This window comes from Pseudomonas sp. PA-1-3F, assembly GCF_021609665.1.
GTDB classification, from domain to species: Bacteria; Pseudomonadota; Gammaproteobacteria; order Pseudomonadales; family Pseudomonadaceae; genus Aquipseudomonas; species Aquipseudomonas paracarnis.
Genome location: NZ_WJZD01000009.1, coordinates 57266 through 111853, shown reverse-complemented (window position 1 = coordinate 111853; position 54588 = coordinate 57266). Strand labels below are relative to the sequence as shown.

The following is a 54588-nucleotide window of genomic DNA, read 5'->3' as shown; positions in this document are numbered from 1 at the left end:
TCTGCAGCAACAGCGCCAGCACCAGCGACGACATGTCCAGGCCGAACAGGCTCGGGATCACCCGGCGCAGTGGCTTGAGCAGCGGTTGGGTGGCCTTCACCACGAATTGGCACAGCGGGTTGTAGAAGTTCGCGCGCACCAGTTGCAGGATAAAGCGCATCAGCACGATCAGCAGGTACAGGCTGCCCAGGGTCTGGATGATGAAAATGGCAGCGTCATTGATTCCGAGCATGTTTGATTACCTTGGTAAGGGACGACTATTTGCCCAGTTGCTCAGCCATCTCGGCTGAACGATGTGCGGCGGCACCCAGTGCTGTTTCCACCAGGGCTTCAAAACCCCCGGCCTGGAACGACTCGATAGCCGCTTGTGTGGTACCACCTGGCGAGGTGACGCGACGGCGCAGTTCGGCGGCATCCACCTCGCTGCCGACCGCCATTTTCGCGGCGCCCAGGGCGGTTTGTTCCGCCAGTTGCTCGGCCACGTCGTGGGGCAGGCCCAGCTTGACGCCGGCGGCCGTCATGGCCTCGATCAACAGGAAGAAATAGGCCGGGCCGCTGCCGGAGACGGCGGTGACCGCGTCCAGTTGCTGTTCCTGCTCGAGCCACACGGCGATGCCCACCGCAGACAGCAGTTCCTGGGCCTGGTCACGTTGCTGCGCGGTGACTTCGCCAGTGGCATACAAACCGCTGACGCCCTGGCGCAGCAACGCCGGGGTGTTGGGCATGCAGCGTACGATGGGCTGGGCGCCGAGCCAGTTGGTCATGCTGGCGCAGGTGATGCCAGCGGCAATCGACACCACCAGTTGGTGAGGTTGCAGGCTCGGGCGCAGGCTCTCGCACACGGCCTTCATGGCCTGGGGCTTGACCGCCAGCACGATCACATCGACGCCGTGGATGGCCTCGGCGTTATCGGCGAAGGTCTGGATGCCGTGTTCGGCGCTGACGCGCTCGCGGGTCTCGACGCCCGGGTCGCTGGCGCGGATCTGCTCGGCGTCCAGGCCCTTGGCCCGCAGGCCACCGATCAGGCTGGCCGCCATGTTACCGGCGCCGATAAAGGCAATACGCGTGTTGCTCATGACAGGTCCTTATTTTCGAGGGATGTCAGCCATTTCACGGCTGGCCGTAGTCGCGGGCGCCAAACAGGGCGGTACCGATCCGCACCCAGGTGGCGCCTTGGGCAATGGCCGACTCAAGGTCATGGCTCATGCCCATGGAAAGTGTGTCCAGCGGCAGGTTCAGGCTGGCTTGCAGGTCGCGCACTGTGGCAAACGCCGCATCCTGCTCCGCCCGGTCTTCAGTCGGCTCGGGAATTGCCATCAAACCCCGCAGCTTCAAGCGCGGCAGGGCGCTGATCGCCGTGGCCAGGGCCGGCAGGTCGGCGGGTGTGCAGCCGGACTTGCTGGCTTCGCCACTGACATTGACCTGAATGCAGATATTGAGCGGCGGCAGGTCGGCCGGGCGTTGTTCGGACAGGCGTTGTGCGATTTTCAGGCGGTCCACGGAATGCACCCAAGCGAAGTGCTCGGCGATAGCGCGAGTCTTGTTCGATTGAATGGGGCCGATGAAGTGCCAACTCAAGGGCAGGTCGGTCAAATCCGCCTGTTTGCCCAAGGCTTCCTGCAGGTAGTTTTCCCCAAAGTCGTGCAGCCCGGCGGCGTAGGCGTCGCGTACCGCCTGCGCGGGTTTGGTCTTGCTCACGGCCAGCAGGTGGATGCTGCTTGCGTCACGTTGCACGGCGTCGGCTGCGGCGCGGATGCGCTGGCTAACCAGGCCGATGTTGTCTGCTATCGTCGACATTCAAGATGCGCCCGTGGATATGGAGTCCGCGGCATTCTACTGGAAATGGAAAGCCCTATGGATATCACGCAATTGCTGACCGCCAGCGTAAGCCGAGGCGCCTCAGACCTGCATCTGTCAGCAGGCCTGGCACCGATGCTGCGCATTGATGGTGAGGTTTGGCCGCTGGATGGGCCAGCGCTGAACGCTACCCAAGTGGTCGACTTATTGAGCCCTTTGCTGAATAAACATCAACAAAAGGATTTCGAAACATCTCTTGAAACGGATTTTGCCTTCGAATTGCCAGGCGTCGCCCGGTTCCGGGCGAACGTGTTCCGCCAGGATCGCGGTGTGGGTGCGGTGTTCCGGGCTATTGCGACTGAGGTCCAGAGCCTGGAGGACCTGGGACTGGGCGAGGTGTTCCAGCGTATCGCCCGCCTTCCTCGCGGACTGGTGCTGGTGACCGGGCCCACCGGCTCGGGCAAGTCTACGACCCTGGCGGCGATGATCGACGACCTCAACCGGCATCGACGCCAGCATATCCTTACGCTGGAAGACCCCATCGAGTTTATCCACCGGCCGAAACTGGCGCTGGTCAACCAGCGCCAGGTGCATCGCGACACCCACAGTTTCTCGGTGGCCCTGCGTTCAGCCCTGCGAGAAGACCCGGATGTGATCCTGGTGGGTGAATTGCGCGATCTGGAAACCATCCGCCTTGCGCTGACGGCGGCAGAGACCGGGCACCTGGTGTTCGGCACCCTGCACACCTCGTCGGCGGCAAAGACAGTGGACCGGCTGGTAGATGTCTTCCCTGCCGGGGAGAAGGCCATGGTCCGCTCGATGCTGTCGGAGTCGTTGCAAGCGGTGGTGTCTCAGGTGCTGGTGAAGAAGGTGGGCGGTGGGCGCGTGGCCGCTCATGAAATCATGCTGGGCACCCCGGCGATTCGTAACTTGATTCGCGAAGACAAGGTGGCGCAGATGGTTTCGGCTATTCAGACCGGTGGTGCGTTGGGGATGAAGACCCTGGATATGAGTTTGAAGGCGTTGGTGGGCGTAGGAGTGATTAGCCGGGAAGAAGCGCGGGAGAAGGCGAGGGTGCCGGCAGATATCTAAAGCGCACAGATACACAATGTGGGAGCTGGCTTGCCTGCGATAGCGGACTGTCAGGCACTCTCTCTGCCAACTGACACACCGTCATCGCAGGCAAGCCAGCTCCCACATTTGATCGCATTTCAAATGGGGAGCTTCAGTAGTGCCTGGCTTAGCGCTGCACGATCCGCAGGTTGTTGTTCTGCTCTTTAGGCAGTACCCGCTTGGCAATCACGTAGTTCTTGTCCCAGAACGGTTTTTTCAGTGTGTCGATGCTCACCGACTTGCCACGGCGCGGTGCGTGGATAAAGCGGTCGTTGCCCAGGTAGATGGCGACGTGATTGACCTGGCGGCTCTTGAGTTTGAAAAACAACAGGTCGCCCGGTTTCAGGTCTTTGCGGTCAACCTTCAACCCATGGCCGGCCGCCATGGCGTTGGAAGTGCGTGGCAGGTCCACCGCTTTTACATCGTTAAATGCATATTTCACCAGGCCGCTGCAGTCGAACCCTTTACTTGGGCTGCTGCCGCCCCAACGATAAGGTGTACCGAGCACGTTGACGGCACGGCTCAAGACGTTGCTGCTTTGCTTGGTGTTCACGGCCAGCTGGGTGGAAAGCGCTTTGCCGTGGGCCTTGCTCAGTTGAGTCGGACGGCTGACGGTCGGCTTTGCCGATTTGGCAGTGCTGGGCGTGCTATGGACTTTAGGGGTGAAACCGTTAACGTTCGGAAGTCGTTGCTCACGATTGGTGGCGTGGGCGGCCAGTGGCATTAATAGGCAAATGGTTAGCCATGTCTTGAAAAATGGTCGCATTAGGCGTGGCTCTTATGGGTTTGCGCGCAACTTTATAACAGCTTTTTGTGCTGTTCTCAGCCCGTTTGTCGATTGAACCTTGGGGTCAAATTCAGGAAAAACGCGACGATTCTCCGCAATTGTCCTACACAAGTCAGGCCCTACAAGGCTTTGAGGGCAGGACGATACCATTTGCCGTACGTCGGGCGCCCGTAAAAAAGTCACAAAGAAAATGAAAAAATTTATCTATCGAAGCAAAAGAGGTCCTTCATGAACACCTATCAACAGGTTGCTCAGCAGCAAGACACCCACAGCAAGGCGATTGGTTACCTGCTGTGGATTTTCGGTTTTACCGGGGCTCATCGTTTTTATTACGGCAAGCCTGTGACGGGCACGATCTGGTTTTTCACCTTCGGCTTGTTCGGCATTGGCTGGTTGATCGACTTGTTCCTGATCCCGGCCATGGACCGTGAAGCCGACCTGCGGTTTACCGCTGGGCCGATTGAATACAGCGTCGCGTGGATTCTGTTGGCGTTTCTGGGGGTGTTTGGTGTGCACCGTATGTACCAGGGCAAATGGATCACCGGCCTGATCTACCTGCTGACCGGCGGTTTGTTCCTGATCGGGGTGCTGTATGACTTCTGGACGCTGAACACGCAGATCTCGATCCGCAATGCCGAGCGCAACAGCGGGCGCTGAGCACTGATCGTTCCCACGCTCCGCGTGGAAATGCAGCCCAGGACGCTTCGCGTCCACCTTTGGAGTGCTGACGCAGAGCGTCACAGGATGCGTTCCCACGCAGAGCGTGGGAACGAGCTTGCGCGTCAAGCCTGGTAGCTGATCCGCCCATCCATCAAGGTATACCGCACCGTCGCCGGCAGGCTGTGGCCGATGAACGGGCAGTTTTCGCCCTTGGACAACCAACGCTCACCAGCCACCGTCGAGCTTGCCAGGTCGAACAGCACCAGGTCCGCCGGTGAACCCACCGACAACTGGCCCGCCGGCAAGCGCAGGGCCTCGGCCGGGCCGGCGCTCAGGCGTGCCAGCAGTGTCGGAAGGTCCAGCAAGCCGTCTTCCACCAGCGTCATCGCCAGTGGCAACAACAACTCCACGCTGCTGATGCCTGGCTCGGTCGCGCCAAACGGTGCCAGCTTGGCGTCTCGCTCGTGAGGTTGGTGATGGCTGGAAATCGCCGACACCACACCCGACTTCACCGCCGCACGCAAACCGTCACGGTCAGCCTTGGTGCGCAGCGGGGGCTGTACGTGGTACAGGCTGGAGAAGTCGATCAGCGCCTCATCCGTCAGGATCAGTTGGTACAGGGCGACATCTGCGGTGACCCGCAAGCCACGGGCCTGGGCCTGGGCGATCAGAGCCACGCCCCGGGCGCTGGTCAACTGGCTGAAATGCGCACGCACGCCGCTTTGCTCCACCAGCAACAGGTCACGAGCGAGAGCCACGGTTTCTGCTGTTTCCGGAATGCCCGGCAGGCCGAGGAAGCTGGCCACTGCGCCTTCATGGGCCAGGCCGCCTTCGGCCAGGTCGCGGTCCTGGGAATGGAAGATCACCGTCAAGTCGAAGGTGGCCGCGTATTCCAGGGCGCGGCACAAGGTGCGCGTGCTGCGAAAGCTTTCCAGGCCATTGCCGAAGGCCACGCAACCGGCGTCACGCAGGGCGATCAATTCGGCGAGTTGTTCGCCATCCAGGCCCTTGCTCAAGGCACCAATGGGAAACACTTTGCAGTTGCCGGCTTCGCGGGCGCGGTCAAGGATCAGCTCGGTCACGGCCGACGTGTCCAGCACCGGCTTGGTGTTGGGCGGGCAACACAGGCTGGTCACGCCACCGGCCGCGGCGGCCTGGGTTTCGCTGGCGATATTGCCTTTGCGGCTGTAGCCCGGCTCGCGCAGTGCGACATTCAGGTCCACCAGCCCAGGCGCGGCCACCAGGCCCTTGGCATCGATGCTCTGGCCGGCGTTGAAGCCTGCGGGGGCGGAGCCCATGGCGACGATCTTGCCGGCGTCCAGGTGTAGATCGGTAACTTGGTCCAGGCCACTGGCCGGGTCGATGACTCGGGCGCCGAGAATGCTGAGCTTCACTGGGCCTGCTCCTGCTCGAATTGACGTTGCGCGGTTTGCCCGCTCATGGCCATGGACAGCACGGCCATGCGCACGGCGATGCCGTAGGTCACTTGGTTGAGAATCACCGACTGCGGGCCATCGGCCACCGCCGACTCAATTTCCACACCGCGGTTGATCGGCCCCGGGTGCATCACGATTGCATCCGGCTTGGCCATGGCCAGGCGTGCGGTGGTCAGGCCGAACAGGCGGTAGAACTCACCTTCGCTGGGCAACAAGCCCCCGGCCATGCGCTCGCGTTGCAGGCGCAGCATGATCACTACGTCCACATCCTTGAGGCCCTCGGCCATGTCGGTGTAGACCTTCACGCCATACTGTTCGATGCCGATTGGCAACAGAGTCTTGGGCGCGATCACGCGGATATCCGGGCAACCCAGGGCCTTGAGAGCCAGCATGTTCGAACGTGCAACCCTCGAATGCAGGATGTCGCCGACGATGGCTACCGAGAGGTTTTCAAAGCTGCCCTTGTGCCGACGAATGGTGAGCATGTCGAGCATGCCCTGGGTCGGGTGCGCGTGACGGCCGTCGCCGCCATTGATGATCGCCACGTTCGGGCACACATGCTCGGCGATGAAATGCGCAGCGCCGGAGTCGCCGTGGCGTACCACGAACATGTCGGCTGCCATGGCTTCCAGGTTGCGCAGGGTATCGAGCAGGGTTTCGCCCTTGCTCGCCGACGAGGTGGACACGTTCAACGTGATCACATCGGCCGACAGCCGCTGGGCCGCCAGTTCAAAGGTGGTGCGGGTGCGGGTGGAGTTCTCGAAGAACACGTTGCAGATGGTTTTGCCGCGCAACAGCGGGACTTTCTTCACTGCCCGGCCACCGACTTCCAGGAACGAATCGGCGGTGTCGAGGATTTCGGTGAGCAGTTCGCGGGGCAAACCGTCGAGGGACAAGAAGTGTTGCAACTGGCCCTGAGCATTGAGCTGCAGCGGGCGCTTGGCATCTAGAGGCGTCATCGCGGGGACTCTTTACAAGGCGGTTTAAAGGGCAAGGTCTTGCAGTTCGAGTTCGAGCGGCGTAGGACCGGACAATTTTACCCGCTGCTGGGGGGCAAGCGACAGGGTCGCGCCTACGACGTCCGGGCTGATCGGTAGTTCGCCGGCATCCAGGTCCAGCAGGCACACCAGGGTCACGCTGGCCGGGCGGCCATAGTCGAACAGTTCGTTCATGGCGGCGCGGATGGTGCGGCCGCTCATCAGCACGTCGTCGATCAGTACCAGGTGCTGGCCTTCGATCTCGAAGGGCAGGGCCGAAGGGCGCACTTGTGGATGCAGGCCGTTCTGGCTGAAATCGTCGCGGTAGAAGGACACGTCCAGGGTGCCCAGGGGCGAATCGCTGCCCAGTGCTTCCAGCAATGCCTGGGCTACCCACACGCCACCGGTGCGTATGCCGATAAAACGCGGTTCGCTGATGGCACGGTGTTCCAGGTGCGCCTTGAGGCGTATCGCCATCTGGCTGATCAGTTCGGCAGGGTTCGGCAAGCTCATGGTGGCTCCTTATCAAGTGTGTAGGAGCGAGCTTGCTCGCGAAAAACTCATGGGCACCGCGTTCATCCAGCCTTCTCGCGGTATCGTTAACGTTCTTCGCGGGCAAGCCCGCTTCCACAGGATCGCGGCGGGTCAGGATTCAAATAAAGCGGTGTTTTCATCCAGCCAGCCCTGCAACAGCAAGGCCGCGGCGATGGCGTCTACCGGGTTGTCGCGGTAACTGCCCTTTTGCCCGCCACGGTCGCGGCGTTCCCCCTTGGCTTCGAAGGTGGTGAGGCGTTCGTCATGGGTATAGAAGGGCAGGTTGTAGCGGCCATTGAGGCGGCGCGCGAACTTCTCGGCGCGCAGGCACATGTCACTGGGGGTGCCATCCATGTTCAGGGGCAGGCCGACCACTACCGCGTCAGGCTTCCACTCTTTGATCAGGGCTTCGACCTGGTTCCAGTCCGGCACGCCGTTCTGGGCCTTGAGGGTGCACAGCTCGCGGGCCTGGCCGGTAATGACCTGGCCAACCGCTACGCCGATCTGTTTGGTGCCGTAGTCAAAACCGAGGATCAGACGCAAGGCCATCAGGCGTGCCCCGCCTGGCTGGTCAGCAGGCTGAGGTTGACCCGCAGCTTGGCTGCTGCCGCTTCCAGGCGCAGTTCGCTGGCGGTGTTGAACAGGATGTCAGCGTCGAACGGGCAGGTCAGCCAGGCATTGCTGGCCAGTTCGGCCTCCAGTTGCCCGGCTTCCCAACCGGCGTAGCCCAGGGTGATCACACTTTGCTCAGGGCCGACGCCGTCGGCGATGGCGAACAGCACGTCCTGGGATGTGGACAATGACACACCCTCAAGGTCTACCGTGGCCTGGAACTTGGGCCCGGTGGGGTGCAGCACAAAACCGCGATCGGTCTGCACCGGCCCGCCGATGTAGATCGGTACGCCCTGGCAACGCGCCGGCGGGTCGATCTCCGGGCGCAGTTGCTCAAGGATATCGGCCAGGTTCAGCTCCTGCGGGCGGTTGACCACCAACCCCATTGCACCATTGGCCGTGTGCTCGACGATGTAGGTCAAGGTCTGCGCAAAGTTCGGGTCGGCCATATGGGGCATGGCGATCAGGAATTGGTGCTTGAGGTAGGTCGGGCTGACGTTTTTCATGTCCGCTAGTGTGGCGTTGGAGGGACGAACTGACAAGTGCGGGCGCGAGCCTGATCGCTGATCGTTCCCACGCTCCGCGTGGGAATGCATCCCGGGGCGCTCCGCGTCCCAAGAGCAGACGCAGAGCGTCCAGGCGGCATTCCCTCGCGGAGCGTGGGAATGATCTGTAGTGCGGGCGTGATCAGTTGCTGGACAACCGGTCGCCCTTGGCGAACCGCCAGGTGCGGATGATTTCCAGGCGGTCCACGTCGCTCAAGTCGCCGCTGAACGGCGCAAAGGGCGCGGCCAGGCGCACGATGCGTTGCGCAGCCTGGTCCAGCAGCGGCTGGCCGGAGGACTCCAGCACCTGCACCTCATACAGCGAGCCGTCACGGTTGATCGACACCAGCAAGCGCAAATTGCCATAAATCTGTTGGCGCCGCGCCTCGTCCGGGTAATTGAGGTTGCCGATGCGTTCGACCTTCTTGCGCCACTCGTCCTTATACCAGGCACCTTTATCGCGCATGGTTGAGGCGGCGTTCAGACGGTAGATGCGCGGGCGCTTGGCATAAAGCTGTTGCTCATGAGCCAGTTCGGCTTCCAGGCTGGAAATTTCGTCGGATAACGTCGAACTGTCGAACGTCGGCGCAGGTTTCACTGGCTCGGGCTTGGGTTCGGTCTTGGCCTTTTCGCGCTGGGTCGGGGCTTTTTGCGGTTTGGGCGCGACAGTCGTCACCGCAGCCTTGGGCGTGGCCTGCCTGACCTCAGGCTTGGGCGCTGGCGGCGGAGTGACCTTCTTGACCTGGTTGTCATGGAAGGGCGCTACCTCGGTGGTCTTGGGCACTGCTTTCTTGTCGAGGGTGCCGCTGCCCTGTTGGTTGTCCTGGGCGAGAAAGTCAGCCTTTTCGGGCTTCTTTTCGCTCTTGAACGTGGCGAGAGTGATTTCCAGGGTCTTGGTGATCTGCTTGGGTTCGACGAGGGTGAACCCCACACCCAGGAGCAGGGCGAGATGAATCAAGGCAGCGAGAAACAGGGTAAAACCGAGACGATCGGCCGGGCGCACGCCGCTGGGGGAGAATTCGGGGGGCAGATCGGACGGGAGTGTCATGACAAGAAAACCAACATCGCGCGTTTCACAGGTGGCGCATGATAACGCAATGTTGGTAGGTGTCCGGCTGTTCTATGTCACTTGGCTTGTAGCTTGCGTTCAATGGCGGCCATCAGCATTTCGCCGATGTTCGTGCCAAATGCGTTGTCGATCTCGCGAATACAGGTCGGGCTGGTGACGTTGATTTCAGTGAGGTTCTCGCCAATTACGTCTAGTCCGACAAATAGCAGACCTTTTTCCCGCAGGGTTGGACCGACTTGAGCGGCGATCCAGCGGTCTTTTTCTGACAACGGCCGCGCTTCACCGCGACCACCGGCGGCCAGGTTGCCACGGGTCTCGCCGGCTGCCGGGATGCGCGCCAGGCAATAATCCACCGGCTCGCCGTCAATCATCAGGATACGCTTGTCGCCATCCTTGATCGCCGGCAGGTAGGCCTGGCCCATGATCTGCTGGGTGCCCAGGGCGGTCAGGGTTTCGAGGATCACCGACAGGTTCGGGTCGCCGGCGCGGTGACGGAAGATCGAGGTGCCGCCCATGCCGTCCAGCGGCTTGAGGATCACGTCGCCATGCTTGGCGGCGAATTCACGCAGTACATCGGCGCGGCGGCTGACCACGGTCGGTGGCGTGCACTGCGGGAACAGGGTGGCGAACAGTTTTTCATTACAGTCGCGCAGGCTTTGCGGCTTGTTGACGATCAACACGCCCGCGCGTTCGGCCTGCTCCAGCAGGTAGGTGGAGTACACAAATTCCATGTCGAACGGCGGATCCTTGCGCATCAGGATCACGTCGAGGTCGCTCAGCGGGCTGTCGATTTCGTCAGAAAGCTCGAACCACTTCTCGGGGTTGGCAAACACCTGCAGCGGGCGCATGCGTGCGCGGGCCTCGCCGTCACCCTGGTAAAGGTCGCGCTGCTCCATATAGAACAAGGTCCAGCCGCGGGCCTGGGCGGCCAGGAGCATGGCCAGCGAACTGTCCTTTTTATAGGAAATGCTGGCGATAGGGTCCATGACAATGCCGACGCGAACGCTCATGGGGATTTCCTCTAGCAAATTAGGGCGCATAAAAGTGGCGTCAGAGTGGCGCTGCGGCTGTTGTGGGTCAAGGAAAAACCACTGGGCGGGTGCCTCGATAGATTGCGCCAGGAGACTGTGCTAAAAAGGCTGGCACGGCGCAGCAGCCCTTGAATTCCAAGGCTTGCGGCGTTCATCCTGTGCAACATCAGGCAGTACACACCGAAAACCGATTCGCTGTGGCGATGGTAGAGCAGATATGGAACAGCATTCCAACGCCTTGAAGGTGATGGTAATCGACGATTCGAAAACGATCCGCCGCACCGCCGAGACGCTGTTGAAGAACATGGGGTGCGAGGTCATCACGGCGATCGACGGTTTCGACGCCCTGGCCCGTATTGTCGATCATCACCCGCACATTATCTTTGTCGACATCATGATGCCGCGCCTGGACGGCTACCAGACCTGCGCCCTGGTGAAGAACAACCCGGCGTTCAAGTCGATCCCGGTGATCATGTTGTCTTCCAAGGACGGCCTGTTCGACAAGGCCAAGGGGCGCATCGTGGGTGTCGATCAATTTTTGACCAAGCCTTTCAGCAAGGAAGAACTGCTGGGGGCGATCAAGGCCTACGTGCCTGGGTTCGCCGCAGTAGAACAAGCACACTGACGCCGCCTCACGAGGGCCGGCGCCGACCAATGTAGCGGGGAAAACCATGGCACGTGTTCTGATCGTCGACGATTCGCCGACTGAAATGTACAAACTCACCGGCATGCTGGAAAAGCATGGCCACCAGGTGCTCAAGGCCGAAAACGGCGCGGACGGCGTGGCCCTGGCCCGTCAGGAAAAGCCCGACGCGGTGCTGATGGATATCGTGATGCCCGGCCTCAACGGCTTCCAGGCCACGCGCCAGTTGTCCAAGGAGCCGGAAACCAACGGTATCCCGATCATCATCATCACCACCAAGGACCAGGAAACCGACAAGATCTGGGGCGCACGCCAGGGCGCCAAGGACTACCTGACCAAGCCTGTGGATGAAGAAACTCTGATTGCCACCCTGAACAAGGTGCTGGCCGGCTAAGGCTTGCGATCATGACCGAGTCGCAAACCGCCTTCGAGCTGCTGCTGGACATCGACCGCCGCTGCCGCTTGCTGGCCGCGGACCTGCCGTCCCAGGAAACGCGCCTGCAACGCTGGAGCGGCATCGCTTTCCGCATAGGGCCAAACGCCTACGTGGCGCCCATGGGCGAAGTCGCCGAGGTGTTGCATGAGCCACGTTGCACCTTGATGCCGGGGGTCAAGCCCTGGGTCAAGGGCGTGGCCAACCTGCGCGGGCGCTTGCTTCCGGTGATGGACCTGGGCGGTTTCCTGGGCCTTGAGTTGTCCAGGGCGCGCAAGCAACGGCGGGTGCTGGTGGTGGAGTTCAACGACCTGTTTGTCGGGCTGCTGGTAGATGAGGTGGTAGGCATGCAGCATTTCCCATTGGATGCCTGGGTGGCGAGCGCTGCCTCGAGCGCGCCGTTTATTCAGGGCCAGTTCGACGGCGACCCGCCGTGGCAAGTCTTCAGCCCCTTCGCCCTGGCCCAGGCCCCTGGCTTCATGGATGTTGCCGCATGAGCACCGCTACCACGCCCAAACCCCAGGCCGCTTCGCGCAGCCGTTCGCAGATCATCGTGCTGTTTATCGCCTTGATCGTGTTCATCATGCTGCTGTTCGCCAACTTCGCGTACCTCAACACCCAGTCCACCTACGATAAGCAGTACATCGGCCACGCCGGTGAGCTGCGCGTGCTGTCCCAGCGCATTGCCAAGAACGCCACCGAGGCCGCTGCCGGGAAAGCGGCGGCGTTCAAGCTGCTGGGCGATGCGCGCAACGATTTTGCCCAGCGCTGGGGCTACCTGAAAAAAGGTGACCCGCAAACCGGCTTGCCGGCGGCGCCCAGTGCGGTGCGTGCCGAAATGCGGGCGGTGCAGACCGACTGGGAGGCGCTGCTGAAAAACACCGACGCCATTCTGGCCAGCGAGCAGACCGTGTTGTCGTTGCACCAGGTGGCGGCGACCCTGGCCGAAACCGTGCCGCAACTGCAGATCGAGTCGGAAAAAGTCGTGGATATCCTGCTGCAACGCGGCGCCCCGGCCAGCCAGGTAGCCTTGGCCCAACGCCAGTCGCTGCTGGCCGAACGCATCCTGGGGGCGGTCAACACGGTGCTGGCGGGGGATGAAACCGCCGGGCAGGCCGCCGATGCCTTCGGTCGCGATGCCAACCGTTTTGGCGTGGTGCTCAATGGCATGCTCAACGGCAACCCGGGGCTGCGTATCACCCAGGTTGAAGACCCGGACGCCCGGGCGCGGCTGGCGGACATCGCCGAGCTGTTCGAATTTGTCTCCGGCTCCGTGGATGAAATTCTCGAGACCTCGCCGCAGTTGTTCCAGGTGCGCGCCTCGGCGAGCAATATTTTCAACCTGTCGCAAACCCTGCTCGATGAAGCCTCGCACCTGGCCACGGGTTTTGAAAACCTCGCCAGCGGGCGCAGCTTCGACACCATCGGCGGTTACGTGCTGGGCTTGCTGGCGCTGGCCTCGATCATCCTGATCGGCCTGGTCATGGTGCGTGAGACCAACCGCCAACTGCATGAAACCGCGCAGAAGAACGAGCGCAACCAGAACGCGATCATGCGCCTGCTGGATGAAATCGAAGACCTGGCTGACGGCGACCTCACCGTCACCGCCTCGGTCACCGAAGACTTCACCGGCACCATCGCAGACTCCATCAACTATTCCGTGGACCAACTGCGCGACCTGGTCGCCACCATCAACCTCACTGCCGGGCAGGTCGCCGGTGCGGTGCAGGACACCCAGGCCACCGCCATGCACCTGGCCCAGGCGTCGGAGCATCAGGCCCAGCAGATTGCCGAAGCGTCCACGGCGATCAATCAGATGGCGCAGTCCATCGACCAGGTGTCGGCCAACGCGGCCGAATCCTCGGCGGTAGCTGAACGTTCGGTAGAGATCGCCAACAAAGGCAACGAGGTGGTGCACAACACCATCCACGGCATGGACAACATTCGCGAGCAGATCCAGGACACCGCCAAGCGCATCAAGCGTTTGGGCGAGTCGTCCCAGGAAATTGGAGACATCATCAGCCTGATCGACGATATCGCCGACCAGACCAATATCCTCGCCCTCAATGCCGCGATCCAGGCCAGCATGGCCGGTGACGCCGGGCGCGGTTTTGCGGTGGTGGCCGATGAAGTGCAACGGTTGGCCGAACGCTCCTCGGCGGCCACCCGGCAGATCGAAACCCTGGTACGCACCATCCAGGCCGACACCAACGAAGCGGTGATTTCCATGGAGCAGACCACCACCGAAGTGGTGCGCGGCGCACGCCTGGCCCAGGATGCCGGGGTGGCGCTGGAAGAGATCGAAGGCGTGTCCAAAACCCTGGCAGCGCTGATCCAGAGTATTTCCAACGCGGCACAGCAACAGACCTCATCGGCGGGGCAGATTTCCCTGACCATGAACGTGATCCAGCAGATCACCACCCAGACGTCGTCGGGTTCCACCGCCACCGCAGAAAGCATTGGTAACCTGGCGAAGATGGCCAGCCAGTTGCGCAGGTCGGTATCGGGTTTTACCTTGCCGCCGCCCAAGCAGGTCGATGATTGAAATACGACCTGAAGAACACCACAGTCCAACTATGGCAGCCGGCTTGCCTGCGATAGCGGTCTGTCAGATACAGAAATAGTGCTGACCCACCGCTATCGCAGGCAAGCCAGCTCCCACATTGGATCTCCATTGTTTGTGAGATACCAGCAACTCATGAATTCTAAGCGGAGCAGTTATGGTTGATCGGCACGACTATGTGGCCCTCGAATGGGTCAAGGGCGATATTGCCGAAACCCTGAAGCAGGCCCGGTCGGCCCTGGACGCGTACGTTGAAACCCATGACGACGACGCTCTAAACGAATGCCTGGCCGGTATTCACCAGGTACATGGCGCGCTGCAAATAGTCGAGTTCTACGGCGCGGCGCTGCTGGCCGAAGAGATCGAGGAACTGGCCCTTGCGCTACAGGCCGGGCACGTTGGCCAACGCGATGAAGGTATCCGCCTGCTGCAACAAGCCCTCGGCCAACTGCCGCTGTACCTCGACCGCGTGCACAGTGCCCGCCGCGACTTGCCGCTGGTGGTGCTACCGCTGCTCAACGACCTGCGCAGCGCCCGTGGTGAAAGCCTGCTATCGGAAACCAGCCTGTTCAGCCCGCAACTGCTATCGATCGAGCCGTTGCCTGAGCAAGCCCTGGCCCAACGGGCCACGCCGGATCTGCATGAGCAGTTGCGCCAATGGCGCCACCTGCTGCAACAAGCCCTCGCCGGGTTGCTGCGCGAAGACCACGGCCCCAGCAACCTGGAAGACATGGCGCGGGTGTTCGCACGCCTTGAAGCGCTATGCCAGGGTGCGCCGCTGCTGCCGTTGTGGCAGGTCACCTCGGCGCTGGTCGAAGGCATGCTCACCGGCGTGGTCGCCAACAGCCCGGCGCTGCGCAGCCTGCTCAAGGCCAGCGACAAGCAACTCAAGCGCTTGCTGGTTCAAGGCATCAATGGCATCAACCAGCCGGCACCGGACGAGTTGCTCAAGAGCCTGTTGTTCTACGTCGCCAAAGTCACCCGGCCGACGCCGCGCATGCAGAGCCTGAAGGAGCGCTACGGCTTGGACGAAGCCTTGCCCGACAGCGCCGTGGTCGATGCTGAACGTGCACGGCTGGCCGGGCCGGATCGCAATGCCATGGGCTCGGTACTCGGGGCGTTGTGTGAGGAACTGGTGCGGGTCAAGGAACGCCTGGATCTGTTCGTGCGCAGTGATCGCCAGCACACCCAGGACCTCGATCCGTTGCTGGCGCCGTTGCGGCAGATAGCCGATACCCTCGCGGTGCTGGGTTTCGGCCAGCCGCGCAAAGTGATCATCGACCAACTCGCCGTGGTGTTGAGCCTGGTCCAGGGGCAGCGCGAACCCAATGACGCGGTGTTGATGGATGTGGCCGGCGCGTTGCTGTATGTCGAAGCGACGTTGGCCGGGATGATCGGCACCGTCGAACCGCAAAGCCGTGAAGACAGCCGCTTGCCCACCACCGACCTGACCCAGATCCATCAGTTGGTGATTCGTGAATCGTGCCAGTGCCTGCGCCAAGCCAAGGAGCTGGTGATCGACTGCATTGAGGCTGATTGGGATCGTCAGCGCCTGGAGTCCTTGCCCGAGCTACTGAGCCAGGTGCGTGGTGCCCTGGCGATGATTCCCTTGCCGCGTGCGGCGAGCCTGATGCGCGGTTGCACCGATTACGTCGACGAGCAATTGATGATCAACGAGGCCGCCCCTTCGGCGACACAACTGGCGTATTTCGCCGAGGTGGTCAGCAGCCTGGAGTACTACCTCGAGCGCATGCTTCAAGACCCTGACGCGGCAGGGGAAAAAGTGCTGGAGTTGGCCACCCAAGGCTTGAATGCATTGGGCTACCTGCCGGTGGAAAAACCCTGGCGGCAGGCCCTGGCTGCGCCCGAGGGGGCGCTGTCCACCGAGGCTGCGCCAAACCAATCCCAGTTCGATGCCTTGGCCAGCCCTGCATCACGTCTCAACCCTCCAGCCTTGCAGCGTCCCGGTAGCCTGTTGCCGCCGCCGGCCGGTGAAGAACCGATTGACGATGAACTGCGCGAAGTCTTCCTTGAAGAAACCGATGAAGTCCTCGACGTGTTGCATCGCTACCTGCCCGACAGCGCGGACAAAGCCGCCCAGGGCGAAATGCGCCGGGCTTTCCATACCCTCAAGGGCAGCGGCCGCATGGTGCGCGCCCTGGTGCTGGCCGAGCTGGCCTGGGCCGTGGAGAACCTGCTCAATCGCGTGCTGGAACGCAGTGTAGTCCTTGGCCCTGAGGTGCGGCAGGTGTTGGATGAGGCCGTGGCCCTGCTGCCGGAGCTGATCGCCGATTTCGCCAGCGACGATCAACGCCAGCGCGATGAAGTCGACGCCTTGGCCGCCCGTGCCCATGCCCTGGCCAGTGGCGCTGCAACGTCGACCACCGAGCCCCATGACCCAATGCTCCTGGAGATCTTTCGCAATGAAGCCCAGGGCCATCTGGGCAGCCTCGACCACTTCCTGCAACAGGCCGCCGAGCAGGTGCCGCTGCAGGTCAGTGATGAACTGCAACGCGCCTTGCACACCCTCAAGGGCAGCGCCTACATGGCCGGCGTGTTGCCCATTGCCGAACTGGCGCGCCCGCTGGATCACCTCACCCGTGAGTACAAGGCCCACCGCGTGCCGCTGGACAAGGACGAAGTGGCGTTGTTGCTTGAGGCACAAGGACTGTTCCAGCGCGGGGTGCGTGACCTGGACAACAATCCCCTGGCGCCGATCCACGGCGCGGCCAGCGTGATCAGCCGCACCCAACACCTGCTGGAGCATCAACTGGCCGCCTTGCTCGACGCCCCCACGGCCGGCCTGCGCGTCAAGCGTGACCCGCACTTGATCACCAACTTCCTGGCCCAGGGCATGGACATCCTGCTCGACGCCGAAAGCCTGCTGCGTCGCTGGCAGCAACACCCCGGCGACCGTCAGGAACTCACGGCGTTGCTGGACGAACTGACCACCCTGGGCGAGGGTGCGCACCTTGCCGACCTGCATCCTATCGACGCGTTGTGCGAAGCCTTGCTCGACCTGTATGGCGCGGTAGAGGAAAGCAGCCTGGCGGTCAGCGCCCGGTTCTTCCAAGAGGCTGAACAGGCCCACGACGCGCTGATCAACATGCTCGACCAGTTGGCCGCCGGCCAGGAAATCAGCCCCGCGCCTGCACGGCTGCAGGCGTTACGCGCGTTGCTGGACGAAGCCTTGGACCCGTCCGCCACAGGCCTGATCAAAAGCGACGGCAGCCGCGCCCTGAGTATCTCCGAATTGGGCGCGGCCACCGCGCAGCTGGATCACGCCACCGCGATGGACGACGAGATTGTTGAGATCTTCCTTGAGGAGGCCGTAGACATCCTCGACAGCGCCGGCCAGTCGCTCAAGCGATGGTTACTGGAGCCCGACAGCGCTGCGCCCTTGTCCTCGTTGCAGCGGGATCTGCACACCCTCAAGGGCGGTGCGCGCATGGCCGAAATCGACCCGGTGGGCGACTTGGCCCACGAGCTGGAATGCGTTTATGAGGGGCTGGTGGACCGCCGCTATAGCTACTCTGTCGAGCTATCCCAGGCACTGATGGCCAGCCACGAACGCTTGGCTCAACAATTGGAAGAGCTGCAACAACAGCAACCCCTGAGTGACGGCGCCGAACTGGTCGAAAGGCTGCGGGAATTGCGCCAGGCCAGCAGCCCGGCAGCGCCGGCTGCGGTGGCGCCAGCCTCGGGTGCCGACCCGGAATTGCTGGATATATTCCTCGAAGAAGCAGCTGATATCCTCGACAGCTCAGGCAGCGCGCTTTTGCGCTGGCAGGACGAGCCGGGCAATCGCCAGGAAGTGGAAACCCTGCTGCGTGACCTGCACACCCTCAAGGGTGGTGCACGCATGGTCGAGATCGGGCCGATCGGCGATCTGGCCCATGAGCTGGAATTTCTCTACGAAGGGCTTTCCGCCGGTTTGCTCGCGCCGACCCCTGAGTTGTTCGCACTGCTGCAAGGTTGCCATGATCGCCTGGCGCAAATGATCGACGCCGTGGCCGAGGGATTGCCGGTGGGTTCGGTGGATAAACTCATCGAGCGCATCAAGAGCCTGGTGCACCCCAGTGATGAGCCGGTCACACCGGTGGCGCTGCCGGCGGGCAAGGCCGAAGCGGTCGCCGACCCGGCCGCCGACATGGTGAAAATCTCTGCCGACTTGCTCGATGACCTGGTCAACCTGGCCGGCGAAACCTCGATCTTCCGTGGGCGTATCGAGCAGCAAGTCAAGGATGCGCGCATTGCCTTGAGTGAGATGGAAACCACCATCGAGCGCATGCGCGACCAATTGCGCCGGCTCGACAGCGAAACCCAGGGCCGCCTCTTGAGCCGCCAGCAAGCCGAGGCCGAACGCCTGGGCTACGAAGAGTTCGACCCGCTGGAAATGGACCGCCACTCGCAGCTGCAACAGCTGGCCCGTGCGCTGTCCGAATCTGCCTCCGACCTGCTCGATCTCAAAGAGACCCTTGAGCGTCGCAACCAGGATGCCTACAACCTGCTGCAGCAACAGGCACGCATCAACACCGAATTGCAGGAAGGCCTGATGCGCACGCGCATGGTGCCTTTCGAGCGCATGTTGCCACGCCTCAAGCGCATCGTGCGGCAAGTGGCGGGCGAGTTGGGCAAGGACGTGGAGTTTATCGTCGGCAATGCCGAAGGCGAGATGGACCGCAATGTGCTGGAACGCATGGCGGCCCCCTTGGAGCATATGCTGCGCAACGCGGTCGACCACGGCCTGGAGTCCCGCGAAGTGCGGCTGGCTGCGGGTAAACCGGAGAAGGGCCGCATCACCCTGGACCTGACCCACGAAGGCGGCGACATCGTCTTCGACATGCGTGACGACGGCGCGGGTGTACCCCTCGAAGCGGTGCGACGCAAGGCGATCAAGCGCGGCCTGCTCGCCCCCCATCAAGAGATCAGCGACCGTGACGTGTTGCAGTTCATCCTGCAACCGGGCTTTTCCACCGCCGAAAAAATCACCCAGATTTCCGGGCGCGGCGTGGGCATGGACGTGGTGCATGAGGAAGTGCGCCAGCTCGGCGGCTCGATGGTGATCGACTCGACGCCGGGCATGGGCGTGCATTTTCGCATTCGCCTGCCGTTTACCGTGTCGGTCAATCGTGCGCTGATGGTGCACTGCGCGGACGACCAATACGCGATCCCGCTCAACACCATCGAAGGCTTGGTGCGCGTGCTGCCCCACGAATTGGCGGGGCACTACCAGCAAGACCCGCCGCACTATGAATACGCCGGCCAGCGCTACGAGTTGTTCTACCTCGGTGACCTGCTGCACACCGCCAGCCGCCCTAAACTGCTGGGCCAGTACCAGCCGGTGCCGGTGCTGCTGGTGCACTGCAATGAACGCCGCGTGGCGGTGCACGTGGATGCCATGGCCGGTACTCGCGAGATCGTGGTCAAGGGCCTGGGGCCGCAGTTCTCCGGGGTGCAGGGCGTGACCGGCGCGACCATCCTGGGCGACGGCCATGTGGTGCTGATCATCGACCTGCTGGCGCACATCCGCGCTCGGCAACCGGCCTTGCCGGCCCAGGCAGTGGATGCGCCGCTGATCCTCAACGACCCACTGAAAAAACGCCCGCTGCTGGTGCTGGTGGTGGACGACTCGGTCACCGTACGCAAAGTCACCAGCCGCCTGCTGGAGCGCAACGGCATGAACGTGCTCACCGCCAAGGACGGTATCGACGCCCTCGCCATCCTGGAAGAACACACCCCGGACCTGATGCTGCTCGACATCGAAATGCCGCGCATGGACGGCTTCGAAGTGGCCATTCAGATACGCAACGACCCGCGCCTGATGCGCTTGCCGATCATCATGATCACCTCACGCACCGGCCAGAAACACCGCGACCGCGCCATGGCCATTGGCGTCAACGACTACCTCGGCAAGCCGTACCAAGAGTCGGTGCTGCTGGAAAGCATCGCCTATTGGAGCAAGTCCCATGCTTGAGCACCGCACCAGCCAACTCACCGGCCTGCTGCTGCCCCTGGCCGACCGCCACCTGGTGCTGCCCAACGTCGCCGTCGCCGAGCTGATCGACTTCCAGCGCGGCGAACCGGCCAGCGATGCGCCGCCGTGGTATCTGCGGCAAGTGACCTGGCGCGATCGGCAAATTCCGCTGATCAGTTTTGAGGCTGCCTGCGGTGAAGCCAGCATGACGGGAGATCGCTCACGCATCGTGGTGTTGAATGCACTGGGCGGGCGACCGACCTTGAAGTTCATTGCCCTGGTGATCCAGGGTATTCCCCGCTCGTACAAGCTCGACAGCGAATTGAGCTACGTGGACGTCCCCCTGTGCCCGCTGGAACTGGCGGCAGTGCAAGTGGGGGAGCAGGTGGCGAAGGTGCCGGACTTGATGGGCCTTGAAGCGCTGCTGGTAGAGTCCGGCCTGGCCTGATCCTGAGCCCTATGAAGATCTACTGTGGGAGCTGGCTTGCCTGCGATAGCGGTGTTTCAGTCACTGCATCAAACACTGACCCAACGCCATCGCAGGCAAGCCAGCTCCCACACTGAGCTGCGCTCATCTACAGGTCAATCAATCCGCACAAACCGCTCAATTACTGGGTGATATGTGTGAATAGGATGGAGTTGCTGTAGGCGGGTTCTGAATTTGGAATAGGCGGGTTTTCAGGCCGGAGTGGAGTCGCTAGGTTCTGCACTCCTCACTGCCAGCAAGGACTCGCAAATGGCCGTACCGTTAATGCCGCCCGGTGTTTCAATTCTTGAAAACATGGCGATCTCCAACTGCAAGCGCATTCATCTCAAGCCCGGCTCGGCATTCGCCTATTCCTGGTTTTACTCCCAGGTCCGTGCGGCCGGCCCTTGGAACTACAAGAAGCAGGGGCGTCAGTACGAAGCTTTTGGTAACTTCAATTACGGTGCCACGGTCACGGTGCTGGGCATTCCCGAAAATGTGTTGCTGCGAGCCGCCGGTGTGGCTCAAACCGTCGCCAGAACGACTCGTCCGGATTTTGGATCATGGTGGGGCGGTGAGCCTTTTGGTGATGACCCACGGGACCAATATTGGATAAGAAGAGGTATCGAATATGCCATTTCGCAAGGTCACTAAGCGCCTCATACCTGTTCTGCGTAATTGCCTGCTTGTGATCTGCCTGATCTATATCGGCGGCAGTTGGGTCCTGTCGCCCGGAACACCGGACCTGGATGAAGTGGTGTTGAAGCATTCCCTGGGCAACGGTATGTCGATCTATGGTGCGCGAGATGGCCAAGGTGGCGCGACGGTGGGGTTTTCCTACAGGTACTACGTGCATAAGGATTTGGGAAGTGATCAGGAAATACTCAGCGCATTAGTGTCGGCCCCTCCTTTTCTCAAAACAAAAGAGCCCGATGTTCAAGTCAATAATGAGGGTGGTGCCCTGCAGCTGGTTATTCAGGGAGAAGTGTATGAGTACCACAGCTATGCGCTGGAGGGCCTGGGGAAGGTCAATGTGATGATGGTGTTGTGATGGGCTAGTGCTCAGACTTTTCCTGCAAGCGGGCGCTTTTTATGCCTGCTGTACTCGTTATGGCGGCTGTGCGTGGGAGATTCTTCGGAGTCTGCCGGGGTCCGATATGCCCGGTCTTGCACACTTGCGTACAGCTGCCACCTTCATTCGCGTGCAAGCGGAGAGAGTGCAGCCTCCATCACATATCGGAGTTGTAAATCATGGTCAAACCTACGCCCAATCCACCCCTTTTCACCGTAAACCCCCACCAAGACAACGAAACCCTGCTGGTCAATGCCAGCGAAGCACTGTCCTCACTCAATGCGCTCACCTGCAACCTGGCCTTCGACCTGGACACTTCCCAGCCCGCCATCATGCTGGGGATCCAGCAAATGGCCGAGTTGGGGCAGTTGCTGATCGATAGCGCATTGGAGCAAGTCAGCCCGTCCCCAGATTCTTGAAACGGCCCGAATCAGGGACCGCTATCTAACCAACACCACCGACCCATGTGGGAGCTGGCTTGCCTGCGATAGCGGCCTGTCAGTCAACATCTCAGTAGCTGACCTAACGCCATCGCAGGCAAGCCAGCTCCCACAGTTTGATCTTCGTTACTCCTGGCGTAACGGTTCGTCCTCCAGCTTGATTGATGCCTTAACGCTTCACTCCTAAGGTAAGCCCCACGACAGCAACCCCCCGTGGAGCGACCATGACAACAACCATCACCCCCGACTCGCGCTGGACGCGGCGGCGCGACGAGAAGCAGCGGCGGCTCGGGCTGGTCAAAAAATACGCAGACGGGGCGGTGTTGCCCAGTGACAAGATCGTCGAGGCCCTTGAAGCCTTGATCCTCCCCGGCGACCGCGTAGTGCTGGAGGGCAACAACCAGAAGCAGGCCGACTTCCTCTCGCGCTCCCTGGCCAAGGCCGACCCCGCCAAGCTCCACGATTTGCACATGATCATGCCCAGCGTGGGCCGTTCCGAGCACCTGGACCTGTTTGAAAAGGGCATTGCCCGCAAGCTGGATTTCTCTTTCGCTGGCACCCAATCCCTGCGCATCAGCCAGTTGCTGGAAGACGGCATGCTGGAGATCGGCGCGATTCATACCTACATCGAGCTCTATGCGCGGCTGGTGGTGGATCTGATCCCCAACGTGGTGCTCTCCGCTGGTTTCATGGCCGACCGTGCCGGTAACGTTTACACCGGCGCCAGCACCGAAGACACCCCGGCGCTGATCGAACCCGCCGCCTTCAGCGATGGCATCGTCATCGTGCAAGTCAACCAGTTGGTGGATGACGTCACCGACTTGCCCCGCGTCGACATCCCCGCAAGCTGGGTCGATTTCGTGGTGGTGGCCGACAAGCCGTTCTACATCGAGCCGCTGTTCACCCGCGACCCGCGCCATATCAAGCCGGTGCATGTGCTGATGGCGATGATGGCGATCCGTGGCATCTACGAAAAACACAATGTGCAGTCGCTCAACCATGGCATCGGCTTCAACACTGCTGCCATCGAATTGATCCTGCCCACCTACGGCGAATCCCTGGGCCTCAAAGGCAAGATCTGCCGCAACTGGACCCTCAACCCGCACCCCACATTGATCCCGGCGATTGAAAGCGGTTGGGTAGAAAGCGTGCATTGCTTCGGCACCGAACTGGGCATGGAAAACTATATTGCCGCACGCCCGGATGTGTTCTTCACCGGCCGCGATGGCTCGATGCGCTCCAACCGTATGTTCTGCCAACTCGCCGGCCAATACGCCGTAGACCTGTTTATCGGCGCCACCCTGCAAGTGGATGGCGACGGGCATTCCAGCACCGTGACCCGTGGCCGCCTCGCCGGTTTCGGTGGCGCGCCGAACATGGGCCACGACCCACGCGGCCGCCGTCATGGCACACCGGCCTGGCTGGATATGCGCCACGACGATGCGCCTGAGGCCTTGCTTGAACGCGGCAAAAAACTCGTGGTGCAAATGGTCGAGACCTTCCAGGAAGGCGGCAAACCCACTTTCGTCGACACCCTGGACGCGGTGGAAGTGGCCCGCAAAAGCGGCATGCCCCTGGCGCCCATCATGATCTACGGCGACGACGTTACCCATTTGCTCACCGAAGAAGGCATCGCCTACCTGTACAAGGCACGCTCCCTGGAAGAACGTCAGGCAATGATCGCCGCCGTCGCCGGGGTGACCGCCATCGGTATGCGCCACAACCCCAAGGACACTGCGCGCATGCGCCGCGAAGGCTTGATTGCCTTGCCCGAAGACTTGGGTATTCGCCGCACCGACGCCACCCGCGAGTTGTTGGCCGCCAAGAGCGTGGCCGACCTGGTGGACTGGTCTGGTGGCCTCTACAACCCGCCCGCCAAATTCAGGAGCTGGTAAATGCGCGCGCTCAAACAGCATGAACTGAGCCTGGCCGATCGCCTGGCGGATATGGCCGTGGATGCGCTGATCGACGAAGCGGATTTGTCGCCTAAACCTGCCCTGGTAGACCGGCGCGGTAACGGCGCCCACAGCGATTTGCACCTGGGGCTGATGCACGCCTCGGCGCTGTCGCTGTGGCCGATGTTCAAGGAAATGGCCGAGGCCGCGCTCGACATCGGCGAAGTCGGCCTGACCCTGCGCGAAGCGCTCGGGCGTATTGGCCGGGAAGGCGAGCAGGCCATGCTCGCCACCACCCAGGGCGTGAACACCCATCGCGGTGCGATCTGGGCGCTGGGGTTGCTCACCGCTGCGGCGGCCCTGGAGCCCCGCACCATAACCCTGACCGCCGCCAAGTTGGCTCTGCTCAACGACCGCTTCGCCCCGCAGCCCATGAGCCATGGCGCCCAGGTTGCACAGCGCTACGGTGCACGCGGTGCCCGTGAAGAAGCCCAGCTCGGCTTCCCTTCGGTGACTCAACGCGGCCTGCCGCAACTGCACAAGAGCCGCCGCGAAAACGCCGGTGAGCAGAACGCCCGGCTGGATGCTTTGCTGGCGATCATGACGGACCTGGCAGACACCTGCGTGCTCTACCGCGCCGGTACCGAAGGCCTGGCCACCATGCAACAGGGCGCCCAGGCCGTGCTCGACGCCGGTGGCAGCGCAACCCTGGTCGGACGCCGCCAACTGCATGAACTGGACCTGCAACTGCTGGCCTTGAATGCCTCCCCCGGCGGCGCCGCCGACCTGTTGGCCGCCTGCCTGTTTATCGACCGCCTCGACGGAGCGTTGTGATGGAAACCTTATCCTTTGAATTCCCCGCCGGGCAGCCCCCCAAAGGCCGTGCGCTGGTGGGTTGCGTCGGCTCGGGCGACCTGGAAGTGCTGCTGGAGCCGGGCACTCCCGGCACCTTGACCATCCAGGTGCAAACCTCGGTCAATGGCGCGCAGCAACGCTGGCAGCACCTGTTCGAACGCATCTTCCAGGAGCAGACGCCACCGGCCCTGAACATTGATATCCACGACTTCGGAGCCACGCCTGGGGTAGTGCGCTTGCGCCTGGAGCAAGGTTTCGAGGAGATCGGCCATGACTGACTTACTCGCTAAACACAGCTTTGTCGAACTTGGCGCCCGACAGCGCGCCAAGGCGCTGTTGGATGCCGGCACCTTCCGCGAGTTGATCGACCCGTTCCAGCGGGTCATGTCACCGTGGCTCAGCCGCCAAGGCGTGGTGCCCCAGGCCGATGATGGTGTGGTGATCGCCAAGGGCAGCATCGGCGCCAAGCCTGTGGTGATTGCCGCGATCGAAGGTAATTTCCAGGGCGGCAGCCTGGGTGAAGTTGGCGGTGCGAAAATCGCGGGCGCCTTGGAGCTGGCCGCCGAAGACAACCGCAACGGCGTCCCCACCTGCGCGGTGCTACTGCTGGAAACGGGCGGCGTGCGCTTGCAGGAAGCCAACCTGGGCCTGGCTGCCATTGCCGACATTCACGCGGCGATTGTCGACCTGCGCCAGTACCAGCCGGTGATCGGCGTGGTGGCCGGCAGTGTCGGTTGCTTTGGGGGCATGTCCATCGCGGCTGGCTTGTGCAGTTACCTGGTGGTCACTCGCGAAGCACGCCTGGGCTTGAATGGCCCCCAAGTGATCGAGCAGGAGGCTGGCCTGGAGGAATACGACTCCCGCGACCGCCCGTTTATCTGGAGCCTTACCGGTGGCGAGCAGCGCTTCAACAGTGGCTTGGCCGACCGTTATGTGGCCGACGATGTGGCGCAGATCCAGCAGACTGTCAGCGCACTGTTGCAGCAGGGCGTGCCCGCACAACCGCGCAGCCGGCGCGCTGATTTTTACCTGGCGCGCCTGGCCGAACTGGACGCGAGCGCGCAAATCGAGCCGGCGACGGTTCGTGCGCTGTATCAGGGAGAACGCTCATGAGAGGCTTGCAGTGGTTCAACGCATTGAGCGCCAACGCAACGCCGGTCGAAGGTTTGCCGGGCTCATTGAAAGTGGCGGATGGTGTGTTGGGTGAACAGGCGGTGCGCTATATCGCCGTGGTCCCCGACCCGCACAACCGCTTCCCCCGCGCCCGCAATGGCGAAGTCGGCCTACTGGAAGGCTGGGGCTTGGCCAAGGCGGTGGACGAAGCCATCGCCCGGGGTGACAAGCGCCCCATCATCGCTATCGTCGACGTACCCAGCCAAGCCTATGGTCGTCGCGAAGAAGCCCTTGGCATTCATCAGGCCTTGGCCGCCGCCGCTGACAGCTACGCTCGCGCTCGGCTCGCCGGCCACCCGGTGATCGCCCTGTTGGTGGGCAAGGCCATGTCGGGGGCGTTCCTCGCCCACGGCTACCAGGCCAATCGCCTGATCGCCCTGCGCGACCCTGGCGTGATGGTGCATGCCATGGGCAAGGCCTCGGCGGCACGGGTGACCTTGCGTAGCGTCGAAGAATTGGAAACCCTGGCCGCCAGCGTGCCGCCGATGGCCTATGACATCGACAGCTATGCCAGCCTGGGATTGCTGTGGGAGACGTTGTCAGTCACCCGGATTGAACAACCCACGACGGATGACGTGGCGCGAGTCAGCGATTGCCTGGTGCAGGCAGTCAAGGATATCGGCAGTACCGACTTGAGCTCACGCCTTGGCGCCACCAACCGAGCCGCCTCCAGCCGAGTGCGCCAGCTGTTGCGGGAGCAATGGTGAACGCCCACGACTTACTCTGGGGCATGACCCTGGCGCATCTGCCTGCCGATGCCCCGGCCTGGGTGCGGGACGCGATCCGTGCCGGGCATCCGGTAGTGGTGCGGCGTGCCATCGCCGAGCCGGGCCATGTGGCGGTCGGTGTGCGTGGGCGTTTGCGTGAGCAGCGTTTTGCCGCCCAGATGCCCGTGGCGGCGGTGCAACGGCGGGTGGCGCCGCAAGCTTTGCGAGCGGCGGTCTCACCACGGGATTTACCGGCGCTGCGGGCCCTCGATCAACTGCGGCCGGTGCTGGCGCCGCAAGATTGGGGCGTCAGCGGCAGTGCCGGGTTTGAATTGGCCAGTGGCATTGAAGCGCTGCATGCCAACAGTGACCTGGATTTGATCCTGTGCACGCCCAAGCCCCTGGATCGTAGCGAGGCGCGAGCGCTGTTGGCGATCCTGGACACCGCGCCCTGCGCCGTCGACCTGCAACTGCAAACCCCTTTCGGTGCCGTCGCGTTGCGCGAATGGGCCGGCCCCTCACGCCGTGTACTGCTCAAGACCGTCAGCGGTGCGCACCTTGTGCTCGACCCTTGGCAGGCCGTGGCATGAGTAGCCTTCTGGTGTTTCCGGGGCAGGGCGCCCAACGCAGCGGCATGCTCCAGGCGTTGCCGGCCGCCATTGTGCAAGAGGCCAGTGATGCCCTGGGTGAAGACGTTCGTCGGCTCGACTCGGCGCAGGCTCTGGAATCGACGCGGGCTGTGCAACTGTGCCTGGTGATCGCCGGCGTGGCCCATGCCCGGCGATTAGAGTGCACGCCGGATTATGTAGCGGGCCTGTCCATCGGCGCCTACCCAGCCGCGGTGATGGCCGGGGCCCTGGACTTCGCTGATGCGATAAAACTGGTCAGCCTGCGTGGTGAACTGATGCAGCAGGCTTATCCACAGGGCTATGGCATGACGGCGCTGATCGGCCCTGATCTTTCCAGCGTCGAGGCCTTGCTGGCGGATATCCACAGCCCGCATACGCCGGTGTATCTGGCCAATATCAATGCCGACAACCAGACCGTCATCGCCGGCAGCAACGAGGCGATGAAGCGAGTTGCCGAACGCATCAAAGGCAACGGTTTCGCCAAGCGCCTGGCCGTCAGCGTGCCGTCTCACTGCCCGTTGCTGGAGCAACCCGCCCAGGCACTGTTCCAAGCCTTCGTCCCACTCAAGGCGCCGCGCATTACTTACCTGAGCAGCACCCGCGCGCGACCTATCCACAACCCCGAACAACTGCGTGACGACCTGGCCTTCAATATGTGCCGCGTCGTCGATTGGCGCGGCACGGTGCAAAGCGCTTACGAGCGTGGTGTGCGCCTGCAAATCGAACTGCCTCCGGGCGCGGTGCTCACCGGTCTGTCACGCCGTGTGTTTGAACAGGGCACGGTGATCGCCTGCGAAGGCGCCCGCCTGGACACCTTGCAGGCCCTGCTGCAAGAGGAGGAACGCCGCCACCGATAACGCAGTACCCAAGGCTTTCGAAGCACAAAAACAACAATTTCGAACGAGCACTTTGAGGACAACAACCATGATTATCTACGGTGTGGCTTTTTTGGCGTTCTGCACGCTGGCAGGGCTGTTTGTGGGTGAACTGCTGGGCAAGCTGTTGGGTATTCCGGCCAACGTCGGCGGGGTGGGTATTGCCATGCTGCTGTTAATTGGCCTGGGCAGCTACCTGAGCAAACGCGGCCTGTTTACCGGCAAGTCTGAGCAAGGCGTGAGTTTCTGGGCGGCGGTGTATATCCCGATTGTGGTGGCGATGGCTGCCCAGCAAAACGTGTATGGCGCCATCAGCGGTGGGCCTATGGCGATTCTGGCCGGGACCCTCGCCGTAGTGCTCGGCTTTGCTTTGGTACCCGTGCTGGTGCGTATCGGTAACCGCGAGCCGGTTGCTCCTGTTCCCACCAAAGAAGCCGGGTGATCGCCATGTACGAATCGATGATGAAAGTGATCACCGGCTACGGCTTGATCAGTGGTTTCGCCGTGATCGGCCTGACCATGTGGGTGTCTTATTGGATCTCCGATACCTTCACCAAGGGCCGCCTGCATGGTTCGGCCATTGCCATTCTGCTGGGGTTGGCGCTGTCGTATGTGGGCGGTGCGTTTACCGGTGGTTCCAAGGGCGTGGTGGATATTCCACTGTTGTCAGGCATCGGCCTGCTCGGTGGTGCGATGTTGCGGGACTTTGCCATTGTCGCCACGGCGTTTGGCGTGAGTGTCGATGAGCTCAAACGCGCCGGCTACGTGGGTGTACTGGCGCTGTTTGTCGGCGTGGGCTCGTCGTTCGTTGCCGGGGTAGGGGTGGCGATGGCGTTCGGGTACACCGATGCGGTGAGCCTCACCACCATTGGCGCCGGGGCCGTGACCTATATCGTCGGCCCGGTGACCGGCGCGGCGATTGGGGCCAGCTCCGAGGTGATGGCGCTGTCGATTGCCGCGGGGTTGATCAAGGCCATTCTGGTGATGGTGATGACGCCGTTCGTGGCGCCGCTGATCGGGCTGAACAACCCACGCAGCGCGGTGATCTTCGGTGGCTTGATGGGCACCTCCAGCGGCGTGGCGGGCGGCCTGGCGGCGACTGATCCGAAGCTGGTGCCTTATGGGTGTTTGACCGCGGCGTTCTATACGGCGCTGGGGTGTTTGTTGGGGCCGTCGTTGTTGTTTTTGCTGATGCGTGGGTTGGTGGGCTGATAGGGGATGATCGTTCCCACGCTCCGCGTGGGAACGCCTCTTGTGACGCTCTGCGTCACGGTCAAAAAGCGGACGCGGAGCGTCCTAAGCTGCGCTCCCACGCAGAGCGTGGGAGCGATCGTCCTCAGCTTTGGCGATTGGCATACATCCGACACTCCGCCAACAACGCCAGCAAGTTCGGATCGCGCTCCTTGGCTTTCAGGAACACCACACCGATCTGCTGTTGCAAACGATACCTGGGCTGCAACGGTATCAGCTTCACGCGGTTCTCATACACCGCTGCGATACGTCCTGGCAGCAGCGCATAACCCACCCCTGAACTGACCATGCTCAGCAAGGTGAAGATATCGTTCACCTGCATCGCCACCTTCGGCTCGAACCCGGCCTGATGGAACACCCGGTTGCCGTCCTGATGCGTGGCGAAGCCCTGGGTGAGGGTGATGAAGGTGGCATCGCGCACGTCGGCCAGGTCGATTTCCTGATCGCGGTCCAGGGGCGAATCGGCCGGGGTGGCGAGGAAGATGTCATCGCTGAACAGCGCGATCTGCTCGCAGTCGGGGTCGTGGGCGTGTTCGTCGAGGGAGATGAGGATCGCGTCCACTTCCATGTTCTTGAGCTTATAGAGCAGGTCGAAGTTGGAGCCCAGGATCAGGTCGATATTCAGTTCGCTGCGCCGGATTTTCAGGCCCATGATCAATTGCGGCACGGTCTTGACCGTCAGCGAATACAGCGAGCCGAGCTTGAAACGTTCGGCCGAGAACCCAGCGGCTTCGCGGGTCAGGCGCACGCTGTCGACCACATCAGCCACCAGTTTCTGCGCACGCTCTTCGAGCACGTAGGCGCTTTCCAGCGGGGTGAGGTTGCGCCCTTCGTGTTTGAACAGCGGGCAGCGCAGGGCACTTTCCAGGGAGTGAATGGCGCGGTGCACGCTGACATTGCTGGTTTGCAACTCGGCGGCGGCGCGGGCCAGGTTGCCGGTGCGCATGAACGCCAGGAAGATCTCCAGCTTCTTGAGGGTGAATTCTTCGTCGATCAGCATGGCCTTGGGCTCTTGTTCGATTGCACTCGATTGTGCCCGTAAACGCGGCTGTCGTCGCCGGAACGTCACGTGCCGCTTGCACTCTGATGCGCAAGGCTGGACGCTTGTCCGCTTGTTCTTGAGGGTTACGGGAGGTCAGTGACAGATGTACCACGGGGAACGATTCAACGCCTGGAGCCATTTGCTCGGTGCAGTCGCGGCCTGTATTGGCGCCGTGTGGATGTTGGTAGTGGCGAGCCTGGACGGCAGCCCCTGGAAGATCGTCAGCGTGGCGATTTATGGCTTTACCCTGATGGTGCTTTACAGCGCGTCGACGGTGTACCACAGCGTGCGAGGCCGGCGAAAAGCGATCATGCAGAAGGTCGATCACTTTTCCATTTACCTGTTGATAGCCGGCAGTTATACGCCATTCTGCCTGGTGACCCTGCGCGGGCCGTGGGGCTGGACGTTGTTCGGGATTGTGTGGGGGCTGGCGGTGATCGGCATCCTGCAGGAGATCAAGCCGCGTTCGGAGGCGCGGATTCTGTCCATCGTGATCTACGCGGTAATGGGCTGGATCGTACTGGTAGCGGTCAAGCCGCTGATGGCGGCGTTGGGTACGGCAGGGTTTATCTGGTTGGCGTCCGGTGGGGTGCTGTACACCGTAGGTATTATCTTTTTTGCCCTGGAGGATCGCTTGCGCCATTCCCACGGCATCTGGCATTTGTTTGTGATTGGCGGAAGCCTGCTGCATTTCGTGGCGATCATGCATTACGTGCTCTGATTGTGGGAGGGGGCAAGCCCGGCTCCCACACTTAAAGGCGTTCCAGTAGCACCTGGGCGCGGCGACCAAAAATCTCTAGCAACTTGGCCAGCATATGCGGTGGAGGTTCGTTGGCACGGGTCAGCGCGTAGAGGGTGATCGGCAGCGGCGGGGTGAGCGTTCGGATATGGGTGGTGGCCGTTGAAGCACCCAATGCTGTGAACGGATCGATCACGGTCAGGCCCGCGCCGGATTCGACCATCGCGCGGGCCAGTGAATAGGTCTGTACCGAGATCGTCACGCGTGGTGGCGGGTCGACGCTTTCCAGATAACTCTCCAGCTTGGCGGCCAGCGGGTCAGCGCTGGAGAGGCCGATCAAGGGCGCGCCGGCCAGTTCGGCCAACGGCAGGGGCTGATGCCGTTCGGCATCGGGCCAATAGCCTTTGGACGCCAATGCCACCAACACCCCGTTGGCCAATACTTGAGTGGTAAGCCCCGGATGCCCGGAAAAGTTGAGCGTCAGCGCCAGGTCGATCTCGCGCATCAACAGCTTTTGCACCAGCTCGTGGCTATGGTCACTGGACAGTTCACAGGCAATGTCCGGGTAATCGCGCTTCCATTCCAGGACCGCCGGCGGTAGCAGCGCCAGCGCCAGCGCCGGGATTGCGCCGATGCGAATGCTTTGTCCCGGTTCGCGGCGCAAACTTTTCGCCAGGCGCCGCACGCCTTGCAGGCTTGCGCTGACTTTCTCGACTTCGCGTTCCAGCGCCAGGGCTTCCGGGGTGGGTTGCAATTTACCCCGTACCCGCAGGAATAACGCAAAGCCCAACTGCAGCTCGGCGTGCTGCAGCACTTTGGTCACCGCCGGTTGCGAGACGTGCAGCAACTGCGCGGCGGCACTGATGGAGCCGGTCTGACGGATGGCCTGGAAGATTTCGATATGACGCAAGCGCATGGCGAGTCCCATAACCTTTGTTTATAGGTGAGCCATCTTTATTCATTGTCGGTGACCTGTCACCTGGCTCTACGCTGAGCGCTCTTAATCAACGGTTGGGGGCTGGGATGGCCAGGCAGGTTTGCATCATCGGCGGTGGGGTTATCGGCTTGGCCAGCGCTTATGCGTTGGTGCGGGCTGGCCATGAGGTCACGCTGATCGATGCCTGTGGCACCTTGGGCAGCGAAACCAGTTTTGCCAACGGTGGGCAACTGTCCTATCGCTATGTTGCGCCACTGGCCGACGCGGGCGTGCCCTTGCAGGCAATCGGGTGGTTGCTGCGGGGCGACTCGCCCTTGAAGTTGCGACCCCGCCTCGACCCACAGCAATGGCGCTGGATGGCGGCCTTTATCGGCGCTTGCCGAGGTTCGGTCAACACGCGTAACGGTGCCCATCTTCTGCGCCTGGCTACCCTGAGTCAGAGCACGTTACAGCAGTGGCGCGAGGATGATCGCCTGGGCGGCTTCGACTGGCGGCGCAACGGCAAGCTGGTGATGTTTCGCAGTACCAGCACCTTCGAACATGCCCGCGCCAAGGTCACAAATTTCCTGCAGCAACAGGTGTTGTCGTCTGTTGAGTGCGCTCGCCTGGAGCCCGCACTGGCGGCCGGTGGCTTTGTCGGCGGCATCTACACGCCGAACGAGGAAGTGGGGGATTGTCACGCTTTTTGCCGGCAATTGGCGGCCCGGCTTGAGGCGTCGGGGCGCTGCAGGTTCTTGCTCGGGCGCAAGGTCACCGGGCTGCGCCATGCTGGCGGTGCGGTGCAGGCCATCGAACTGGGTGATGAGGTGATGCCAGTCGAGCAACTGGTCCTGGCGGCCGGTTATCGCAGCGCTGAGTTGGCACTGCCGGGGCTGTCACTGCCCTTATACCCGCTCAAGGGCTACAGCTTGAGCGCGCCGATTGGCCCGCAACACAAGGCGCCGAATGTGAGCATCACCGACTACGACCGCAAGATCGTCTACGCGCGCCTCGGCGAGCAACTACGGGTCGCGGCCATGGTGGATATTGTGGGATTCGATGCCGGCCTTGAGCCTTCGCGCCTGGCGTTGATAAAGCGCCAGGCAGTAGAGACATTTCCCCATGCAGCTGACTACGTACACGCGCTCGAATGGGCTGGCATGCGCCCGGCCACGCCAACGGGCGTGCCGCTGATTGGCGCCAGTCGCTATCGCAACCTGTGGCTGAACCTGGGCCACGGCGCGCTTGGCTTTACCCTGGCCTGCGGCAGCGGCCAATTGCTGGCCGAATTGATCGACCAGCGCACCCCTTCCATTGATATGCAGGGCCTGACGCCCCGCGCCGCTTGAGGATGCAGCCATGACCATTACCCGAATCAACAGCAACGAACGACTCAGCGGTGCCGTGACGTTCAAGGAACTGGTGTTCCTGTCGGGCCAGGTGCCGGGCGACGGCCTGGATGTGGCCACCCAGACCCGGGAAGTGCTGGCCAGGATTGATACGCTGTTGGCCGAGGCGGGCAGCGATAAGGACCACTTGCTCAACGCGACGATTTACCTGAAGGACATCGCTGCCGGTTTTACGCCGATGAATGAAGTCTGGTCCGCATGGCTCTCGCCAGGCATGGCGCCCACGCGCACTACCTTGCAAGCAGAGCTGGCGCGGCCGAGTGTGCTGGTGGAAATCAGCGTGATTGCAGTACGTAAATAACCTCAAAGACCAACGGAGAATAACAATGAAAAAGATCCTGTTGACCGGCTGCACCCTGGGCCTTTTGTGGGGCGCGCAGGCGCATGCAACCGAAGCGCCTCTGGCGGGCACTTTGAGCAAGATCGCCAGCGCCAAGTCCATCACCCTGGGCTACCGCGATGCGTCGGTGCCGTTTTCCTACGTGGGGGATAGCAGTGGTAAACCGATGGGCTACTCGGTGGACCTGGCAAGCAAGATTGTCGAGCGTATTCAGCAGAAAACTGCAGTGGGCGACCTCAAGGTGAAGTACAACCTGGTGACGTCCCAAACCCGCATCCCGCTGGTGCAGAACGGCACTGTCGACCTGGAGTGCGGCTCCACCGGCGTGACGGCTGAGCGGCAGAAGCAGGTGGCATTCTCCTACGGGTTTATCTACGTAAAGGGCCAGTTGCTCACGGCCAAGGACAGCGGAATCAAAGGCTTTGCCGACCTTGCGGGCAAGAATGTGGTGACCACTGCCGGCACCACCAATGAACGCTTTCTCAAAAGTTATAACGCTGAACACAAAGCCAATATGTTCGTGATCAGCGCCAAGGACCATGGTGAAGCGTTCAAGATGCTCGAGACTGGCCGCGCGGTAGCGTTCTATATGGACGACGCGTTGCTCTACGGCGAGCGCGCCAAGGCCAAGGACCCGCATCACTGGATGGTCGTCGGCGAGGAGCAGTCGCGGGAGATCTACAGCTGCATGGTGCGCAAGGATGACCCGCAGTTTCTGGCTGTGGTCAACGAAACCCTGGGCGATCTGTACCGCTCGGGAGAGATCAACGGGATTTACCAGCGCTGGTTCGAGCAGCCGATTCCGCCCAAGGGCTTGAACCTGGAGTTCCCGATGACCCGCGAGTTGAAAGCGATCATCGCCAAGCCGGTGAGTGACCCAGTGGAGTAAGCATTGGGTAACCCGATAAAACTGTGGGAGCAGGCAAGCCAGCTCCCACAGTTGATTGGGTTTACAGGGTGAGGTTAGAAGTCGCCCCAGAGTTGTTGGGCGACGGAGAGTGCGACGACGGGCGCGGTCTCGGTACGCAACACCCGCGGGCCGAGGCGAGCGGCGTGGTAGCCGGCGCCCTGGGCGGTCTCGACTTCATTATCGGTGAGCCCACCCTCGGGGCCGATCAAGAACGCCAGGCTCGATGGCTTGGCGTGGCTGATCATCGGTTCTGCCACCGGGTGCAGCACCAGCTTCAAATCCGCCTCGGTTTGCTTGAGCCAGTCTGCCAGCAAGAGCGGGGGGTGAATCACCGGCACCGTTGAGCGCCCACATTGCTCGCACGCGCTGATTGCCACCTGGCGCCAGTGCAGCAAGCGCTTGTCGGCGCGTTCGTCTTTGAGGCGCACTTCGCAGCGCTCGCTGAAGATCGGTGTGATGGCATTGACGCCCAGTTCAGTGGCCTTCTGGATCGCCCAATCCATGCGCTCGCCCCGGGACAGGCCCTGGCCGAGGTGAATATGCAGGGGCGATTCGGCCTGGCCGGCAAAGCTATCCGTGAGTTGCACGGTGACGCGTTTTTTACCGACTTCCAGCAAGGTGCCACGAAACTCCTGGCCGGAGCCGTCGAACAATTGCACGGCATCGCCTTCACTCATGCGCAGCACACGGCTGATGTAATGCGCCTGGGCTTCGGGCAGTTCGTGGTCACCGAGACTCAGCGGGGTGTCGGTGAAAAAGCGGGACAGTCTCATGTCTGTTCTCTGAAGAGGTTGTTTATGTAGGAGCGAGGGGAACGCCTAGTTCTTGCTCGCGAAAAATGTACATCCGACGCAGCGGTGCGCCTGGAATGCCTTCGCGAGCAAGCTCGCTCCTACAAGGATTTCGGCAATCAACCCGGATCACGGAAGCCCGGGTGAAAATCTTTGGGCACCGCCACACTGACCTTGCTGTTGGTGGCGATATCTATCCCCTCGCTGGCCACCTCGGCCAGAAAGTCGATCTGCTCCGGGGTAATCACATACGGCGGCAGGAAATACACCACGCTGCCCAGTGGCCGCAACAGCGCCCCGCGCTCCAGCGCGTGCTCGAAGACCTTCAGGCCACGGCGCTCCTGCCACGGGTAGGCGGCCTTGGTGGCTTTGTCCTGCACCATCTCGATGGCCAGCACCATGCCGGTCTGGCGCACTTCGGACACGTGAGGATGGTCGACCAAGTGCGCGGTGGCGGTCGCCATACGCTGGGCCAGGGCCTTGTTGTTTTCGATGACGTTGTCTTCTTCAAAGATATCCAGCGTCGCCAACGCCGCCGCACAGGCCAGCGGGTTGCCTGTGTAGCTGTGGGAGTGCAGGAAGGCACGCAGGGTCGGGTAGTCGTCGTAGAAGGCGCTGTAGACCTCTTCGGTGGTGACCACGGCGGCCAGTGGCAGGTAACCGCCGGTGAGCGCCTTGGACAGGCACAGGAAGTCCGGGCGGATGCCGGCCTGTTCACAGGCGAACATGCTGCCGGTGCGGCCAAAGCCCACGGCGATCTCGTCGTGGATCAAGTGCACGCCATAGCGGTCGCAGGCTTCGCGCAGCAGCTTGAGGTACACGGGGTGGTACATGCGCATGCCACCGGCACCCTGGATCAGCGGCTCGACGATCACGGCAGCGACGGTGTCGTGATGCTCGGCCAGGGTCTGCTCCATCGCCAGGAACATGTTGCGCGAGTGTTCTTCCCAGCTCATGCCTTCGGGGCGCAGGTAGCAGTCCGGGCTCGGCACCTTGATAGTGTCGAGCAGCAACGCCTTGTAGGTCTCGGTAAACAGCGGCACGTCGCCCACCGACATCGCGGCGATGGTTTCGCCGTGGTAGCTGTTGGTGAGGGTGACGAAGCGCTTTTTGTTCGGCTGGCCGCGGTTGAGCCAGTAGTGGAAGCTCATCTTCAGCGCCACTTCGATGCAGGACGAACCGTTATCGGCGTAGAAGCAGCGGGTCAGCCCTTCGGGCGTCATCGCGACCAGGCGTTCGGACAGCTCGATCACCGGTTGATGGCTGAAACCGGCGAGGATCACGTGCTCCAGCTGATCGACCTGATCCTTGATACGCTGGTTGATCCGTGGGTTGGCGTGGCCGAATACGTTGACCCACCAGGAACTGACGGCATCGAGGTAGCGCTTGCCTTCGAAGTCTTCCAGCCATACGCCTTCACCGCGCTTGATGGGCACCAGGGGCAATTGCTGGTGGTCTTTCATCTGGGTGCAGGGATGCCACAGCACCGCGAGGTCGCGTTGCATCCACTGGTTATTCAAGCCCATCGGTGATCTCCTCGAAGCGGTCCTGCGGCGGGCGCAGGCGAAACAATCGCGCAAGCCTATGCAATGGTGGCTTGGGTCACAAGCCATTGTGGGGAAATTCGCGGTAAATGCAGGACGGTCTGTCACGTTTCCCAGGGATAGTCTTAATCCCTTGTTAATTTATGATGCCTAGCCTCGTTATCGTATTTTTCGATATTTCAAAGCAAAATTTTCCGCTTTAATTCGATAGGTAAAGCGCTAGTCTTGGGCACAGTTCTTACGGGATTAAGTACATGCAGCTACGTAATTCGCCGGCCCGCTATGGTTGGGTCAGCATGGTTCTGCACTGGGGTGTAGCCCTTGTGGTGTTCGGTTTATTTGCCTTGGGCTTGTGGATGGTCGGACTCGATTACTACAGCGCCTGGCGCAAAGATGCGCCCGACTTGCACAAGAGCATTGGCATCACGCTGTTCGCCATCATGCTGGTACGGATCGTCTGGCGCCTGGTCAGCCCGCCGCCTCCGCCGCTGGCCAGCTATAGCCGCATGACGCGGATCGGTGCCGCATTTGGGCACGCGTTCCTTTATGTCGGGCTGTTTGCCGTGATGATTGCCGGTTACCTGATTTCCACCGCAGACGGTGTCGGTATCCCGGTGTTTGGCCTGTTTGAAATTCCTGCCGTGGTTTCCGGTCTACCGGACCAGGCAGATACCGCCGGTTGGGTGCATCTGTACCTGGCCTGGGTGCTGGTGGTTTTCGCCGGCTTGCACGGTGTGGCGGCACTGAAACACCATTTTATCGATCGTGATGCGACCCTTGCGCGAATGCTGGGACGCAAAGCCTGATGTTCAACCTCGACTCACAAGGAATAGAAAGCATGTTGAAAAAAACACTCGCTGCGCTGGCAATCGGTTCTGCCCTCCTGTCCGCAGGTTCGGCGATGGCCGCTGACTACGTGATCGACAAGGAAGGCCAGCACGCCTTCGTCGATTTCAAAATCAGCCACCTGGGTTACAGCTACATCACCGGTACCTTCAAGGACCTGGATGGCAAGTTCAGCTTTGACGCCGCCAAGCCCGAAGACGCCAAGATTGAAGTCAACGTGCGTACTGCCAGCGTGTTCTCCAACCACGCCGAGCGCGACAAGCACGTCAACAGCAAGGACTTCCTGGAGTCGGGCAAATTCCCTGATGCCAAGTTCGTTTCCACCAGCGTCAAGCCAACTGGCAAAAATGCTGATGGCAAGCTGACTGCTGATGTGACCGGGGACCTGACCTTCCACGGCGTGACCAAGCCGATCCTGGTCAAAGCCACGTTCCTGGGCGAAGGCAAGGATCCATGGGGCGGCTACCGTGCCGGCTTCGAAGGCACCACCAACATCAGCCGCAAGGAATTCAACAAAGACGGCATGGACGTAGGTCCACAGTCTGACAACGTGCAGTTGTACATCACGTTTGAAGGTGTGAAAGCGAAGTAATGCTTCGTATGTAGGAGCGAGCTTGCTCGCGAGGGCCGCAAGGACACCGCGTTAAACCAGGATGCCCGCGTTATCGTTGACGACCTTCGCGAGCTAGCTCCTACAGGCAAAAAAAACCCGTATCTCACGATACGGGTTTTTTTTATGCTTCGCGGTTGCGAGTCAGCAGCGCTGGTTTCTCACCACGAGGGCGGCCTGGCAGTTGATCCAACTGCTCAGGTGTCGGGAAGCGATCCGCTTTCGACTCCTTGTGGATGATCTTCGGCGCCGGGCCACCCCGTGGGTTTTGTACTGCAGGCTCGGACGAGCGAGGCTGATCGTCACGGGCAGGGCGGCGGTTGTTGCTGCGTGAATCTTCGCGACGGGCCTGGCCGTCACGCGGTGCGCCATTGCGCGGGCCGCTGCGCTTGGCAGGCGGGGTACCGGTGGTGCCGCCGCTGCTGTTGCGCGGGGCGTTCTGGCGACCGCCCTGTGGCTGGCCGCTACGTGGAGCGCCTGTGCCCTGGGCAGGAGCCCCTGGACGACGGCCACGGCCCTGGGCCGGTTTGGCCTGGGGCACGTAGTCGACGCGGTTACCGAAGTTATCGATATCGTCGTCAAGGAACTCGTCCGGGGCGCGGTCGGCCGCGGCGCGTGGCGGCTGGCTCGGCTGGCGCTGTTCGCGGGCCGGGGTGCCTTCACGGGGCTTCTGCTCACGGGCCGGGCGTTCGCCACGGCTGCTGGTCGCGGATTTTTCCTTGCCCTTGTCCTTGCCTTTGTCGCGACGACCACCGCCACCACCGCCGCCGTTCGGGCCATCGCCCTTCGGACCCCGTGGGTTGCGAGGGTTGCGCACATCCGGACGCTCGCGCGCTTCTGGCTTCTCGGCCTCCACGGCGCTGGCATCGAAGCCCATCAGGTCGCCATCGGCGATTTTCTGCTTGGTCATGCGCTCGATGCTTTTCAGCAGTTTTTCTTCGTCCGGCGCGACCAGCGAAATGGCCTCGCCCGAACGACCGGCACGGCCCGTACGGCCGATACGGTGCACATAGTCTTCATCGACGTTTGGCAGCTCGAAGTTGACCACGTGTGGTAACTGGTCGATATCCAGGCCGCGTGCGGCGATATCGGTGGCCACCAGGATACGCACGCTGCCGGCCTTGAAGTCGGCCAGGGCTTTGGTGCGCGCGTTCTGGCTCTTGTTGCCGTGGATGGCGACGGCGGTGAGGCCGTGCTTGTCCAGGTACTCGGCCAGGCGGTTGGCGCCGTGCTTGGTGCGGGTGAATACCAGCACCTGTTCCCAGGCACCCTGGGTGATCAGGTGCGCGAGCAGCGAGCGCTTGTGGCTGGCGGCAAGGCGGAACACGCGTTGCTCGATACGCTCGACCGTGGTGTTGGGCGGCGTGACTTCGATGCGCTCCGGGTTGTGCAGCAGCTTGCCGGCCAGGGCGGTGATGTCGTTGGAGAACGTTGCCGAGAACAGCAGGTTCTGACGTTTGGCCGGCAGGCGGGCGAGGACCTTTTTCACGTCATGGACAAAGCCCATGTCGAGCATGCGGTCGGCTTCGTCCAGCACGAGGATTTCCACGTGGGACAAATCGACGCTGCCTTGGCCGCACAGGTCGAGCAAGCGACCCGGGCAGGCCACCAGTACATCGACGCCACGGGACATGGCCTGAACCTGAGGGTTCATGCCGACGCCGCCGAAGATGCAGGCGCTGACGAACTTCAAGTCGCGGGCATACAGCTTGAAGCTGTCGTGCACCTGAGCGGCGAGTTCGCGGGTTGGGGTCAGGACCAGTACACGCGGTTGGCGCGGGCCGTGACGTTGGGATTTGTCCGGGTGACCGTTGGGAAACAACCGCTCCAGGATCGGGAGGGCGAAACCGCCGGTTTTACCAGTACCTGTCTGAGCCGCGACCATCAGGTCGCGACCTTGCAACACGGCGGGAATGGCCCGCTGTTGCACCGGAGTAGGCTCGGTATAGCCCGCTGCCTCGATGGCGCGGACTAAAGCCTCGGAGAGACCGAGGGAAGCAAAGGACATGAGTAATCCTGTTTTAGTTAGGGCTTGGCCCAAAGGGATAATCTTGCCGGGCGTGAATGGCGCTTAGGGGAGCGCAACCCCGTCCGGTCCTGCTGCGTCTGGCGGGCACTCCACCGGCTCGCGCGGGCTGCAAAGCTGCGCAGTAGCTGGGTTGGGTGCCGTTTTCAAGACCCGAGCGGCCGGGCGTAAGCCTGGCGGAAAGGCCGCAGTATAACAGAGCAATCACTGCGCGCTGCTTTCCTGCTGCTCAACGGCGTGTTCGGGGGCTGGTATGGGTGCCGTTTGCTCGTGCATCCGGCCATATTTGGCGCTCAATGTGGCATAGGCGGGCTCTTGCTTGAAGCGCTTGAGCTCGGCGGCAAAGCGTTGCACCAGCAAGTCCATGCCTGCGCCACGGCGTACCGCAAGAAATTGCTGCTGGCGGCTGACCACCACCGATGCCTGGCTGACTTTACCTTCCAGGCCCAGGGCCTTGAGCACGTGGTGCCCCACGCGCCGGTCAGTCACCACCATATCGACGCGCCCCAGCATGAGTTTGCCAAAGTTGGCTTCATGGCTGGGGGCGGGTTCGCGCTGGAAGGTGTTGGACTTACTGAACGCGTCGCCATAAAGGTAGCCAGGGGAAACGCCAACGGTCAGGCCGCGCAGGTCGTCGAGCGTGGCGGCGGGGTGAGGGCGTTCGTTGGCATAGAACAAGACAAATTCGACTTCCGACAACGGCTCGCTGGGATAGAGCAGCAACGCGTCGCGCTCCTGGCTGTGAAAGATATCCAGCGCGCCGTCGGCGTGGCCCTGCTCGAGCATCGCCAGGCAGCGCTTCCAAGGGAGGAACTGCCATTGCACATCCACCCCCAGGCGCTGGAACACGATCAGGGTGGTTTCATAATCCAGGCCGGCCATGGTGCCGTTGTCTTCGTAGACATAGGGCGCCCAGGGTTCGGTGACAATGCGCAGTTTCTCGCCATGAGCGGCCAGGCTCAGGCAAGAAAACAGCACAGCGGTCAACAGCTTGAAGAGGACGGGCATACCCTGAGGTTACGACGCTCCCCGAAGAAAGAGAAGCTCTGGCACGCGCATTGGCGGGCGGTCTTACTTCGCGGGAGCGTTCAGCAGGTGTTCGTGGATCGCGGCCCGGCGCTCACCCAGAATCAAACGCACCACGGGGTTGGCGAACCAGTGTTCCAACTGGTGGGCATCAATCGGGCGCTTCTGGCGTTCTTCCTGGTTTTGTCGGGCCTTGTCCCACCAAACCGGGCCGCACGCCTGGTCGAACTCGTTTTCGTGTTCGTAGCAGCCGTAGAGAATCTCGCGGATGAACTGTTGCTGATGCTTGGGCAGCAGCAGGGTGATCAGCTTGTACATCAAACGCTGCAAACGCGGCGGGCGCGGCAGGTGCGAGGAGACTTGGCGCGTATCGGCCAGGGCTTGCACACTGGTGGGCGCGCTGGCGTGCTTGGCGATCCACGCCTTGACCTTGGCCCGGAACAGCTGTTTGCGGCTCCAGTAATGGTGGATCAGGTCCGGGCACTCGCGCACCTTGAGGGTACGGTAGGCGGCGATGGACAGGCAGAACTCTTCCAGGGTGTAGGCGCCCTGGGCGTGGGGGAACAGTTCATCCATCAACTCGATGGAGTGGTCGAGGATGTGCGCATCCTGTTGGGTCAGGCCCATGACGCCGGAGTTGAGGGTCATCATGTCATCGTCGGCCACGCCCATGTCCAGCAGGCGCTGGCGCAGGGCGGTGTAGAGGATGCTCTCGTGATTGTCGCCGTACTTGGTGTAGAAAGCGTTGCACAGCAGGGTGCCGGGCTGTACGCGTTCGAACAGGGCCATGGGCGAATGATGGAAGAAAGTGTCGGTGTCGATGAGCAGTGCTACCTGGGATTCTTGCAGCACCTGGCGCAGCACCACGTGTTTGGTACGAAAGTGATAGCCGTGGGGCTCGCTCCAGCGTTTGCGGGTGGCCTCGTCCAGCGGGCGGACGCGCACCGGCAGCAAGCGATAGGGTTCGGGGTTGTCGCTGAATACCTGAATGTCGATGTTCGCGTCCGGCGTGTCCTGCAGGAATGCCAGTGCGCTGGCGATGCTGAATACGGCTTCCTGATGGTAGGTGTCGGCGCCGAAGACCAGGTAGACCAGTTGCGGGCGGGACGTCGAGGGCACTGTATTCATGGACTGCGGGGTTCCGTGGGTAACGTAAAACGACAAAGGCCCTCGTCAGAACGAGGGCCTTGGTACAACTGGTCAAGCGTTAACGTGGCAGCTTGAGGTTGTTCCAGATGGCAAGGCTGGGTTCAGCCTGGTTCAGGGTATAGAAATGCAACCCTGGTGCACCACCTTGCAACAATTGCTCACACATCTCGGTGATGACCTGCTCGCCGAACGCCTGGATGCTTTTGACGTCATCGCCATAGGCTTCCAGTTGCTTGCGCACCCAGCGCGGGATCTCTGCGCCGCAGGCGTCGGAGAAGCGCGCCAGCTTGCTGTAATTGGTGATCGGCATGATGCCCGGCACGATCGGGATGTTCACGCCCATCGCCCGTACACGCTCGACGAAGTAGAAGTAGCTGTCGGCGTTAAAGAAATACTGGGTGATTGCACTGTCGGCGCCGGCATTGGCCTTGCGCACGAAGTTCTGCAAATCGTCTTCGAAATTGCGCGCCTGGGGGTGCATCTCCGGGTAAGCGGCTACTTCGACATGGAAGTGATCGCCACTTTCTTCGCGGATGAAGCTCACCAGGTCGTTGGCGTAGCGCAGCTCACCGCTGGCCATGCCCATACCTGATGGCAGGTCGCCACGCAGGGCAACGATGCGCTTGATGCCGGCGGCTTTGTATTGGGTCAGCAGGCTACGCAGGTCGGCCTTGCTGTCGCCCACGCAGGACAAATGCGGAGCGGCGGGAACTTTGACTTCACTTTCAAGCTGCAACACGGTGTTGATTGTGCGATCACGGGTCGAACCGCCAGCGCCGTAGGTGCAGGAGAAGAAGTCAGGGCTGAAGCTGGCCAACTGCTTGGCAGTCGCCATCAGTTTTTCATGCCCAGCATCGGTCTTGGTCGGGAAGAACTCGAAGCTGTAGCGACGGTCTTGGGACATGGTCATACCCTTGGAAACTCGAAAGCCTGGAAGGCATACGCAATCGATGCGGGTGCCTGGCTTTCTGTGGGAGCTGGCTTGCCTGCGATAGCATCAGCTCGGTGTTACTGGAACACCGAGGCGTCTGCATCGCGGGCAAGCCCGGCTCCCACAGAAGAGCCGGCGCCAGCAAGGCCGATCAGTAGCGGTAAGCGTGCGGCTTGAACGGGCCTTCAACCGTCACGCCGATGTAGTCGGCCTGGGTCTTGGTCAGTTGAGTCACCACACCGCCGAAGCCGCGGACCATTTCCAGGGCCACTTCTTCGTCGAGTTTCTTCGGCAGTACTTCCACAGTCAGGCGCTCGGCTTTCTGGGCTGGCGACAGGTCGGCGTACTTCTGTTCGAACAGGAAGATCTGCGCCAGCACCTGGTTGGCGAACGAGCCATCCATGATGCGGCTTGGGTGACCAGTGGCGTTGCCCAGGTTCACCAGGCGGCCTTCGGCCAGCAGGATCAGGTAGTCATCATTCTGTGGGTCGAAATCACCAGCGCCGGTACGGTGAACCTTGTGTACCTGCGGCTTCACTTCTTCCCATGCCCAGTTCTTGCGCATGAAAGCGGTGTCGATCTCGTTGTCGAAGTGACCGATGTTGCAGACAACGGCGCGCTTCTTCAGGGCCTTGAGCATGTTCGCATCGCACACATTCACGTTACCGGTGGTGGTGACGATCAGGTCGATCTTGCCCAGCAGGGCTTTGTCGATGCTGGCTTCGGTGCCGTCGTTCTGGCCGTTGATGAACGGCGAAACTACTTCGAAACCGTCCATGCAGGCTTGCATGGCGCAGATCGGGTCGACTTCGGAGACCTTGACGATCATGCCTTCCTGACGCAGGGACTGGGACGAACCCTTGCCCACGTCACCGTAGCCGATCACCAGGGCTTGCTTGCCCGACAGCAGGTGGTCGGTGCCGCGCTTGATCGCATCGTTCAGGCTGTGACGGCAGCCGTACTTGTTGTCGTTCTTGCTCTTGGTCACCGAGTCGTTGACGTTGATGGCCGGGATTTTCAGCTCGCCCTTGGCCAGCATGTCCAGCAGGCGGTGTACGCCGGTGGTGGTCTCTTCGGTCACGCCGTGGACGCGGTCGAGGATCTGCGGGTATTTCTTGTGCAGCAACTCGGTGAGGTCGCCGCCGTCGTCAAGGATCATGTTGGCATCCCAAGGCGCGCCATCTTTGAGGATGGTTTGCTCCAGGCACCACTCGTACTCTTCTTCGGTCTCGCCTTTCCAGGCGAATACCGGGATACCGGCAGCAGCGATAGCGGCAGCGGCCTGGTCTTGAGTCGAGAAGATATTGCAGGACGACCAACGCACTTCGGCACCCAGAGCAACCAGGGTTTCGATCAGCACGGCAGTCTGGATGGTCATGTGGATGCAGCCGAGAATCTTGGCGCCCTTGAGCGGCTGCTCAGCGGCGTACTTGCGGCGCAGGCCCATCAGGGCTGGCATTTCGGATTCGGCGATAAAGGTTTCGCGACGGCCCCAGGCAGCAAGGGACATGTCGGCGACTTTGTAGTCGTTGAAATCTGCAGGCGTCATTACAGCGCTCATAGAGAGCCTCCATTCGTAGTGTGCGAATGGGCGCCGTTGTGCGTTTAGTATCAGGCCAGGGCAACCAGGCCGGACAACGCCCCATCCGAGCCTGACAGGTTGAACCTGCTGCAGCGCCCCTCGGACAGGTGGCGGGAGAACGGTATCAATCAAAGATGACCGTTTTGAAGCGGAGGCGATTATAGCCGTGTAAGCGGCACTTCCCAAGCCTTTCTGTCGGCGGCATGAAGATCGTTCATGGGCTTGATAGCTAATGGCTCATAGAGCTTGGGTCCTTGCTCTGCCATGATGTTGCCTATCATTTGGCAAGACGCTTTGGAGTGACCATGAACTTCCACACCCGCAAATGGGTAAAACCCGAAGACCTCAACCCCAACGGCACACTGTTCGGCGGCAGCCTGTTGCGCTGGATCGACGAAGAAGCGGCCATCTACGCCATTGTCCAACTCGGCAACCAGCGCGTGGTCACCAAGTACATCTCGGAAATCAACTTTGTCAGCGCCTCGCGCCAGGGCGACATCATCGAGCTGGGGATCACGGCCACCGAGTTTGGTCGTACCTCTATTACCCTGACCTGTGAAGTGCGTAACAAGATCACGCGCAAAAGCATCCTGACGGTAGAAAAAATGGTCTTCGTCAACCTCGGCGAAGACGGTTTGCCATCGCCTCACGGCCGTACAGAGATCAAGTACGTCAAGGATCAGTTCCAGGAAGACGGCCTCAGCGAGTAATCCCGCGCAGGACCAGTGAACGCTCTTCATCAACCATAGGTCGTACCTGAACATCGCCCCCCGTTCAGGTATCACCATGGCTACGCAAGAAGACGGCAAGACCCCCAACCTGTCCCAGGAAGAGCAGCAGGACGTCGACAAGAACCAGCCGCCCCGCGCAGCGGTATTGCACGAAATCATTCGTACCCAGGGCGACCAGGAGCTGGAGCGCAGTGTCGCCGCGTTGTGGTGGTCGGCCTTGGCAGCCGGGCTGACCATGGGTTTGTCACTGATGGCCATGGGGCTGCTCAATTCACGCCTGCCTGAGGGCGAAGCCTTCAAGGTAATTGCCAGCTTCGGCTACTGCGCGGGCTTCCTCGCGGTGATCCTGGCACGCCAGCAACTGTTTACCGAAAACACCCTGACCGCCGTGCTACCGGTGATGAGCAAGCCAACCCTGGCGAATGCCGGGCGTCTGTTGCGGCTGTGGTCAGTGGTGCTGGTGGGCAACCTGTGTGGCACCTTGCTGGTGGCATACGTGATGCTGCACCTGCCGATCTTCGATACCAAGACCGACCTGGCCTTCCTCGAGATCGGGCGCAAGGTCATGGAGAACGACCCCGCGCAGATGTTCGCCAAGGGCATCGTCTCCGGTTGGATGATCGCCACCATGGTCTGGATGATCCCGTCGATGGAGAGTGCCAAGCTGTGGATCATCATTCTGATCACCTACTTCATGGCTCTGGGTGACTTCACCCATATCGTCGTCGGTTCAGCCGAAGTGTCCTACCTGGTATTTGCCGGCGAGTTGCCATGGAAGGATTTCTGGCTGGTCTTCGCCGGGCCGACCCTGGCCGGCAACATCATCGGCGGCAGTTTCATCTTCGCGTTGATCAGCCATGCGCAGGTTCGCAGCGAAAGCAGCCTGCCAGGTAAAAAGGCTGCGGACCCGAGGCATCCGCAGCAGATCAACAAGGATCAGTGATGCTCAGGCGTGGCCTGGGGTTCGTCCCGGGTCACGTGCTTGACCAGCTTGCCGATGCTCAACCCCTGCAACAGGATCGAAGACAGCACCACGATGTAGGTGATGCTCAGCAACAAGTCACGCTCCGGGCCCAGAGGCAGGGCCAAGGCCAGTGCCACCGAAACGCCGCCGCGCAAGCCGCCCCAGGTAAGGATACGGATAGTGCCGCGCGGTACCGTGCGCCAACGGCGCAGCAACAGGATCGCCGGGGCCACGGTCAGCAGGCGCGAGAGCAGGATCGCCACTGCCAGCAGGCTGGCCGCGAACACATGCAGCCAGTTGAATGGCAGTAGCAGCAGCTCCATGCCGATCAGCGCAAACAGCAAGGCATTGAGCATGTCATCGAGCAGTTCCCAGAAACCATCCAGGTAGCGACGCGTCATGTCGTTCATCGCCAGTTTGCGCCCCAGGTTGCCGATGATCAGCCCCGCGACCACCATCGCAATCGGTGCGGACACATGCAGCTCCGAGGCCATGGCCGAGCCGCCGATCACCAGGGCGAGGGTCAGCATGACTTCGATCTGGTGCTGTTCGATGCTCTTAATCATCAGGTACACGAGATAGCCGATCAGCCCGCCAAACAGCACGCCGCCAATGGCTTCGTGGGCAAACAGCATGGCCGTGGCGCTCACGGTGGGCGTCTCACCCAACTGCGCGATACCCAGCAGCACGGTAAACACCACCACGGCGGTGCCGTCATTGAACAGCGACTCGCCGACGATGGTGGTTTTCAGCGGTTTGGAGGCATTGGCGGTCCGTAGCACGCCGAGCACCGCAATGGGATCGGTAGGGGATATCAGGGCACCGAACAGCAGGCAGTAAAGGAAACTCACGTGCCAGCCAAACAGGGCGAAGATGTAGTACGCCAGGCTGCCGATGACCACGGTGGCGATCAATACGCCAAAGGTTGCCAGCAGGCCGATGGGCCAGCGGTAGCTGCGCAAGTCGTTCAAGTTGACGTGCAAGGCGCCGGCGAACAGCAGGAACGACAGCATCCAGTTCATCAGCAAATCGCCGAAGTCGATCTGGCCGATCAACTGCTGGATACGTTCTTCCAGGCCTGGGTAGCCGAGCACGCTCAGGCCTTGCAGGATCAGCGAGAACAACAGTGCGGTGACCATCACGCCAATGGTGGGCGGCAGGCCGATAAAGCGGAAGTTCACATAAGTGAGCAGGGTGGTGAGGCAGATGAAGGCGGCGACAAGTTCAAGCATCCGGGGTCCTTGGAGCAGGGAAATATAGGCGCACGGGGTGCGTCGAATCGGTAGTTAGTATAAACAGGTGCTGTTACATGACGTATCAATTAAGGAGGTTCTGGTGGGAGCGACAGCCCTGGTGCTGGTAGCGGCGCTGTTGCATGCGACGTGGAACACCTTGATCAAGTTCAGCGGCGAGCGCCTTTTAGTCATTGCCTGCATGGACAGTGTGGCGCTGCTGTTCGTGGTATTCGCGGTGGGCTTCGTGTCCTGGCCGCCGCTGGACATCTGGCCGTGGATCATTGCTTCTGCGTTGTTTGAGTTGCTCTATCGCTATTTGTTGATCCAGGCCTATCGGGTGGGTGACCTGGGCCTGGTGTATCCGTTGATGCGCGGTTTGTCGCCGCTGGTGGTGCTGGTGCTGACCCTGGTGTTTGCCGGCGAAGTATTGAATACCCAGCAGATTCTGGGGATTCTGCTGATTCCGTTCGGCATGGTGTGCCTGCTGTGGCAGGGCGGCGGCGGTGACCGGTTGCCCTGGTCGATGCTACCGGTGGTGGTATTGATTGGTCTGTGCATCGGCTGCTACACCTTTCTGGACGGGCAGGCGCTGCGGCGCTGGTCGCATCCGCTGGATTATCTGGTGTGGCTGACGCTGATCAGCGCCTGGCCGTTTCCGTTGCTGGCGCTGGTGCGCAAGCGTGCGGCCTTCAGCCTGTTCTGGCGCACCCAGTGGCGGTTGGGCTTGAGCGTGGGGCTGTGCGTGTTGTTGAGCTACGCTTTGGTACTTTGGGCCATGCAGTTGGGCTCGATTGCCGAAGCCGCCGCGCTGCGCGAAGTCAGTGTGATTCTGGTGGTGCTGTTCGGCATGCGTTACTTGAAAGAACCTTTTGGCCGTCCACGGCTCATAGCCTGTGGGTTGGTGTTGATTGGCATGTTGGTGATGAAACTCTAACCGTCGGATAAAACTAAAAGGAATCGGTGATGACAGTCGCTTTATGGTGTGTATTGATCGCAATCTTTCTGCCGTACATTTGCACTGGTGTGGCCAAGTTCAGCACAGGCAAGTTCGGGCCACGGGATAACCACGACCCGCGTGCCTTCCTCGATAGCCTGGAAGGCGTCGCCAAGCGTGCTCATAGCGCGCAACTCAACAGTTTCGAAGTGACCCCGGCGTTTGCCGCTGCAGTCATCATTGCGCACCTGGCCGGCAACGCCGAACTGGTGACGATCAACGTGCTGGCAGTGCTGTTTATCACCAGCCGCCTGCTGTACATCATTTGCTACCTGGCGGACTGGGCGATCTTGCGTTCGCTGGTGTGGGCCGTGGGTATGGCGTTGATTGCGAGTTTCTTCTTCGTTTCGATGTAAGGGGTGTTGTAGGAGCGAGCTTGCTCGCGAAGAACGTCAACGATAACGCGTGCTTCCTGAGTAAGCGCGGCGCCTGTGCGTTTTTCGCGAGCAAGCTCGCTCCTAAAAAAAGCGCCAGTGATTGTCAGGTTCCGGCAGGCGCATCCGGCACCTGGGGCAACGCCGCGCCTTTGGGCCACAGCATCCAGATCTGCCCTTGCTGTTTCATATTCCCCGCCAACTCGCCTGCGGCATTGCCTGTGCCCCAGAACAGATCTGCGCGCACTTCTCCGGTGATTGCGCCGCCGGTATCCTGCGCGGCGACAGGGCGTGCCAGTGGCGTGCCGTCTGGTTTGGTGGTCGACAACCACAACAGGCTGCCCAGCGGAATTACCTTGCGATCCACTGCCACGCTGTAGCCGGCGGTCAATGGCACGTTCAGCGAACCGCGTGGGCCTTCGTTGCTGTCGGGGCGGGCACTGAAGAATACGTAGCTGGGGTTGCTCGCCAGCAGTTCTGGAATGCGCTGCGGGTGGGCCTTGGCCCAGGCGCTGATGGCGCCCATGGTCACGTCTTCTTTTTTCAGTTCGCCTTGTTCCACCAGCCAACGGCCAATAGGGCGGTACGGGTAGCCGTTCTGGTCGCCGTAACCCACACGCAGTTGACGCCCGCCGGCCAGTTGAATACGCCCCGAGCCCTGGATTTGCAGGAACTGCAGGTCCATCGGGTCGGTCAGCCAGGCGATCGGCTTGGCGGTGGAGCCTTGGCTGTTGAGAGTGCTGGCGTCGTCATACGGCTTGAGCACACGGCCTTCCAGGCGCCCGCGCAGGCGCTTGCCCTTGAGCTCCGGATAGATGCTGTCGAGGTTGACGACAATCAGGTCGTCCGGCACGCCGTATACCGGCACGTGGGCGGTGGCGGTCTTGGTCAGGCTGCCGGGGTAGACCGGCTCGTAATAACCCGTGATCAAGCCGTTTGGCGTGTTGTTGGCCGAACGCAGGCCGAAGACGTCCAGGTGTTCCTTGAGAAAGCTACGAACCGCTACGGCATCGCCCGGTACGCTGGCCGCTGTCGCGCAGGTCGGGCCCCAGACCGGGTCGGCCTTGAGGCGCTGGCAGGCGCTGCGCCAGGATTCAAACCCGGCGAGCAAGTCGCTGTCGGAAACGCTCGGCAGGGCTTCCCACGGTGCGCTCACATAGGTGGCAACGGCGTGAGGTTTGGTTGGCTCCTGGGCAACTTCTTTATCGGTGTCTTTACCGGCATCGCAGCCGGCCAGTAGCGCGAACATTGGCAGAGCCCAAGCCAGGCGGCGGCCCCAGGGTTTGAAGGTGACATTCATGCAAGCAATTCCTGAAACGATTGCCCGCGCTTCACTGCATCCGGGCAACCTTATTATTAATAGGGCTATTGGTCTTTGTGGGCGGTGCGAGGATACTGGCCGCCGTTTCCCGTGACCTTGAAGCCATGATGATGTTAAAAAAACTGACCGTTGTATTGCTGGCCTGCCTGGCTTTGTCTGCCTGTGGCGGTGTTGATCCCAATTCCCCCCTGGGCCAGCGCAAGGCGATCTTCAAGCAGATGCTCAAGACCGGTGAAGACCTGGGCGGCATGCTGCGCGGACGTATCCAATTTGATGGCGCCAAGTTCGCCGAGGGTGCGGTCAAGCTGGATGCGTTGTCCCATGAACCGTGGAAACATTTCCCGAGCGTACGCGAAGAAGACCACACCAGTGCCAAAGATGATGTGTGGCAAAAACAGGCGCAGTTCCAGCAACTGGCCCGCGAACTTGAGGCGGCCACCGGTGAATTGGTGATCGCCAGCCAGGTGCAACCTTATAAAGCCAGTAGCCTTCAACCTGCGGTGCAAAAAGTTGAAGATGCCTGTAGCGCCTGCCATAAACAGTTCCGCGATCATTGATCGGTTTTACTGGTCGAGTTCTTCCACTGCGTCCTGCAGCTCTTTACGCGAGTCGGCCAGTTTCTCCTTACGCTTGTTGATCTTGTCCGGGTCGCCTTTTTTCATGGCTTTGTCGAGGTCGGCCTGACGGCGGCTGACTTCGTGCTTGGCGTCGAGCACCTTGTTTTCACGTTCTTTCTTCAAGCCGGCATCGGTGCAGTGGGCGGTAACTTCGGCCAGGGCTTTTTCCAGGCCAGCCTGTTGCGCGCTGTTGCCGTGGGCCTTGGCTTGTTCGATCTGGCTGCTGATGGCCTGGCGCTTGGCGGCGCAGCCGGTGAGGGGTTGTGCGTCTTCGGCGGCCAACAGCGGCGTGGCCATGAAGCTCGCGAAGGTCAGCAAGGCAAAGGGGGCGAGAAATTTCATATAAGACTCCAGGTTCGCAATCAGGTGGCGGAGGGGATCAAAACCCATCTATCCCGGCTCCGCGTAATGTTTCAGCCAAGGCTTGTACCTGCGGGTCGCGAAAAAAAGCGCTGAGTTGCGCCGCGCGTCCCGGGCCGATGCCATCTGAGGCCAGCCAGGCTTGAGTGTCTTTGGCGACCAGCGTCTGCCAGTCTCCTTCCAGGTTGTTGCGCGCCGCCGGCGGCACGCCCAAGGCCTTGAGCCATAGTGAAAAAGGGCGTTGCCGGGCGTTTTGAATACTGTCGAGCACCCGCGCACGGGTACGCTCGCCTAAGCCCTCAATGGTAGCAAGCTCGGCCGCATCAAGTGTCAACCAATCGAGAAAGCCTGCGATTAGACCGGCCTGGATCAATACGTTCCAGGTTTCGCGCCCCATGTGGGGCAAGGCCAGGCCGTGTTTACCGCTCAGCCAGGTGAGGCGGGCGAGCAGTTGGTCTTCGCAGCCAGGGTCCAGTTGCCAGCAGCTCAAGGCGTGGAAGTCTTGAGCGTTGGGTACCTGCACGTCCACGCGTGTCTCGTTGCGCAGGATCACCTCGTCCAGTCGCGGTATGACCTGGCCCGCCAGGCTGATCGACACGTGATCGCCGGGGCGGATATCCAGGGCTTGCCAGCGTTTCAGGGAGCCGACGCTCACTCGGCTGATCTGCCGATCATCCAGCCGTACGGGCTCCAATTCGAGGATAGGTGTAATACGCCCGGTACGTCCCACCCTGAACTCGACCTTGCGCACCAGGGCCAGTGACTTGATAGCCGGGTACTTCCAGGCAACCGACCAGTAGGGCGCACTGGCTTGCCAGCGCTCGGCGGGCGCTCGCGCAGCCTGGTGCAGCACCACGCCGTCGCTGGCGAAGGGTAATGGCGCGTTGTACCAATGCGTGCGCCAATGCGCAGCTTCGCTGATGGTGCTGACGGGTTGGCTGTACTGTTGGCTATCGGTGAAGCCCCAGCGCGCCAAGGTGGCCAGGTGTTCGGTGAAATCCGTCGGGCCGTCTGGCCACGCCCAGACGAACAGGCCGATCCCGGCAGCCTCGGCATCGCTCAACCGACGACGGTTCATCAGGCCAGCCACTTTGCTGCGTGCATTGAGCCCGCCCTTGAGCGATTGCACATGGTGGTTGAGGCGCCAATAGAGTTCGCCTTGCAGCACCACATCAACGGCGTCGGGCAACTGTTGGACAATGCCGGGGATCTTGGCGGCGGAGGCTGACCAATCGTGGCCAAGCAGGCCGTCCCCCCGACTGATGAGCTGATGCAAGCGGCCCTGGCGATACACCAGTGTCACCGCAACGCCATCGACCTTGGGTTGAACCCAGACATCCCGTCGAGTGCTGAGCCAGTCACTGACGGCGGGCTCGCTCGGCAGCTTTTGCAGGCCAGTGTGTGCGACCGGGTGAGGTAAGTTACCGCGCGCACTGGCCAGCGGGTTATCAGGCTTGGGTGTCTGCTCGCGAGTGCATTCTTGCCAATGCGCCAGGCGTCTGCGGGCCTGGTCGTAGAGCTCATCGCTGATCAGGGCTTGGCCCTGTCGATGGTAGCTGTCGTCCCACTGCTGGATTTGCCTGGACAGGGTTTCCAGCTGTGAGTGAACGTCATCGGGGCAGGTTTCGGCCCAGGCCCAGGCGGGTGCGGCGCTTATGAGAACAGCCAGTAATACGTGCATCATGAGCATCCTTGCTCGAAAAGGGGGGCCAGCCTAAGTGATCCGCGCGCCCACAAAAAAGCCCCGACCGAGCGGGGCTTTTTACCGGGTGTTTCTGTTTACTTGAACAGGCCGCCCAAGGCCTTCACAGCCTCATTGTTTTCAGCCTTGGCCTGCTGCTTCTGCTGCTTGGCGTCGACTTTTGCCTGGCTGTCGGCGAGTTTGTTGCAAGCTTTGTTGACCTGCTCCAACGCAGTCTCATACGCCCGCACTTTCAGCAGATCGTTCTTGGCATTGGCCGCGTCGATCTTGGCTTGCAGGTCTTTGGGTTGCTGCTGGCAGTCGCCGGCATTGCCGCCACCGAGCTGGGCACTCAGGGCACCGCTCAAAGCGTTCAGGTCAGCGGCCTGGGCCGACAGGGTGAACAGGCTGAGCAGAAGGGCGGCAGGGGCGAGCGTGGAAATGCGCATGAAAACCTCAATGTTCGATTGCCTGCGCGCTTATCCATCCCGGGCGGGCGCAGTGCAATATCCAAATAAGGTGAAGGGCCCGAGAGGGCGCGGATTCTAGTGGGCCATCATTTGGCCTGCAAGCCTTGGATCCAAAAAAGCCCGAAGTGGTCCTGCAGGCAACAAAAAGCCCCGCCAGGCAGACCTGGCGGGGCTCTATTTACCGCGAACGATTACAGGCCGGCGGCGGTACGCAGGTCGTTGGCGCGGTCGGTTTTTTCCCAAGTGAAGGTGGTGAAGGTGTCATCACCCACAGTCTTCTGCGCAGGGGTGCGGCCGAAGTGGCCGTAGGCTGCGGTTTCCTGGTACATCGGGTGCAGCAGGTCGAGCATGGTGGTGATTGCGTAAGGGCGCAGGTCGAAGATCTCACGCACCAGCTTGACGATCTTGTCATCGCTGATCTTGCCGGTGCCGAAGGTGTT

The 54588-nt window shown here is 61.5% G+C and carries 57 protein-coding genes and 1 riboswitch (2 of these 58 only partly in view); of the genes, 31 read left to right on the top strand and 26 right to left on the bottom strand.

The window, feature by feature from the left end; genetic code table 11:
* The 3 genes in view from GIV26_RS08495 to GIV26_RS08485 are tightly spaced (at most 34 nt apart) and all read right to left on the bottom strand, a layout consistent with a single transcriptional unit that may run on beyond the window.
* Positions 1-232 carry the start of a YggT family protein gene (locus GIV26_RS08495; RefSeq protein ID WP_169912766.1) on the bottom strand. 356 nt of this gene lie to the left of the window's left edge, so only the first 232 of its 588 coding nucleotides appear in the window; its start codon is at positions 230-232; the stop codon falls past the left edge of the window.
* A 25-nt stretch (positions 233-257) separates the two neighbouring features.
* Entirely contained in the window at positions 258-1076 is an 819-nt protein-coding gene (proC, locus tag GIV26_RS08490; protein ID WP_127880404.1) for a pyrroline-5-carboxylate reductase, read from the bottom strand.
* A gap of 34 nt (positions 1077-1110) precedes the next feature.
* Positions 1111-1797: a YggS family pyridoxal phosphate-dependent enzyme gene (locus GIV26_RS08485; protein WP_236280066.1), complete on the bottom strand. Its 687-nt coding sequence runs from the start codon at positions 1795-1797 to the stop codon at positions 1111-1113.
* A gap of 57 nt (positions 1798-1854) precedes the next feature.
* Here GIV26_RS08485 and GIV26_RS08480 point away from each other — a divergent pair, with 57 nt between their 5' ends.
* A complete protein-coding gene (locus GIV26_RS08480) occupies positions 1855-2889 on the top strand; it encodes a type IV pilus twitching motility protein PilT (protein ID WP_060763953.1) in 1035 nt (344 codons plus the stop codon).
* 148 nt (positions 2890-3037) lie between these two features.
* On the opposite strand, the gene GIV26_RS08475 is transcribed toward GIV26_RS08480, so the two are convergent.
* Positions 3038-3676: a C40 family peptidase gene (locus GIV26_RS08475; RefSeq protein WP_034128941.1), complete on the bottom strand. Its 639-nt coding sequence runs from the start codon at positions 3674-3676 to the stop codon at positions 3038-3040.
* 249 nt (positions 3677-3925) lie between these two features.
* Between GIV26_RS08475 and GIV26_RS08470 the strand changes: the two genes are divergently transcribed.
* A complete protein-coding gene (locus GIV26_RS08470; protein WP_054897575.1) occupies positions 3926-4354 on the top strand; it encodes an NINE protein in 429 nt (142 codons plus the stop codon).
* Positions 4355-4479: 125 nt separating this feature from the next.
* Here the strand turns inward: GIV26_RS08470 and GIV26_RS08465 are convergent, their stop codons facing one another.
* The 7 genes from GIV26_RS08465 to gshB form a co-directional block, all read right to left on the bottom strand.
* Positions 4480-5751: a dihydroorotase gene (locus GIV26_RS08465; RefSeq protein ID WP_236280065.1), complete on the bottom strand. Its 1272-nt coding sequence runs from the start codon at positions 5749-5751 to the stop codon at positions 4480-4482.
* Entirely contained in the window at positions 5748-6752 is a 1005-nt protein-coding gene (locus GIV26_RS08460) for an aspartate carbamoyltransferase catalytic subunit (protein ID WP_034128938.1), read from the bottom strand. The genes GIV26_RS08465 and GIV26_RS08460 overlap by 4 nt, the downstream gene beginning before the upstream one ends.
* 24 nt (positions 6753-6776) lie before the next feature.
* Positions 6777-7283, bottom strand: a complete 507-nt coding sequence (gene pyrR / locus GIV26_RS08455; protein ID WP_019817751.1) for a bifunctional pyr operon transcriptional regulator/uracil phosphoribosyltransferase PyrR — start codon at positions 7281-7283, stop codon at positions 6777-6779.
* Between the two features lie 132 nt (positions 7284-7415).
* Positions 7416-7853 carry a Holliday junction resolvase RuvX gene (gene ruvX / locus GIV26_RS08450; protein WP_003195067.1) on the bottom strand — a complete coding sequence of 146 codons (438 nt, stop codon included), beginning with the start codon at positions 7851-7853 and terminating at the stop codon, positions 7416-7418.
* Entirely contained in the window at positions 7853-8422 is a 570-nt protein-coding gene (locus GIV26_RS08445) for a YqgE/AlgH family protein (RefSeq protein ID WP_017139445.1), read from the bottom strand. Before GIV26_RS08445 ends, ruvX begins: the two co-directional genes overlap by 1 nt.
* Positions 8423-8603: 181 nt before the next feature.
* Positions 8604-9509 (bottom strand): energy transducer TonB, encoded by a 906-nt coding sequence (locus GIV26_RS08440; RefSeq protein ID WP_034128937.1) that lies wholly within the window; start codon positions 9507-9509, stop codon positions 8604-8606.
* 77 nt (positions 9510-9586) lie between these two features.
* Positions 9587-10540 carry a glutathione synthase gene (gene gshB / locus GIV26_RS08435; protein WP_034128936.1) on the bottom strand — a complete coding sequence of 318 codons (954 nt, stop codon included), beginning with the start codon at positions 10538-10540 and terminating at the stop codon, positions 9587-9589.
* A 238-nt stretch (positions 10541-10778) separates the two neighbouring features.
* On the opposite strand from gshB, the gene pilG reads away from it, so the two are divergent.
* The 18 genes from pilG to madM all read left to right on the top strand — a co-directional run bounded on the left by pilG (position 10779) and on the right by madM (position 29501).
* Positions 10779-11186, top strand: coding sequence for a twitching motility response regulator PilG (pilG, locus tag GIV26_RS08430; RefSeq protein WP_014720321.1), 408 nt, complete (start codon positions 10779-10781; stop codon positions 11184-11186).
* Positions 11187-11232: 46 nt separating this feature from the next.
* Positions 11233-11598, top strand: coding sequence for a twitching motility response regulator PilH (gene pilH, locus GIV26_RS08425; RefSeq protein ID WP_014720320.1), 366 nt, complete (start codon positions 11233-11235; stop codon positions 11596-11598).
* An 11-nt stretch (positions 11599-11609) separates the two neighbouring features.
* Complete coding sequence (locus GIV26_RS08420) at positions 11610-12134, top strand: chemotaxis protein CheW (protein ID WP_034128935.1); 525 nt, start codon at positions 11610-11612, stop codon at positions 12132-12134.
* Complete coding sequence (locus GIV26_RS08415) at positions 12131-14182, top strand: methyl-accepting chemotaxis protein (protein WP_034128934.1); 2052 nt, start codon at positions 12131-12133, stop codon at positions 14180-14182. The genes GIV26_RS08420 and GIV26_RS08415 overlap by 4 nt, the downstream gene beginning before the upstream one ends.
* Positions 14183-14357: 175 nt before the next feature.
* Positions 14358-20177: an Hpt domain-containing protein gene (locus GIV26_RS08410; protein ID WP_236280063.1), complete on the top strand. Its 5820-nt coding sequence runs from the start codon at positions 14358-14360 to the stop codon at positions 20175-20177.
* The gene (locus GIV26_RS08405) at positions 20170-20625 is read left to right on the top strand and encodes a chemotaxis protein CheW (protein WP_236280062.1); all 456 of its coding nucleotides are present in this window, start codon (positions 20170-20172) and stop codon (positions 20623-20625) included. The genes GIV26_RS08410 and GIV26_RS08405 overlap by 8 nt, the downstream gene beginning before the upstream one ends.
* 288 nt (positions 20626-20913) lie before the next feature.
* Positions 20914-21297 (top strand): polymorphic toxin type 44 domain-containing protein, encoded by a 384-nt coding sequence (locus GIV26_RS08400; protein WP_236280060.1) that lies wholly within the window; start codon positions 20914-20916, stop codon positions 21295-21297.
* Positions 21275-21694, top strand: coding sequence for a hypothetical protein (locus GIV26_RS08395; protein ID WP_236280058.1), 420 nt, complete (start codon positions 21275-21277; stop codon positions 21692-21694). The genes GIV26_RS08400 and GIV26_RS08395 overlap by 23 nt, the downstream gene beginning before the upstream one ends.
* 200 nt (positions 21695-21894) lie before the next feature.
* Positions 21895-22134, top strand: a complete 240-nt coding sequence (locus GIV26_RS08390; RefSeq protein ID WP_236280056.1) for a DUF6124 family protein — start codon at positions 21895-21897, stop codon at positions 22132-22134.
* A gap of 245 nt (positions 22135-22379) precedes the next feature.
* Entirely contained in the window at positions 22380-24050 is a 1671-nt protein-coding gene (mdcA, locus tag GIV26_RS08385) for a malonate decarboxylase subunit alpha (RefSeq protein ID WP_236280054.1), read from the top strand.
* Entirely contained in the window at positions 24051-24884 is an 834-nt protein-coding gene (locus GIV26_RS08380) for a triphosphoribosyl-dephospho-CoA synthase (protein WP_236280052.1), read from the top strand.
* Positions 24884-25183 (top strand): malonate decarboxylase subunit delta, encoded by a 300-nt coding sequence (locus GIV26_RS08375; protein WP_014720312.1) that lies wholly within the window; start codon positions 24884-24886, stop codon positions 25181-25183. The genes GIV26_RS08380 and GIV26_RS08375 overlap by 1 nt, the downstream gene beginning before the upstream one ends.
* A complete protein-coding gene (locus GIV26_RS08370; protein ID WP_236280050.1) occupies positions 25176-26018 on the top strand; it encodes a biotin-independent malonate decarboxylase subunit beta in 843 nt (280 codons plus the stop codon). Before GIV26_RS08375 ends, GIV26_RS08370 begins: the two co-directional genes overlap by 8 nt.
* Positions 26015-26785, top strand: coding sequence for a biotin-independent malonate decarboxylase subunit gamma (mdcE, locus tag GIV26_RS08365; protein WP_054916897.1), 771 nt, complete (start codon positions 26015-26017; stop codon positions 26783-26785). The genes GIV26_RS08370 and mdcE overlap by 4 nt, the downstream gene beginning before the upstream one ends.
* The gene (locus GIV26_RS08360) at positions 26779-27375 is read left to right on the top strand and encodes a malonate decarboxylase holo-ACP synthase (protein ID WP_089041469.1); all 597 of its coding nucleotides are present in this window, start codon (positions 26779-26781) and stop codon (positions 27373-27375) included. The genes mdcE and GIV26_RS08360 overlap by 7 nt, the downstream gene beginning before the upstream one ends.
* Positions 27372-28271 carry a malonate decarboxylase subunit epsilon gene (gene mdcH / locus GIV26_RS08355; RefSeq protein WP_060763960.1) on the top strand — a complete coding sequence of 300 codons (900 nt, stop codon included), beginning with the start codon at positions 27372-27374 and terminating at the stop codon, positions 28269-28271. The genes GIV26_RS08360 and mdcH overlap by 4 nt, the downstream gene beginning before the upstream one ends.
* A 67-nt stretch (positions 28272-28338) precedes the next feature.
* Positions 28339-28731 carry a malonate transporter subunit MadL gene (madL, locus tag GIV26_RS08350; RefSeq protein WP_032894763.1) on the top strand — a complete coding sequence of 131 codons (393 nt, stop codon included), beginning with the start codon at positions 28339-28341 and terminating at the stop codon, positions 28729-28731.
* A 5-nt stretch (positions 28732-28736) separates the two neighbouring features.
* Positions 28737-29501, top strand: a complete 765-nt coding sequence (gene madM / locus GIV26_RS08345) for a malonate transporter subunit MadM (protein WP_003195023.1) — start codon at positions 28737-28739, stop codon at positions 29499-29501.
* A gap of 124 nt (positions 29502-29625) precedes the next feature.
* Here madM and GIV26_RS08340 read toward each other — a convergent pair whose 3' ends face one another.
* Positions 29626-30540, bottom strand: a complete 915-nt coding sequence (locus GIV26_RS08340) for a LysR family transcriptional regulator (protein ID WP_014720307.1) — start codon at positions 30538-30540, stop codon at positions 29626-29628.
* A 145-nt stretch (positions 30541-30685) separates the two neighbouring features.
* Between GIV26_RS08340 and trhA the strand changes: the two genes are divergently transcribed.
* Positions 30686-31303, top strand: a complete 618-nt coding sequence (trhA, locus tag GIV26_RS08335) for a PAQR family membrane homeostasis protein TrhA (RefSeq protein WP_003195019.1) — start codon at positions 30686-30688, stop codon at positions 31301-31303.
* 31 nt (positions 31304-31334) lie between these two features.
* On the opposite strand, the gene GIV26_RS08330 is transcribed toward trhA, so the two are convergent.
* Entirely contained in the window at positions 31335-32237 is a 903-nt protein-coding gene (locus GIV26_RS08330; protein ID WP_034128925.1) for a LysR family transcriptional regulator, read from the bottom strand.
* A gap of 107 nt (positions 32238-32344) precedes the next feature.
* Between GIV26_RS08330 and GIV26_RS08325 the strand changes: the two genes are divergently transcribed.
* From GIV26_RS08325 to GIV26_RS08315, 3 genes are read left to right on the top strand one after another with little or no spacing between them, the layout of a single operon-like run.
* Complete coding sequence (locus GIV26_RS08325; protein ID WP_236280048.1) at positions 32345-33586, top strand: D-amino acid dehydrogenase; 1242 nt, start codon at positions 32345-32347, stop codon at positions 33584-33586.
* A 10-nt stretch (positions 33587-33596) separates the two neighbouring features.
* Positions 33597-33947, top strand: coding sequence for a RidA family protein (locus GIV26_RS08320; RefSeq protein WP_034128923.1), 351 nt, complete (start codon positions 33597-33599; stop codon positions 33945-33947).
* A 25-nt stretch (positions 33948-33972) separates the two neighbouring features.
* Complete coding sequence (locus GIV26_RS08315; protein WP_236280046.1) at positions 33973-34875, top strand: transporter substrate-binding domain-containing protein; 903 nt, start codon at positions 33973-33975, stop codon at positions 34873-34875.
* Between the two features lie 74 nt (positions 34876-34949).
* On the opposite strand, the gene GIV26_RS08310 is transcribed toward GIV26_RS08315, so the two are convergent.
* Complete coding sequence (locus tag GIV26_RS08310; protein WP_054897560.1) at positions 34950-35669, bottom strand: 16S rRNA (uracil(1498)-N(3))-methyltransferase; 720 nt, start codon at positions 35667-35669, stop codon at positions 34950-34952.
* 137 nt (positions 35670-35806) lie between these two features.
* Complete coding sequence (locus GIV26_RS08305; RefSeq protein ID WP_034128920.1) at positions 35807-37213, bottom strand: adenosylmethionine--8-amino-7-oxononanoate transaminase; 1407 nt, start codon at positions 37211-37213, stop codon at positions 35807-35809.
* A gap of 272 nt (positions 37214-37485) precedes the next feature.
* Between GIV26_RS08305 and GIV26_RS08300 the strand changes: the two genes are divergently transcribed.
* Complete coding sequence (locus tag GIV26_RS08300; RefSeq protein ID WP_014720299.1) at positions 37486-38037, top strand: cytochrome b; 552 nt, start codon at positions 37486-37488, stop codon at positions 38035-38037.
* Positions 38038-38069: 32 nt separating this feature from the next.
* Positions 38070-38669: a YceI family protein gene (locus GIV26_RS08295; protein WP_014720298.1), complete on the top strand. Its 600-nt coding sequence runs from the start codon at positions 38070-38072 to the stop codon at positions 38667-38669.
* Positions 38670-38811: 142 nt separating this feature from the next.
* On the opposite strand, the gene GIV26_RS08290 is transcribed toward GIV26_RS08295, so the two are convergent.
* From GIV26_RS08290 to ahcY, 5 genes are all read right to left on the bottom strand, one after another.
* Positions 38812-40695, bottom strand: coding sequence for a DEAD/DEAH box helicase (locus GIV26_RS08290; RefSeq protein ID WP_034128919.1), 1884 nt, complete (start codon positions 40693-40695; stop codon positions 38812-38814).
* 222 nt (positions 40696-40917) lie between these two features.
* Positions 40918-41721: a substrate-binding periplasmic protein gene (locus GIV26_RS08285; RefSeq protein WP_236280044.1), complete on the bottom strand. Its 804-nt coding sequence runs from the start codon at positions 41719-41721 to the stop codon at positions 40918-40920.
* Positions 41722-41784: 63 nt separating this feature from the next.
* On the bottom strand, positions 41785-42867 hold the full coding sequence (locus tag GIV26_RS08280; protein ID WP_236280042.1) for a hypothetical protein: 1083 nt from the start codon (positions 42865-42867) through the stop codon (positions 41785-41787).
* A gap of 79 nt (positions 42868-42946) precedes the next feature.
* Positions 42947-43792 (bottom strand): methylenetetrahydrofolate reductase [NAD(P)H], encoded by an 846-nt coding sequence (gene metF / locus GIV26_RS08275; RefSeq protein ID WP_034129073.1) that lies wholly within the window; start codon positions 43790-43792, stop codon positions 42947-42949.
* Between the two features lie 178 nt (positions 43793-43970).
* Positions 43971-45380, bottom strand: a complete 1410-nt coding sequence (gene ahcY, locus GIV26_RS08270) for an adenosylhomocysteinase (protein WP_034128916.1) — start codon at positions 45378-45380, stop codon at positions 43971-43973.
* A 21-nt stretch (positions 45381-45401) separates the two neighbouring features.
* Positions 45402-45508, bottom strand: a riboswitch (S-adenosyl-L-homocysteine riboswitch).
* Positions 45509-45706: 198 nt separating this feature from the next.
* Between ahcY and GIV26_RS08265 the strand changes: the two genes are divergently transcribed.
* Both GIV26_RS08265 and GIV26_RS08260 read left to right on the top strand, forming a co-directional pair.
* Positions 45707-46111 carry an acyl-CoA thioesterase gene (locus GIV26_RS08265; RefSeq protein WP_329610234.1) on the top strand — a complete coding sequence of 135 codons (405 nt, stop codon included), beginning with the start codon at positions 45707-45709 and terminating at the stop codon, positions 46109-46111.
* A 76-nt stretch (positions 46112-46187) separates the two neighbouring features.
* Positions 46188-47075: a formate/nitrite transporter family protein gene (locus GIV26_RS08260; RefSeq protein WP_034128914.1), complete on the top strand. Its 888-nt coding sequence runs from the start codon at positions 46188-46190 to the stop codon at positions 47073-47075.
* Here the strand turns inward: GIV26_RS08260 and GIV26_RS08255 are convergent.
* Complete coding sequence (locus tag GIV26_RS08255; protein ID WP_034128913.1) at positions 47069-48328, bottom strand: cation:proton antiporter; 1260 nt, start codon at positions 48326-48328, stop codon at positions 47069-47071. The genes GIV26_RS08260 and GIV26_RS08255 overlap by 7 nt on opposite strands.
* A 103-nt stretch (positions 48329-48431) precedes the next feature.
* Between GIV26_RS08255 and GIV26_RS08250 the strand changes: the two genes are divergently transcribed.
* Positions 48432-49265, top strand: coding sequence for an EamA family transporter (locus GIV26_RS08250; protein ID WP_205548365.1), 834 nt, complete (start codon positions 48432-48434; stop codon positions 49263-49265).
* Between the two features lie 29 nt (positions 49266-49294).
* Positions 49295-49681 carry an MAPEG family protein gene (locus GIV26_RS08245; RefSeq protein ID WP_034128911.1) on the top strand — a complete coding sequence of 129 codons (387 nt, stop codon included), beginning with the start codon at positions 49295-49297 and terminating at the stop codon, positions 49679-49681.
* 124 nt (positions 49682-49805) lie between these two features.
* Here the strand turns inward: GIV26_RS08245 and mltA are convergent, their stop codons facing one another.
* The gene (gene mltA / locus GIV26_RS08240) at positions 49806-50999 is read right to left on the bottom strand and encodes a murein transglycosylase A (protein ID WP_236280040.1); all 1194 of its coding nucleotides are present in this window, start codon (positions 50997-50999) and stop codon (positions 49806-49808) included.
* Between the two features lie 128 nt (positions 51000-51127).
* Here mltA and GIV26_RS08235 point away from each other — a divergent pair, with 128 nt between their 5' ends.
* Positions 51128-51577 (top strand): c-type cytochrome, encoded by a 450-nt coding sequence (locus tag GIV26_RS08235; RefSeq protein ID WP_236280038.1) that lies wholly within the window; start codon positions 51128-51130, stop codon positions 51575-51577.
* Positions 51578-51583: 6 nt separating this feature from the next.
* Here the strand turns inward: GIV26_RS08235 and GIV26_RS08230 are convergent, their stop codons facing one another.
* From GIV26_RS08230 to metK, 4 genes are all read right to left on the bottom strand, one after another.
* Positions 51584-51979 carry a DUF1090 domain-containing protein gene (locus tag GIV26_RS08230; RefSeq protein ID WP_034129072.1) on the bottom strand — a complete coding sequence of 132 codons (396 nt, stop codon included), beginning with the start codon at positions 51977-51979 and terminating at the stop codon, positions 51584-51586.
* Positions 51980-52016: 37 nt separating this feature from the next.
* Positions 52017-53681, bottom strand: coding sequence for an NAD-dependent DNA ligase LigB (gene ligB / locus GIV26_RS08225; RefSeq protein ID WP_236280036.1), 1665 nt, complete (start codon positions 53679-53681; stop codon positions 52017-52019).
* A 95-nt stretch (positions 53682-53776) separates the two neighbouring features.
* Positions 53777-54127 carry a hypothetical protein gene (locus GIV26_RS08220; protein WP_236280034.1) on the bottom strand — a complete coding sequence of 117 codons (351 nt, stop codon included), beginning with the start codon at positions 54125-54127 and terminating at the stop codon, positions 53777-53779.
* A gap of 212 nt (positions 54128-54339) precedes the next feature.
* Positions 54340-54588: the final stretch of a methionine adenosyltransferase gene (gene metK, locus GIV26_RS08215; RefSeq protein WP_060548155.1), read on the bottom strand. 942 nt of this gene lie beyond the right edge of the window; 249 of the gene's 1191 nt are visible here — the last part of the coding sequence; its start codon lies beyond the right edge, outside the window; the stop codon is at positions 54340-54342.

Bases quoted from the DNA above. Each gene is read 5' to 3' on its own strand.
- GIV26_RS08475 (WP_034128941.1), bottom strand. From the start codon at position 3,676: ATGCGACCATTTTTCAAGACATGGCTAACCATTTGCCTATTAATGCCA.
- GIV26_RS08295 (WP_014720298.1), top strand. From the start codon at position 38,070: ATGTTGAAAAAAACACTCGCTGCGCTGGCAATCGGTTCTGCCCTCCTG.
- GIV26_RS08340 (WP_014720307.1), bottom strand. From the start codon at position 30,540: ATGCTGATCGACGAAGAATTCACCCTCAAGAAGCTGGAGATCTTCCTG.
- GIV26_RS08310 (WP_054897560.1), bottom strand. From the start codon at position 35,669: ATGAGACTGTCCCGCTTTTTCACCGACACCCCGCTGAGTCTCGGTGAC.
- mdcA (WP_236280054.1), top strand. From the start codon at position 22,380: ATGACAACAACCATCACCCCCGACTCGCGCTGGACGCGGCGGCGCGAC.
- GIV26_RS08300 (WP_014720299.1), top strand. From the start codon at position 37,486: ATGCAGCTACGTAATTCGCCGGCCCGCTATGGTTGGGTCAGCATGGTT.
- pilG (WP_014720321.1), top strand. From the start codon at position 10,779: ATGGAACAGCATTCCAACGCCTTGAAGGTGATGGTAATCGACGATTCG.
- GIV26_RS08440 (WP_034128937.1), bottom strand. From the start codon at position 9,509: ATGACACTCCCGTCCGATCTGCCCCCCGAATTCTCCCCCAGCGGCGTG.
- GIV26_RS08395 (WP_236280058.1), top strand. From the start codon at position 21,275: ATGCCATTTCGCAAGGTCACTAAGCGCCTCATACCTGTTCTGCGTAAT.
- GIV26_RS08360 (WP_089041469.1), top strand. From the start codon at position 26,779: ATGGTGAACGCCCACGACTTACTCTGGGGCATGACCCTGGCGCATCTG.
- GIV26_RS08325 (WP_236280048.1), top strand. From the start codon at position 32,345: ATGGCCAGGCAGGTTTGCATCATCGGCGGTGGGGTTATCGGCTTGGCC.
- GIV26_RS08320 (WP_034128923.1), top strand. From the start codon at position 33,597: ATGACCATTACCCGAATCAACAGCAACGAACGACTCAGCGGTGCCGTG.
- GIV26_RS08375 (WP_014720312.1), top strand. From the start codon at position 24,884: ATGGAAACCTTATCCTTTGAATTCCCCGCCGGGCAGCCCCCCAAAGGC.
- ahcY (WP_034128916.1), bottom strand. From the start codon at position 45,380: ATGAGCGCTGTAATGACGCCTGCAGATTTCAACGACTACAAAGTCGCC.
- GIV26_RS08220 (WP_236280034.1), bottom strand. From the start codon at position 54,127: ATGCGCATTTCCACGCTCGCCCCTGCCGCCCTTCTGCTCAGCCTGTTC.
- trhA (WP_003195019.1), top strand. From the start codon at position 30,686: ATGTACCACGGGGAACGATTCAACGCCTGGAGCCATTTGCTCGGTGCA.
- madM (WP_003195023.1), top strand. From the start codon at position 28,737: ATGTACGAATCGATGATGAAAGTGATCACCGGCTACGGCTTGATCAGT.
- GIV26_RS08445 (WP_017139445.1), bottom strand. From the start codon at position 8,422: ATGAAAAACGTCAGCCCGACCTACCTCAAGCACCAATTCCTGATCGCC.
- madL (WP_032894763.1), top strand. From the start codon at position 28,339: ATGATTATCTACGGTGTGGCTTTTTTGGCGTTCTGCACGCTGGCAGGG.
- mdcE (WP_054916897.1), top strand. From the start codon at position 26,015: ATGAGAGGCTTGCAGTGGTTCAACGCATTGAGCGCCAACGCAACGCCG.
- GIV26_RS08305 (WP_034128920.1), bottom strand. From the start codon at position 37,213: ATGGGCTTGAATAACCAGTGGATGCAACGCGACCTCGCGGTGCTGTGG.
- GIV26_RS08480 (WP_060763953.1), top strand. From the start codon at position 1,855: ATGGATATCACGCAATTGCTGACCGCCAGCGTAAGCCGAGGCGCCTCA.
- GIV26_RS08400 (WP_236280060.1), top strand. From the start codon at position 20,914: ATGGCCGTACCGTTAATGCCGCCCGGTGTTTCAATTCTTGAAAACATG.
- GIV26_RS08285 (WP_236280044.1), bottom strand. From the start codon at position 41,721: ATGCCCGTCCTCTTCAAGCTGTTGACCGCTGTGCTGTTTTCTTGCCTG.
- ligB (WP_236280036.1), bottom strand. From the start codon at position 53,681: ATGATGCACGTATTACTGGCTGTTCTCATAAGCGCCGCACCCGCCTGG.
- GIV26_RS08260 (WP_034128914.1), top strand. From the start codon at position 46,188: ATGGCTACGCAAGAAGACGGCAAGACCCCCAACCTGTCCCAGGAAGAG.
- GIV26_RS08460 (WP_034128938.1), bottom strand. From the start codon at position 6,752: ATGACGCCTCTAGATGCCAAGCGCCCGCTGCAGCTCAATGCTCAGGGC.
- GIV26_RS08405 (WP_236280062.1), top strand. From the start codon at position 20,170: ATGCTTGAGCACCGCACCAGCCAACTCACCGGCCTGCTGCTGCCCCTG.
- GIV26_RS08315 (WP_236280046.1), top strand. From the start codon at position 33,973: ATGAAAAAGATCCTGTTGACCGGCTGCACCCTGGGCCTTTTGTGGGGC.
- metF (WP_034129073.1), bottom strand. From the start codon at position 43,792: ATGTCCCAAGACCGTCGCTACAGCTTCGAGTTCTTCCCGACCAAGACC.
- GIV26_RS08235 (WP_236280038.1), top strand. From the start codon at position 51,128: ATGATGTTAAAAAAACTGACCGTTGTATTGCTGGCCTGCCTGGCTTTG.
- pyrR (WP_019817751.1), bottom strand. From the start codon at position 7,283: ATGAGCTTGCCGAACCCTGCCGAACTGATCAGCCAGATGGCGATACGC.
- pilH (WP_014720320.1), top strand. From the start codon at position 11,233: ATGGCACGTGTTCTGATCGTCGACGATTCGCCGACTGAAATGTACAAA.
- GIV26_RS08370 (WP_236280050.1), top strand. From the start codon at position 25,176: ATGACTGACTTACTCGCTAAACACAGCTTTGTCGAACTTGGCGCCCGA.
- GIV26_RS08265 (WP_329610234.1), top strand. From the start codon at position 45,707: ATGAACTTCCACACCCGCAAATGGGTAAAACCCGAAGACCTCAACCCC.
- GIV26_RS08390 (WP_236280056.1), top strand. From the start codon at position 21,895: ATGGTCAAACCTACGCCCAATCCACCCCTTTTCACCGTAAACCCCCAC.
- GIV26_RS08255 (WP_034128913.1), bottom strand. From the start codon at position 48,328: ATGCTTGAACTTGTCGCCGCCTTCATCTGCCTCACCACCCTGCTCACT.
- GIV26_RS08290 (WP_034128919.1), bottom strand. From the start codon at position 40,695: ATGTCCTTTGCTTCCCTCGGTCTCTCCGAGGCTTTAGTCCGCGCCATC.
- proC (WP_127880404.1), bottom strand. From the start codon at position 1,076: ATGAGCAACACGCGTATTGCCTTTATCGGCGCCGGTAACATGGCGGCC.
- GIV26_RS08420 (WP_034128935.1), top strand. From the start codon at position 11,610: ATGACCGAGTCGCAAACCGCCTTCGAGCTGCTGCTGGACATCGACCGC.
- mdcH (WP_060763960.1), top strand. From the start codon at position 27,372: ATGAGTAGCCTTCTGGTGTTTCCGGGGCAGGGCGCCCAACGCAGCGGC.
- GIV26_RS08230 (WP_034129072.1), bottom strand. From the start codon at position 51,979: ATGAAATTTCTCGCCCCCTTTGCCTTGCTGACCTTCGCGAGCTTCATG.
- GIV26_RS08415 (WP_034128934.1), top strand. From the start codon at position 12,131: ATGAGCACCGCTACCACGCCCAAACCCCAGGCCGCTTCGCGCAGCCGT.
- GIV26_RS08330 (WP_034128925.1), bottom strand. From the start codon at position 32,237: ATGCGCTTGCGTCATATCGAAATCTTCCAGGCCATCCGTCAGACCGGC.
- mltA (WP_236280040.1), bottom strand. From the start codon at position 50,999: ATGAATGTCACCTTCAAACCCTGGGGCCGCCGCCTGGCTTGGGCTCTG.
- GIV26_RS08245 (WP_034128911.1), top strand. From the start codon at position 49,295: ATGACAGTCGCTTTATGGTGTGTATTGATCGCAATCTTTCTGCCGTAC.
- GIV26_RS08470 (WP_054897575.1), top strand. From the start codon at position 3,926: ATGAACACCTATCAACAGGTTGCTCAGCAGCAAGACACCCACAGCAAG.
- ruvX (WP_003195067.1), bottom strand. From the start codon at position 7,853: ATGGCCTTGCGTCTGATCCTCGGTTTTGACTACGGCACCAAACAGATC.
- GIV26_RS08485 (WP_236280066.1), bottom strand. From the start codon at position 1,797: ATGTCGACGATAGCAGACAACATCGGCCTGGTTAGCCAGCGCATCCGC.
- GIV26_RS08380 (WP_236280052.1), top strand. From the start codon at position 24,051: ATGCGCGCGCTCAAACAGCATGAACTGAGCCTGGCCGATCGCCTGGCG.
- GIV26_RS08280 (WP_236280042.1), bottom strand. From the start codon at position 42,867: ATGAATACAGTGCCCTCGACGTCCCGCCCGCAACTGGTCTACCTGGTC.
- GIV26_RS08410 (WP_236280063.1), top strand. From the start codon at position 14,358: ATGGTTGATCGGCACGACTATGTGGCCCTCGAATGGGTCAAGGGCGAT.
- gshB (WP_034128936.1), bottom strand. From the start codon at position 10,540: ATGAGCGTTCGCGTCGGCATTGTCATGGACCCTATCGCCAGCATTTCC.